This window comes from Fluviirhizobium alvei (genome assembly GCF_030551875.1).
Taxonomy (GTDB): domain Bacteria; phylum Pseudomonadota; class Alphaproteobacteria; order Rhizobiales; family Rhizobiaceae; genus Rhizobium_E; species Rhizobium_E alvei.
The window spans coordinates 111,734-167,013 of record NZ_JAUOZU010000012.1; the positions used below are offsets into that span (position 1 = coordinate 111,734).

A 55,280-nucleotide genomic window follows, 5' to 3' on the forward strand; every position below is an offset into this window, starting at 1 on the left:
CCCGGTCATCTTTGCTTTCGAAGCGATGCCGCCGGTATCGAGCGCTGGAAAGAGCGGCTGACATCGGCCGGAATCGCCATTGAATCCATCGTCGACTGGCCGAAGGGCGGCCGGTCGCTCTATTTCCGCGACCCGGCTGGCAATTCGCTCGAATTTGCCGAAGCACGGATCTGGAACATTTGAACGTAGGACCGAACATGCGCAAACTCGACACCAGGACGATCGTGGTCGCCAGTCACAATGCCGGCAAGATCCGCGAGATCCAGGATCTGATCGGACCGTATGGTTTCACCGCAAAATCCGCCGCCGAGCTCGGCTTTGCCGAGCCTGACGAGACCGGCACCACCTATGAGGAAAATGCCAGGATCAAGGCGCTCGCTTCGGCAGAAGCTGCGGGCATGGTGGCGCTTTCGGACGATTCCGGCCTCGCGGTCGATGCGCTTGGTGGCGCACCGGGTGTCTACACTGCAAACTGGGCCGAAAAGGCCGATGGATCCCGTGATTTCGGCATGGCGATGGAGAAGGTTGAGACCGCACTCCAGGAAAAGGGCGCGACCGACCGCGACCAGCGCACCGGTCGTTTCGTCAGCGTACTCTGCCTTGCATGGCCGGACGGTCATACAGAGATTTTCCGTGGCGAGGTCGAAGGCCATATCGTCTGGCCGCCACGTGGCTCGCTCGGTTTCGGCTATGATCCGATCTTCGAACCGGAAGGCTATGACGTGACCTTCGGGGAAATGTCTGCCGAGCAGAAGCATGGCTGGAAACCGGGCGATGCCTTCGCCCTGTCTCACCGCGCCCGCGCCTTCAAGCTGTTCGTCGAAACCTGCCTGGAATCCGCTGAATGACGAAGGAGGCGACGCTCTTGCCAGATACGGGCGAGCCCGGTTTCGGGATCTACCTCCATTGGCCCTTCTGTGCAGCGAAATGCCCCTACTGCGATTTCAACAGTCATGTCCGCCATGTCGCGATCGACCAGGAGGCCTATGTCGCGGCGTTCCTGCGTGAAATCACCACCATGCGGACGCTTTCGGGTGCGAGAACCGTTACATCGATCTTCATCGGTGGCGGAACGCCTTCCCTGATGAAGCCCGAAACCGTGGATGCGATCCTCAACGGCGTGGCACGGCATTGGCACGTTCCCGACGGGATCGAGATCACGCTTGAGGCCAATCCATCGAGCGTCGAAGCGGAGCGGTTCCGCGGCTATCGGTCCGCTGGCGTCAATCGGGTCTCGATGGGTGTGCAGGCACTTAACGACCGCGACCTGAAATTCCTCGGACGCCTGCACGACGTTGCCGATGCGATGAAGGCGATCCGGCTGGCACGCGACATCTTTCCGCGCATGTCCTTCGACCTGATCTATGCCCGCCCTGGCCAGACCCAGGACGAATGGGCCCGGGAACTGCGGCAGGCGATCGATCTGGCCGTGGATCATCTATCGCTCTATCAGTTGACGATCGAGGAAGGCACGCCCTTCTTCGGCCTGCATCGGAATGGCAAGATCAATCTGCCGGATGCGGATACAGCCGCCGAACTCTATGAACTAACCCAGGACGTGACCGAAGCCGCCGGCATGCCGGCCTACGAGGTCTCCAATCACGCCGTTCCGGGCGCCGAAAGCCGCCATAACCTGACCTACTGGCGCTACGGCGATTATGCGGGCATCGGTCCCGGTGCGCATGGCCGGTTGACATCGGCGGGGCGCAAACTCGCGACTGCGACCGAGCGCAATCCCGAAGCCTGGCTTGCCATGGTGTCGGAACAGGGCCACGGAATGGTGGAGCAGGATCTTCTGGAACGCGAAGAACAGGCCGATGAGATGCTGCTCATGGGTCTGCGGCTGCGTGAAGGGCTCGATCTTGCGCGCTGGAGAGCGCTTTCGGGACGCGATCTCGACCCCGATCGCGAACAATTCCTGCTCGATCAGGGCTTCATCGAGCGGCTTGGCAATTCGCGGCTGCGCTGCACCCAAAGCGGCATGCTGATCCTCGATGCCGTGGTTGCCGATCTCGCTGCTTGATCTTTTTCAAGTGATTTCAAGACCATCTTGACGACAATCCGCAAATCGATTTTTATCGCGATGAATCTAGGTAGCGCCAGGACGATCCCGCTCTCCGCGTTCAGAACCTGATTTCCCTCTTGTGATGTCAAAAACCACATGTCGGCACCTCATTTCGTGGAGCCGGCCGCTCTGGGCAGAAGCAAGTCGTTTCTTTCCGTCGAATGGCCTACGCTCTTTCTTGCGCTTTTCATCTATCTCTCCTGGATTCTTCTCACCTGGTTCTGGCAATCGATCCCGTTTCTCCTCCTGTTTCTGGCTGGGGGCTGGATCATTGCCTGGCATGGCTCGCTGCAGCATGAAGTGCTGCACGGACACCCGACCCGCATCCGCCGGATCAATGACGCGATCGGCTGGGCTCCGATCTCGCTCTGGCTGCCTTACCGGCTCTACAAGAGCTCGCATCTTCAGCATCACCGCGACGAATGGCTGACGGACCCGATCGAGGATCCCGAATCCTACTATCTCACCGGTCCGGCCTGGCAGCGGATGGGACCGTTCGGCAGAATGATCACTGCGGCCAACAATACCTTGCCGGGGCGGTTGCTCATCGGCCCCTTCATTGCCCTCGCAGCACTCTGGGGCTCAGAAGCCAACCGCCTCCTGAGGGGTGACTTCGGCCATGCCGGGCTCTGGTTCCGCCATGCTCTCGGTGTGGCCGCCGTGCTCTATTGGGTCATGGTCGTTTGCGCCATGCCGCTCTGGCTCTATCTGGTCGCCTTCGCCTATGCCGGGCTTTCCTTCTCAAGGTTGCGGTCCTTCGCCGAGCATCAATATGCCGGCACAAAGGAGGAGCGGACAGCGATCGTGGAGAATACGCCCGCCTTCGGCTTGCTGTTCCTGCACAACAATCTCCACATCGTGCATCACAGCCTGCCGCAGCTGGCCTGGTACCGAATCCCTGCCCTGTACCGGAAGCATCGGGCAGATTTCATCGCGCTGAACGGCGGCCTCATATATGACGGCTACATCGAAGTGGCGCGACGGTATTTTGTCCGGCAGCATCACCGGCCAGTCCATCCGGACCATCAGGCCGCATCCGTGATACCGGTTCTGGACCCAACGATGGCAACAGCAGATCAGGCAAGCTCGGGATAATCGAGCGCCCACGCCTGCTCTGCCAAGAGAGCCAGCCTCTCATAGGCTGGCTCACTCAGCAGATCAAAGCCGATAAGACCCAGCGGCGCAGCAATGGCCGCATGGATCGGATCAGTCGCGATCTCGGGCAGAATGGCGCGGAGTACCGCGACTTCCGCATCGCTGGCATCAAGCCTCGTAATGATCGGCAGACCGGGACCGGCCGGGGTTTCGGCCAGAATTTTAAGCCCGGCAACGCGGGAAGGATCGTGGACGGCGGTTAGTCCATAAGTGACGCTGTCGATCGCCGCCACATCGGCCAAGCCTTCGCGCACTGCGGCCATGGATGCGAGGTGGCCGCCAGTGACGCGGACATCGGAAAAGAAACGGCCCGACACGGCAAGCGGCGCCACAAGGGCCCGCAAGAGATTCATGCCGGAATTCGACATCCGGTCATTGATGGCGGCTCTGGTACCGCGCAGCGCTTCGACCGAGGAAAATACACTTTCGTCCCGGACGATCACGAAACTGGCCCGATCCGATCCGGATCCGCCTGCAAAGCGATAGCGCGGAGTGCCGATGAGACGCACCCGGCCACGCAGCTGCATGATGAAAGGATAGCCGCAGGTTTGCGCGAAAACGAGATCGGGCTGAAGCCACGCTGCCTCATGCCCGATATCGTGATTGAGTCGCTCCGGAGCTGAAAAGCCCTCCGCTCTCAGCCGGTCGCGGACAACCGACCAGAGCGCATCGTTGGCAGAACGAACGGCGGGCGCCATGTCATACATGGCAAGACTGGCCAGAGCCATGCGCGCCCCCGAATCCGATCAGCCTTCGTTGATGAGTCGCCGCAGAAGTTCGACTTCCTGCGACAGCTTCTGGTCTCCGGACAGAAGCTCCTCGATCTTGCGAACGGCATGCAGCACGGTCGTATGGTCACGACCGCCGAAGCGGCGACCGATTTCCGGGAACGAGCGCGGTGTCAGCGTCTTCGACAGATACATAGCGATTTGACGCGGCTTGACGATCACCCGGGTACGCCGGTTGGAGACCAGCTCCTGGCGCGACACATTGTAGTGCCGGGCGACGATGCGCTGGATATCCTCGATGCGGACCCGCTTCGGCTCACCGGCACCAACGAGATGGGCAAGAAGCTCATCCACGCGATCGAGTGTCAGATCCGGCTCGAAGGAGCGGCGGAAGATCAGCTGGTTGAAAGCGCCTTCCAGTTCGCGGCCCGAAGCCGTGACGTTGCTCGCGACATGCTCGAGAATCGAGTCGGGAATTTCAAGGCCCGGATCGTCCTGTCTTGCCTGCGCCAGACGCTGCCTGAGCATTTCAAGCCGCATATCGAAATCCGGCGCATCCATTTCGATCGCCACGCCGCCCTGAAGACGCGAGCGGACCCGCGGATCGAGCGATTCCAGTTCCCAGGGCGCGCGGTCGGCGGCAACCACCACCTGCTTGGCGCTGTCGAGCAGCATGTTCAGAAGATGGCAGAACTCGTTCTGGATCAGCTTGCCCTGCAGGAACTGCATGTCATCGATGATCAGGATATCGATGTTGCGAAGCGAGTCTTTCAGCGTCAGCGCGTCATTGTCGCGAATGGCCGTCGCGAAGCGCCACATGAAATATTCTGCCGTGAGATAGACGACCCGCGGGTTGCGCGGATTGGAGAGCGCTGCGGCGGCAATAGCCTGCAAGAGGTGAGTCTTGCCGAGACCGACGCTCGAATGAATGAAGAGCGGGTTGAACCGTACGGCGCTCGAACCCGATTCTGCAATCGTACGGGCAGCAGCAAGAGCGACGCGGTTGGAAGCGCCTTCGACGAAGCTGGCAAACGTGTAGCGGCTGTCGAGGGGCGAGCCAAACAGCGGGCTGTGCGATGCCTGCCGGGCAGGCTGTGCCGACTGGGCAGACTGCTGGCCGAGGAATGCCACGGAATTGGACGGCTTGCGGCTGGCCTGCGGCTGGGCCGAGGTCTCGCTGACCGGCATTGCCGCCTCATCCATGTTCGGTCTGTTCGAGCGGGCCGCGCTACGGACCACGATTTCGACCTTCAGGATATTGGCATCCTCTTCGCGGAAGATGCCGGTGATCATGTCGAGATAACGATTGTTGATCCAGGACTTCAGGAAGGTCGTGGGAACCGAAAGCCGCACGACACTCTTGGATACCGAATGGATCTTCAGCCGGCCGAACCAGCTGGTAAAGACTTCCGGACCCACTTTCGCCTTAAGCTTCGCAGAGAAACGCTCGAACAGGGCGTCATGTTTCATGCCGCTATCCCCTCCTTCGGCATCCATCGTCTGCTTGGCCGTCGTCGCTGCATCTCCTCGATGAGAAAATGCGCTCGATTCTGATACGTTCATGTGCATTCCGCCGCCTTTGAATTCTTGCATGGCAGGCCCTTTGCGGGCTCTGTCGTTTTTTCATTTCGATGGACCTTCCCGAAACGCATCATCCCCATGATGCATCGCAGGACCTCGTCGGTCCATTATTCCAGTCATTGCCTTCGACCCTTCGGTCTGCCCGGGCAATGCGGGCTTTTGGTTGCCACAACCTCCGATTAAACAGAATGTCCCGCACGGAGAGCGCAAAGCCCTCGTGTTCAACCTCGTCAATGAGAATTGTAAAGCTAGAAACAGTCCCTGATATGGATCGGTAAACAAGCCATGATCGTCGCCTTTTTGGTCTCGTTGGACGATCCGTCTCACGCCCTTTCCGAGTTCATTTAGGCAAGATCGGAGCCCCAAATCAATGGTGTTTTTTACTCAAAATTAAGAGAAGGCCATTGACTTTCGGTGCGACTTTCCAAGGTCGCATGCCCCAAAAAAAGAATCGCTTGTGAATCAAGGAGATTCGATTTTTTGCCTCATCGAAGGCGCTGTTCCCAAAAAAAATAAAAAATTCACTTGACTCTCCTTTGTGACAAACTGCCGCTACGGCAGCCACTGTCGCCAAAGGGCACCTCTCGCAACTAATTGAAATTGCAGTATTTTTTATGTCATCCTTAAATCTTGAAAAAGATTAAGAACTGAAAATATGTTAAAATTTTGAAGAAACGCAAAACGGCCCGGCGCGAACGCCAGGCCATTTTAAAAATTTCAAAACCTGATATCAGGCGCCGATCGACTTCACGCGAGAGGCAAGACGCGAGACTTTCCGCGATGCCGTGTTGCGGTGAAGAACGCCCTTGGTGGCAGCGCGCTGCAGTTCCGGCTGGGCCGCACGCAGAGCGGCTTCAGCTGCAGCCTTGTCGCCGGAAGCGATTGCTTCCTCGACCTTACGAACAAAGGTGCGAACACGCGAACGGCGCGCCTTGTTGACGGCGGTGCGGCGGGCGATCTTGCGGGTCGCTTTTTTCGCCGAAGTTGTATTGGCCATGTATGCCTCTCTATAAAAACCTTATCCAACCTGCCCCGTGCCGCTGCCCTCTGGCGGGCGGCCTCAATGCAGGGCAATGAGGGAGCGCACTGAAAAGCCGAAAGGCCCTTCGATCTGTGGGGCGCGTATAGCGCTTAAGCCGCCCGGCGTCAATCATCCGGATGAAAGATTCTGCAGCCGGAGCGCCCTGTAGCCCTGTCTCGCTCGCCTCCCTGCCAAGGCGAACGGTCCCATGGGGCAAAACCATCATTCCTGGCATGCGGCGCAAAAGAAAGTTGAACGACCCGACTGCGTGATCCGCTCGATTGTGCCCTTGCATCCCGGTGTTATGCAGGCAGCGCCTTCACGGTCATAGGCGCGAAACCGGTGTTGGAAATAGCCAAGCGAACCATCGGTCTGGATATGATCGCGGAGCGACGATCCGCCCGCCTCGATCGCCTCTTCGATAACGACGCGGATCTGGCGCGCCAGTTCCTCGAGCTTTGGGGATGAAGAGCCATTTTCGGCCACGAGGCTGGATGCAATCCGCAGCGGCGAAAGACCGCTGCGATGAAGTGCTTCGCAGACATAGATGTTTCCAAGCCCGGCAATCACGCTCTGGTCCAGCAGTGCCGACTTGAGGGGCTGGCGGCTGCGAGAGAGCCGTTCCGCCAGATAGTCGGCCGACAACGCGTTTCCGAGCGGTTCTGGCCCAAGTGCCGCAAATGCCGGATAACGATCGATCTCCGAGCTTCTGACAAGATCCATGAAGCCGAACCGCCTCGGATCGTTGTAGGTGATGCGGACGGGACCTTGCTGACCCGAGAGATGGAAAACCACATGATCGTGGGCAGCATCCTTTCCACGCGGATGATGGAACTGGCCTGGCACATCCTCATCGATACGGAAGGAGCCGGACATGCCGAGATGGGCGATGATGGTCGCGTCCCCTTCGAGTTCGATCAGAAGGTATTTTGCCCGCCGCCCCAACCGCTCGACCTTGCGCCCTTCGGCGACCTGACGGAGATCGGCAGGAAAGGGAAAACGCAGGTCCGCACGATTGAGCACCAGCGTCTCGATCTGCCGGCCCTGCATGAACGGTTCAAGGCCACGCCTGACCGTTTCGACCTCTGGCAATTCCGGCATTGCTGCTCCTGTTTTCCGTTTCGATCTGCCCTCATCAAAGCCGACCGAGACATTTTCCTTACAGACGTATATAGGCGCTTGGACTGCGGTTTCGAAAGAGCGTTCGAAAGATCCTCGGCCCATACTGCCCCTCCTGACCTCTCTTCTTATCTCCGTGATCACCATGACGAAAGCCGCAGCAGGCGTTACCATACTCCTCACCGCCTTCATCGCCACTTCCTATGGAATGGGGATCTATCTCTTCGGCACGCTTCTGCCGGATATGCGGACTGCGCTCGGCCTGACACCCAACGAAATCGGAGCAATTGCGGGGACGACACAGGCCGGGACCATCATCGCATCGCTGCTGGTCGGCTTCGTTTGGCCACGGATCGGGGCGAAAACGACCTTGCTTCTGGCGCAGGGCATCATAGCGGTGGCCATGGTCCTGACCGGCTTTGCGACTGCCGCCTGGCAGTTGATGGGGTTGCTATTCATCCTCGGCGCCATGGCAGCTTCAAGCTGGGTGGCGATGGTGCCCCTGGCCCAGACCATCATCCCGCCGCACCGGCAGGGGCTCGCGCTTGGTCTGATGGCAAGCGGCCTTGCCTACGGCGTGTTCCTTCTCGGGTTCCTGGCACCGCTTCTGATCGGCGCCTATGGTTGGCGCTCGGTCTGGATCGCCTGCGGCGCCCTTTCGGCCCTGCTTCTGGCGATCGGCCTCCTGACCTTCTCGCACCGCCCGGCAGCGCCGAAGGCAGAACCGCATGCGAGCGAACGGTCTTCCTCCGTCCTGACGACACCTGCCTTCCTGATCATCGCCCTGAACTTTCTGACCGGTCTGTCGTTCCACCCCTTCCAGACCTATCTGACGCTCCTGTTTCGCGACCTGCATCACTGGTCGATGCCGGCCGCGACTGCGCTATGGTCGGCGATCGGTCTCGGTGGCATGGTGGGAGGGCTGGTCTTCGGATTGCTCGCAGACCGCATCGGCGCCAAGCGCTCGCTGGTTCTCGCCTTTGCGGTTCTGCTCATGGCCAGCCTCATTACCTGGAAACTGCCGCTCGAACTGCCGGTCTATATATCCATGATCGGTTTCGGAATGGCCTATAATGCCATCTGGGGGCTGTTTGCCGCCTGGCTGTCGCGCGAGTTCTCTCCAAAGGCTGCCGCCGGCCTGATGGGATATACGCTGGTCAGCTCCGGCCTTGGCGCCACGTCCGGCAATTATCTCGGCGGCCTACTGACGGGCGTCACCAACGGCTACTGGCTTCTCTATATGTTAATCTGCCTGGCCGTAACGATCGCGCTGGCGATAACGATCCTATTGCCGCGCGACCGGACCGGGACGCCGCTTGCGACCGATCCGCATATGCCACCGGCCTGATCTTGCGCTCAGAGCGGATCGAAAGGATCCGAGAGCGCCGCTTCCGGACGGCTCACGGGATATTTCGTGGTCGAGACCTTGGCCGCCATGCGCTTGGCGCCATAGCGCTCGAGCAGAATCCGGTAGCTTTTGTGCATGCCGCCGTCGGAATAGGTATAGGCCGTCACGCTCGCGGGCATCGACATGAGTGGCATCTGCTGGCTGGACATCAAGGTTCCGGCCGGGCATTCACCCAACGGGCTTTCCGGCTCGCTGCCTTGAGGTAGATTCAAGGCATATTGTCCGGCGCAATAGCCGACGACGGGTTCGCGGCGTGTCCTTTCGAAGGCATCGTAACCCGCCTTCAGCGTGTACCAGAACTTCATGTTGGGATCGCCGGCGTGGCGACGCATGTTCGCCTCGGTCATGCGGAACGGGAAGGACTGAACCTGGAAGGATTTCTGGCCGCTCTGCAGCGCCTTGAGCACGACCGGATAGATCTCGCTCATGCCCTGGTCGGTCAAGGCATAGCAACCCGATGATGAGCAGGCGCCATGAACCATCAGCGCTTCGCCTGTATGGCCGAGCGCCTTCTCAAGCCGGTTCGGATAACCGAGATTGAAGGACAGGCAATATTGCGATTCCGGGTTCAGCTGGCCGAGGCTGACATTGTAGAAGCCTTCCGGAGCCTGGCGATCGCCATTCTTCACCTTCGGGCCGAGCTTTCCCGACCAGCGGCAGATCGGGTAGGTCTTGAACAGCGCATATTCGCCTGTCGGCTTGCGCTTCCAGATCTCGAGCTCGCTCTCCGCCTTGAAGATCCGTACGAGAACCGGATCGGTTTCCTTGAAGCCCTTGGCCTTGATCTGACGGGCAAGCGCAGGCGAAATCGTCGTCTCCGGTTCGATATCGAGCGCAGAAGAGGTGCAGCCTGCAACGACGCCGAGCGACAACAAGGCGATGGCAGACAGGAGCGGCCGCAATTTCAAGGCCCTGACAGCGGTTTTCATGGCTTCGGTACTCATACAAATCCTGGCAAGATGTTTTAAGCCCCGGTCGTTTCCATTTTGTTAAGAATAGCCGCGACCATGTTGATTCTATGAATATGTGGTGATGCTTGCCCGAAAATGCAGCCGCTGCGGCCTATTTGTCCCCGCGACCTTTTTGCGCAGTGCACATATGGCATCGCCCGAGCCAATCCGCTATTGTCGCGCCGCAAGACAGTTTGATGTTGGAGTAGAGACATGACAGCGACGCGCACCGGCGCCGATGGCGGAATGGAAACTTCCTATGGTTTCCGCGAAGTCGGACAGGGCGAGAAGCAGGCGCTCGTCAACGACGTGTTCCACAAGGTGGCCAAGCGCTACGACATCATGAACGACCTGATGTCGGCCGGGCTGCACCGTGCCTGGAAGAGTGCCATGGTCGCCGCGCTCAACCCCCGCAAGTCGCCCGATTACAGAATCCTGGATGTCGCTGGCGGGACCGGCGATGTGGCCTTCCGGATCATCGAAGCCTCCAACCGTCAGGCTCAGGCCACGGTGCTCGATATCAACGGCTCGATGCTTGCCGTCGGCGAGGACCGCGCGACGAAGAACGGATTGCGCCCCAACCTGACCTTCGTCGAGGCCAATGCGGAAGAACTGCCCTTCCCCGACAAGACGTTCGATGCCTATACGATCGCCTTCGGCATCCGCAACGTGCCGCGGATCGACAGGGCGCTTTCCGAGGCCTATCGCGTACTCAAGCGCGGCGGACGCCTGCTCGTGCTCGAATTTTCCGACGTGGACATGCCGGTTCTCGACAAGATCTATGAGGAATGGTCGTTCAAGGCCATTCCCCGGATCGGCAAGGCCGTGACCGGAGATGCCGAACCTTACCAGTATCTCGTTGAATCGATCCGGAAGTTTCCCAATCAGCGGGATTTTGCGGACATGATCCGCGACGCAGGTTTCGGCCGCGTGACCTGGACCAATTTTACCGGCGGCATTGCGGCGCTGCATTCCGGATGGAAGATCTGAGCGCATGAGCACCATCAGTGCCTATTATCGCCTGGTCAGGCTCGGCTGGGTCTTGGCTCGTGAAGGGGTGATTTCCGCCCTGCCGACCGAGGGAATGCCGCTGCCCGCCCGCATGGCTCAGGCAGCAGCCGGCCTTGTTGCCCGCAATCGTTCACGCGACCGGGCGCGATCGGACAATCTTGCCCGTGCTGTCGAGCGGCTTGGCCCCTCCTACGTCAAGATTGGCCAGTTTCTGGCAACGCGGCCCGACGTGGTGGGCGACGACTTCGCCGCCGACCTCGCCTTGCTGCAGGACCGGATGGCGACGTTCCCCAAGCCTCTGGCCGCGAGCCAGATCGAGGCTTCGCTGGGGCGCCGGGTTGATGACCTTTTTGTCGAGTTTGCCGATCCGATTGCAGCCGCATCCGTTGCGCAGGTGCATCCGGCTGAGGTGGCCTATGGAGACGAGATCCGCAAGATGGCCGTCAAGGTCATCCGGCCCGGTGTTCGCGAACGGTTTGCCCAGGATCTCGAGGCACAATATCTGATCTCGCATCTGCAGGAACGTTTCCACCCGCCGTCCCGCCGTCTGCGGCCGGTCGAAGTAACCCGCACGCTCGAGCAGACAACCCGGATCGAGATGGATCTGCGGCTCGAGGCGGCAGCGCTGTCGGAACTCGCCGAAAACACCAAGGAGGATCCCGGCTTTCGGGTGCCCAAGGTGGACTGGGAGCGGACCGGGCGCGATGTCGTGACCATGGAATGGATCGACGGCATCAAGATGTCGGATGTCGAAGGGTTGAAGGCCGCTGGCCATGACCTGCCGCAGCTCGCGCAGACCTTGATGCAATCCTTCCTTCGGCACACGCTGCGCGACGGTTTCTTCCATGCCGACATGCACCAGGGCAATCTCTTCGTCGATCCCCAGGGCACGATCGTTGCCGTCGACATGGGCATCGTCGGACGCCTGGGCAAGAAGGAACGGCGCTTTCTCGCCGAAATCCTGTTCGGCTTCATCACGCGCGATTATCGTCGCGTCTCGGATGTTCATTTCGAGGCCGGCTATGTGCCCGCCCATCATGACCGCGCCTCGTTCGCCCAGGCGATCCGCGCTATCGGCGAGCCGATCCACGGCCAGCCGGCCGACACGATCTCGATGGCGAAACTGCTGACATTGTTGTTCGAGGTCACCGAACTCTTCGACATGGAGACCAGGCCCGAGCTCATCATGCTGCAGAAGACCATGGTGGTGGTGGAGGGCGTATCGCGCTCGCTCGATCCGCATTTCAACATGTGGAAAGCATCCGAACCCGTTGTCGGCGGGTGGATTCGCGACAATCTCGGCCCCAAGCGCATTGCTGGCGATCTCAAGGACGGGTTGATGGCCGCACTCCGGCTGGCCGAAGCCATGCCCGATCTCGCCTCCAGAGCCGAAAAAATGTCTTATGAGATTTCGGCAATGGCTGAAAACGGCTTCCGTTTCGACGCCAGTACTGCCGAAGCAATCGGTCGTTCGGAGGCAAGACATTCGCGTTGGGGACGAGTTGCTCTCTGGGTCATTGCTGTCAGCTTGGTTTATATTGCCTTTCGCATCAGCGAATTTTGAAACAGATTCCTTATTTAGCTCTTGATCTTTGTCATAAACTGGATAATCGATCACTCACATTCAATGGAGTGATGACGATGCCAAGCATTCTGATGCTGCTTGGAAGGTTGCTTCTCTCGGCAATCTTTATTCAGGCCGGATTGTGGAAGTTGCAAAACGCCGATGTAGCAATCTCCTACTTTCAATCGGTAGGACTTCCATTTGCTAGCATCCTAGTCTGGCCTGTGATTTTTGTTGAATTGCTGGGCGGGATTGCCATTTTTTTGGGCTATCGGGTGATAATTGCAGCACCTATTCTTGCTGCCTTCACCCTATCCGCAGCACTGATCGGACATCACAACTTTGCGGATATTGTCGATTTTCAGGCTTTCATGAAGGATCTCGCCATCGCAGGTGGGCTCTTGTATGTTGCGGCCAATGGGACCGGGCTGATTTCGCTCGATGCACGACGGGGCGTCTGAGGTTTGAAGACAGAACCCTAAAGGCCCCTGCCCGTCCGTTTCGCATGTTCGCGAATGGTATTGATCATGATCGTCAGCGACAGGTTGGGTACGGCATCGGCGCGCAACGTCAGGCCAACGGCACCTCTGGTTTCGGACGTGTCGATATCGAGGGTGGCGAGTTGCCCGGTCGCGAGGTCATTGGCGATGACACCGCGTGAAATGATCCATATCGCATCGTTGCGCGCGAGATAGGCGCGGCCGAAACTGTCCGATACCGTCTCGATGACATTGGCGAGATCCGGGATGCCATTGGTCACCAAGAGCCGGTCCACGAACGGCCGGATGATGGAGGCTGCCGTCGGCATCAGCACCGTATACGCCGTGAGTTCACTGAGCGAAAACTGGCGGCGACCGCGCAGCGGATGATCCGGCCGGACAGCAAAGACGACCTCTTCCGAATAAAGCGGCTCGAAATGCAGGCCGGTCATGCGCTCGGGTGCGGCCAGGCGCCCAACGACGAGATCGAGATCGCCGGTGCGGAGCGCATCGAGAAGCCAGCGGTTTTCTCCCGTCGCAATGGTCACGGGACTGCCTGTGCCGGCCTGCATGAACTCTGCCACCGCATCGGGCATGAAACTCGCCGATGCGGTGGGCAAGGCGCCGATCCGGATCGGTGGGCCCATCGAGTTGCGCGCCTGCGCGATCGATTCGACGCCACGCCTGATGGCCGCAATGCTCTCGCCCGCATGGCGTAGAAACACCTCTCCGAACCGGGTAATGCGGATGCCGCGCCCATCCTTCTCGAACAGTTCGGCGCCGAGGATTTCCTCCAGCTCGCGGATCGTGCGGGTTACTGCCGGCTGGGTGACCGAAAGCACGTCAGCCGCCTTGCCCACGCTTTTCTGTCGCGCAACCTCTATAAGAGTCTGCAGGTGTCGGAACTTGATTCGATGATCCAATGCATAATCTCTTGGTTATGTGTTTGGTCGTAAATATCATTATACCGAACGAAATTCATCCGTTATTCAAAGATCAGGAAGAGGATCACGCCATGGCTTTCGCCAAGATCAACGGCAATGTGCTGCATTACGAATATCTGACGGAATCGCCCAAGGCGCCGGTTCTGGTGCTCATCAATTCGCTCGGAACCGATTTCCGGATCTGGCTGCCGCTGATCGATGAACTGACCGAAGATTGGTCGATCCTGCTCTATGACAAGCGCGGCCATGGACTGTCCGATGTCGGTGCAGCTCCCTATACGATCGAGGACCATGCTGACGATCTTATCGCGCTCATGGCACATGTCGGCATCAGGAAGGCCAATATCTGCGGGCTTTCGGTCGGCGGGTTGATCACCCAGGGCGTCTACAAGAAGCGGCCGGATCTCGTCGAAAAGATCATCCTGTGCGACACCGCCCACAAGATCGGCACACCGGACATGTGGAACGGCCGCATCGAGGCGATTGCCGCCAATGGCATCGAGCCGATGGCCGACGCAGTTCTGGAACGCTGGTTCACCAGAGACTTCCGCGACAAGCGCGCGATCGATCTCGTCGGATATCGCAACATGCTCATCCGACAGCCGGTGGCCGGTTACAACGGAACCTGCGCCGCCATTCGCGATGCCGATTTCACCGATCTCGTTCGCAGCATCAAGGTACCGACGCTTTGCATCGTCGGTGACCAGGACGGCTCGACGCCGCCGGATCTTGTCCGCTCGACATCCGAGCTCATTCCCGATGCGGAATTCGAGATCATCGAGGGATGCGGCCACATTCCCTGTGTCGAACAGCCCGAGGCGCTTGCCGAACTGCTGACCGATTTCATTTCCGAAGGATAAGAGGCACCATGTCGAGCAAAGATCAGCCCAGCGACCGCTTCCTTCAGGGCATGGAGACGCGCCGATCCGTGCTCGGCAACAAGCATGTCGACAATGCCGAGAAGAACAAGACCCCGTTCGACGAGCCCTTTCAGACGCTGATCACCGAGTCGGCCTGGGGTCATGTCTGGTCGCGGCCCAACTGGACCAAGCGCGAGCGTTCGATGGTAACGATCGCGCTTCTGGCGGCACTCGGCCATTATGACGAAGTCGCCATGCATGTACGCGCCACGGCCAACACCGGCGCGACCAAGGAAGACCTGCGCGAAGCCATGCTGCATGTGGCGATCTATGCCGGTGTTCCGGCCGCCAACCATGCCATCAAGATCATAAAAAATGTGCTGGAAGAGATGGAAGCAACCGCTTAACCCTAGGAGGAAGGACCATGAAAAACACGATGCCTGAGACAGGCGCGTTTTTCGCTCGGGATCGCCAATGGCACCCGCCAGCCTATACGGAAATCTACAAGACATCCGTGACCCGCTCGCCGCAACGCGCCCTTCTGTCGTTCGAAGGCACCAAGAGCGAAATCACAGGCCCGGTCTTCGGCCACAACATGCTCAACGAGCTCGATAACGACCTGATCATGAACTATGCCAAGCCGGGCGAAATGCCGATCGGCCAGCGCATTCTCGTGCATGGCCGCGTGCTCGATGAACGGGGCCGCGGTGTGCCCAACACGCTGGTGGAATTCTGGCAGGCCAATGCCGGCGGGCGCTATCGCCACAAGAAGGAAACCTATCTTGCCGCGATCGACCCGAATTTCGGCGGCGTCGGCCGGACCATCACCGACGAGGATGGCTATTACTGGTTCAAGACCATCAAGCCCGGCCCCTATCCGTGGATGAACTGGGTCAATGACTGGCGTCCGGCACACATCCATTTCTCGGTGTTCGGCCATGGCTTCGGTCAGCGCCTGATCACCCAGATGTATTTCGAAGGCGATCCGCTGATCTGGAAATGTCCGATCGTCAAGACGATCCCGTCCGAAGAGGCGATCAACCAGCTCATCGCGCCGCTCGATCTCAACGCGACCATTCCAATGGATATGCGCGCCTACAAGTTCGATATCGTTCTGCGCGGCCGCCGCTCGACCCTGTTCGAAAACCGCAAGGAGGGCAACTGATATGGTACAGTCTCTCGGTTACCTGAAGGAAACCCCTTCCCAGACCGCCGGCCCCTACGTGCATATCGGCTGCACGCCGAATTTTACCGGCATCCACGGCATCTTCGACAAGGATCTCGGCTCGGGTCCGCTCACCAATGACAAGACCAAGGGCGAGCGCATCACCATTCGCGGCCATGTCTATGACGGCACCGGCACGCCGCTCAAGGATGCGCTGGTGGAAATCTGGCAGGCGGATGCGGACGGATTGTTCCCCAGCCCGACCGAAACGCGCGGCAAGGCCGATCCGAACTTCACCGGCTGGGCCCGTTGCCCGGGCGACATGGATACCGGCGAATTCGTGTTCGAGACGATCAAGCCGGGCCGCACGCCTTTCCGCGATCGCGATCCGCGCCTGCAGGCTCCGCACATCACCTTCTGGGTGGTGGCACGCGGCATCAATATCGGTCTGCATACCCGCATGTATTTCTCCGACGAGGAGAAGGCCAACAGCGAAGACCCGATCCTCAACATGATCGAACTGAAGGTGCGCGTGCCGACCCTGATCGGCCGTCGGGATGGAGACACGATCCATTTCGACATCCACCTGCAGGGCGACAAGGAAACGATCTTCTTCGACATGTAAAAACCGGTGGCGCCCTTCGGGGCGCCGCTCAACTCAGCATCGACGCCAGTTCCCTGCTGACCTTTCCAAGCGCCGGCAGGTAGCGTTCGACAAGGACAGACGGCGGTTCTACCCCCACCGACAATCCGACATTCAAGGCTGCAACCACCTGCTGGCGCGCATTGCGCAACGGCACTGCGATCGAACGCAACCCGATTTCCACCTCCTGATCAATGATGGCATAGCCGTCATTCCGTACCGTTGCGAGCACAGCCATCAGCGCATCGATATCGGTCACCGTACGCTCCGTCCGCTTTTCAAGGGACGAGGCTTCGAACAGCCGTCTGGCCTCCGCCGGATCCAATGCCGCGAGCAGGACCCGACCCATCGAAGTGCAGTAGGCGGGCAGGCGCGAGCCGGGCATCAGCGCTATCGACATGACACGGCGCTGGGCGGCGCGGGCGACATAGACGATCTCGGTCTCATCGAGGATCGACACGCTCGTGCTTTCGCCGATCTCCTGGCTGAGACGATCGAGCACCGGCTGGACGATGCGTGGTAGCGGCATGGCAGCGAGACAGCCGGTGCCGAGCCGCAGCACGCGCGGCGTCAGCGTGAAGAACTTGCCGTCGTAATCGGCATAGCCTGATTCCGACAGCGTCAGCAGACAACGGCGGGTCGTTGCGCGGTCGAGATCCGTTATCTCGGCTGCTTCCGAGATCGACAGGCGCGGCCGCTCGGCGCTGAAGGCTTCGATAACCTTCAGACCCTTGAGCAGGCCTCCCATGACATCGCGTTCCTTGACCGTCATTCTCGCCTCATTTTGTGCGATATTCGAACAAAGTTCATATAACGCACAAAACCATTGCCGTCGAGCCAATTCCTGCTTAGGCTTTCCACCATCGCCGGATTGCATTTGCACGCATCCGGAACGGAGGATCTGATGGACAAGACGATTGCAAGCCTCAAGGAGGCGGTCGCCGATATCGGTGATGGCGCCACCGTGATGATCGGTGGCTTCGGTGGCTCAGGCGCCCCGATCGAACTCATTCATGCTCTGATCGACAAGGGCCCCAAGGGGCTCACCGTCATCAACAACAATGCGGGCAACGGCCGTATCGGTATCGCGGCGATGATCGATGCCGGCATGATCAAGAAAATGATCTGCTCGTTTCCGCGCTCGTCGGATCCGCGGGCTTTCACCGACCGCTATCTCGCTGGCGAAATCGAGCTGGAACTGGTGCCGCAGGGGACGCTTGCCGAACGTATCCGTGCCGGTGGCGCGGGCATTCCGGCCTTCTATACACCGACCGCCTATGGCACCGAGCTCGCCAATGGCAAGGTGATCGCCGAATTCGAAGGCCGGTCCTATGTACAGGAGCGCTGGCTCAAGGCCGATTTCGCCATCGTGAAGGCCCATGTCGGGGATACGCACGGCAACCTCACCTACAACAAGGCCGGCCGCAACTTCAATCCGCTGATGTGCATGGCCGCAGCCCGGACGATTGCCCAGGTTTCCACCATCGTGCCGGCGGGCGGCATCGATCCCGAACAGGTCATCACGCCCGGCATCTTTGTCAATGGCGTGGTGGAAGTGAAGAATCCGCAACAGGAAGAAGAGCTCATTCGAGCCGGGGTGGCCTACGCATGACCGTCAACACACGCGAAGACATCAAGCTTTCCAACGCCCAGATCGCCTGGCGCGCAGCCCAGGACATTCAGGATGGCGCCTATGTCAATCTCGGCATCGGGTTCCCGGAAATGGTCGCCAAGTTCCAGCCGCCGGGCCGCGAGGCGATTTTCCATACCGAGAACGGCATTCTCAACTTCGGCGAACCGCCAGCGCCGGGGGAGGAAGACTGGGACCTGATCAATGCCGGCAAGAAGGCCGTGACCTTGAAGCCGGGGGCTGCGTTCTTCCACCATGCCGACAGCTTTGCCATGGTGCGCGGTGGCCATCTCGACGTCGCCATTCTCGGCGCCTACCAGGTCGCACAGAACGGTGACCTCGCCAACTGGCGCGTCGGCTCCAAGGGCGTTCCCGCCGTTGGCGGCGCGATGGACCTTGTACATGGCGCCAAGCAGGTCGTCGTCATTACCGAACATGTGACCAAGGATGGCAAGCCCAAGCTGGTCGATCAATGCACCTTCCCGCTGACCGGCGTCGGCTGCATCACCCGCGTTTATACGAGCCATGCCGTGATCGATATCGTCGATGGCCGTTTCGTCGTCCGCGAGAAGCTGGCCGACATGACGATGGACGAATTGCAGGCCATGACCGGCGCCCCCTTGCATGTCGATGGTCCCGTTGCCGATCTCGTCGTGCCGAAACTCTGAGGAAACATCATGTCTGAAGCCTATATCTGCGCCTATGTGCGCACGCCGATCGGCCGTTTCGGCGGTTCGCTCTCTGCCGTGCGTGCCGATGATCTCGGCGCCATTCCGCTGAAGGCGCTTGCCGAGGCCCATCCCTCGCTCGACCTTGAAGCGATCGATGACGTCATCTTCGGCTGCGCCAACCAGGCGGGCGAAGACAACCGCTCGGTTGCCCGCATGTCGCTGCTGCTCGCCGGCTATCCGGTCAAGGTCACCGGCACAACCATCAACCGCCTCTGCGGATCCGGCATGGATGCCATCATCACGGCTGCCCGTTCCATCAAGGCCGGCGAAGCCGAACTGGTGATCGCCGGTGGCGTCGAGAGCATGAGCCGGGCTCCTTTCGTCATGGGCAAGGCGGACAGCGCCTTCTCGCGGTCGATGGAACTGCAGGACACGACGATCGGCTGGCGCTTCATCAATCCGCTGATGAAGAAGCAGTATGGCGTCGATTCGATGCCGGAAACCGCCGAAAATGTCGCTGACGATTACAAGGTCAATCGCGAGGACCAGGATGCCTTTGCCCTGCGTTCGCAGGCGAAAGCTGCCGAAGCACAGGCCAACGGGCGTCTCGGCAAGGAAATCACGCCGGTGACGATTCCCCAGCGCAAGGGCGATCCGATCGTCGTCGACAAGGATGAACATCCGCGTGCCACGACCATGGAAGCGCTCGGCAAGCTGAAGCCGATCGTTCGCGCCGACGGCACCATTACCGCCGGCAACGCTTCTGGCGTCAATGATGGCGCGGCTGCCCTCATCATCGCTTCGGAAGCGGCTGCGAAGAAATATGGTCTGACCCCGATCGCCCGCATTCTCGGCGGTGCCACCGCCGGCGTGCCGCCGCGCATCATGGGCATCGGCCCGGCACCCGCAACGGCAAAGCTTCTTGCCCGGCTTGGGCTGAAGCAGGAACAGCTCGACGTGATCGAACTCAACGAGGCCTTTGCCAGCCAGGGGCTTGCTACGCTTCGCGAGCTCGGCATCGCTGATGACGATTCCCGCGTCAATCCGAATGGCGGCGCCATCGCACTCGGCCATCCACTGGGCATGTCGGGCGCCCGTATTACCGGCACGGCGGCCTTGCAACTTGCGCTGACTGGCGGCAAGTATTCGATCTCCACCATGTGCATTGGCGTCGGCCAGGGCATCGCCGTGGGTCTCGAACGGGTGTGACATGACGGAATTGCTTGCCGGGTTCCTCGGCCCATTGCTGATCGATGATGAAACGGCCCGGATGATCGGCACCGATGCCGATATCCGCGCTATGCGCGAATTCGAAATCGCGCTGGCAATCAGCGAAGCGGAACATGGGCTGATTTCGGAACAGGCGGCAAACCGGATTGCGGAAGCCGGCGCGAATTTCGCGCCGGACCGCAGCCAGCTGGCGATCGGCGCCCTGCGCGATGGCGTGGTGCCGGCCGATTTCGTCAAGCAGATGCGTGCCCATATCGGGGCGCCTGCGAGCGACAGCCTGCATTTCGGCGCCACCTCGCAGGATGTGATCGACACGGCGCTGGCACTGAAGCTCAAGCCGCTGTTTGATCTTTACGAGACGCGCCTCGCGGCGATCTCGAAATGGCTCGGCAGTCTTCTTGCCAATTTCGGGGATCGTGACCTGATGGGTCGAACCCGCATGCAGGCGGCGATCCCGATATCGGTGGCCAACCGGCTTGCCGTCTGGAAGGGGTTGGTCGACCGCGCGCAGGACGATCTGCCGATGATCCGCGAGCGCGTTCTCGTCGTCAGCCTCGCCGGCGCCGCCGGCAGTTCCGAGAAGTTCGGCGACAGAATCAATGCCGTCCGGATTTCGCTTGCCCGGCGTCTTGGCCTTGGCGTGCCAACCTATGTGCCGCATGCCGCGCGCGACCGGATTGCCGATCTCGGCAACTGGCTGTCGAAGGTTACGGGTGCTTTCGGCAAGATCGGCCAGGACGTGGCCCTGATGGCCCAGAACGAAATGGCCGAAATCGCTCTATCGGGCGGCGGCGGCTCCTCGGCCATGGCGCACAAGCAGAACCCGGTGCGTGCCGAGGTGCTGGTGGCGCTGGCGCGGTTCAACGCGGTCCAGCTTTCCGGCCTTCACCAATCGCTTGTTCACGAGCAAGAACGGTCAGGCGCCGCCTGGACGCTGGAATGGATGATCCTGCCGCAGATGTTGAATGCCACCGGCATTTCGCTTGTTCATGCCGATGCCATGCTGGCCTCGATCAAGAGAATCGGTGGCTATCAGTAACGCGCATCCTCAAGGCCACAAAAAGCATCGACCGGGCTAGATAAATTGAACGGTTTGCGACCCATCATGCACTCGACCACCGCCTCCTGCACGCTGTCCATCGTCGAATAGGCATTGATATAGGCCGGCACCCGCGGCGCATCATAGAGATAATAGGGATGGCCAAAGGAGATGATCGCCGTCGGGATCGACGTCCAGGTTCTCAGCATGGTGCGATAGAGCCCGCCGCCGCCAAGCTTGTGCCAATCGAGAAAGATATGGCTACGCACCAGGAGCGATTCGTCTCCAAGTGCATAGAGCACCAGGTCGAAATCGTCGGGCGATGGCTTGATCTCGGCGTTATCAACGGTGATTTCGAAGCCTTCCTTGCGCAAGAGATCCGGCAACACGAATTTCATCGGAACAGAAATCAGTGGGTGGTTAATCCCGCCATCGACGAACAGGATCCGCCGGTGTTTGACCGGATCGAGCGGAAACAGGCCCTTGACATCCTTCACCAGTGTCGGCGAACGGGCGATGATGGCCCTGGAGGTTGCGGCACTCTCTGCCGCGGCCAGAACCGTCTTCGCCTCCGCCGCTGGCGGCAGGACATCCGATTTCGAAAACAAACCAAGCTTGGCCTTGAGCGCCAGAACCCGCACCACAGCTTCTTCGAGCCGGGCCTCCGTGATCTGACCGGAGAGGACGGCCGCCTTCACCGCAGCCATGTCTTCTTCCGGTGTATTGGAAAACAGCACGACATCGCAGCCGGCGGCGATAATCTCCGGCTTGGTGACGAGATGATGATCCCAAGCACCTAGACCCGCCATGTCGGATGCGTCCGAGACAATGATGCCGTTGAAGCCGAGCTCCTCGCGCAAGAGCGTCGTGGTCAGGAGCTTCGAAACGGAGGCGGGGCGAAAGGCCTCGAGCCCGGCATTGGCCATTTTTGAACGGATATAGGCGGGAAAGGCGATATGGGCGCTCATAACCGACATCACGCCGGCTGCGAACATAGTCTTGTAGAGACGCCCGAATGTCGCCATCCATTCGTCAATCGACAGAGGATTGATGGTGGTGACCAGATGCTGGTCGCGATCATCAAAGCCTTCGCCCGGCCAATGCTTGACCGTAGCGGCTACACCATTGGCCTGCAAGCCGGCGATATGCGCCAGCGCATGGCGCTCGATACGCTCGACATCAGAGCCGAAGGCACGGGTACCAACGATCGCCGAGCGGAAGGCGGCATTGATGTCGATGACCGGCGTAAACGACCAGGTCACGCCCATGGCCCTGCCTTCGCGCGCCAGAATCGCCGAGGAGGCGCGCGTCGCCTCGACATCATCGACGGCGGCGAGGCCGAGCTGACCGAGTACCGGGGTACCGAAGGCAAAAGAATGGCGGCTACCCTCAAGATCGGCAGTGATGATAAGCGGCACCGGATTGGCCTCGATCATGTCCTCGAGAACAGCGCGTTCATAGTCGAGATCAGCTGTGTAGAAGCGCGTCACGCCGCCCGGGCTGAGCCGTTTTATGCGGTCAAATTCTTCCTGATCCTTTCCCATCATAAGCAGAACGAAGATCTGACCAATCTTCTCATCCAGTGACAGGCCAGTAAACGTTCGGCGAACCCAGGTGATGGCCTTTTCATCGAGATTGAACGGTGTATTTGCGAGGCTGTCATAGATCGACATGGCTCAATCCTCCCGAGTGATTGCAATACCGATAACCTTGTCGGTTTAAGCTTTCATCGGTTTGCGATCGCCTGTCAACGCCTGAGCAATCAAACGAGTCGGGTGATATGATTGTCCCAGGCGAGCGGCATCGACTTGCTGCCAAAGTTACCGTTTTCCGTCGACCGCAGGAAGGATTTTCCCTCCGGCACCAGACCGCAGACGCCAGCAATCTTTTCCCGAAAGGCAAGCTGGCCGTTCTCCACATGGAAGGCCGCCCACTGCCCACCCTTGGGCGAGGAGACCGCAACCAGACCATTTTCCCGGTTGACCATCACCGAACCAATGTAATTGTCAAAGCCATCGAGCACATCTTCGGGCATTTTGAGGAACGAGAAGGCCTCACCACGGCGGAACCGCCCCAGCAGCTGGGGGCGACGGTCACGCGCACCTTCAAACTGGCAGCCGAACCAGATGGCACCCTTCGCATCGATATCCATATGGCGGGTCGACAATTGCCTGATCTCTTCAGGCAGGGTCTGCTTTTCAACCAGTTGGCCCTGTGCGAGATCGACGATGACGAGCGATGGCTCCATATGGTCGAGATTGAGCTTGGCGCGACCCTGGTCGGGATGCTGCTTGATGCCACCATTGGCGATCGCCATATAGCGGCCACCTTCGATGATCTGGATATCGTGCGTATCCATGCCGTGGGCGGGAAATTCGCCGACCTTGCGGAAATCCGCACGTGCATCGTAAAGGCCGATCATGCCGGCATAATTGTCGAAGTCGTTCTCGGCGATATAGAGCAGCTTGCCATCGGGCGAGAAGGCGCCATGGCCGAAGAAATGGCGGTCTTCGGCCGCCTCGATCAGCTTCACGGTCTCGCCGGAGACAGTGTCAAACACCAGTGCGAAGGTGCCGGGCCGGCGTGCGAATGCCACCGCTCGCCGCGAGACCGGATCAAAAGTGACATCATGGCCACGATCGGGCAGATCGATGCGGGCAATCTCGTCGCCGGTCTCGGACAGAAGCGCGACGCCATAGCTTTCCTGCGGCGTCATGAAGGCCGCCGCGAAGATTGCCTCCGTGCGCTCGAGCGCGAAAGCGGCGGGCGGAAGAAGCTGGGTGGCAAAGCTGGCTCCCGCGGCCTTGAGAAAGGACCGCTTGCTGATCGGAGCGATGAGCCGCATCTCAGTCGCCATCCGCAAAGGAGAAGCCGGCGCCGAGGCCGATCGTGCCTGCGACATCCTTGTCGATGCGGGCGATGGCATCCTTGAGGGTGAATTCGATGAATTCCAGCCGTTTCTGATAGGCCTTGTCATCCAAAGCCTCCCGCGAGGGTGGAATGAGCTTTTCGACCGCCTGACGCGCCGTCTTGTAGTCGAACTCCACTGCATCGGCGAGCGAACCGGCGTCTTCGCCCAGAAGCGAGCGCATGTCGCTGACTTTCCAGAGATCATCGAGCCCGGCGAGATTGGCGGCGATGACCGGCATCGTGTTTGCCGATCGCCAGTACAGCGCAGCCTTAGGCAGGGTCTTGCCATTCTTGCCCTTGTAGAAGGCCTTGATCCGCTGGTCGCGCACATATTCGACGCCATGGACATGGACGCCGATGAGCGCGGCAATTGCTTCAGCATGATCGCGATAGAGCGCGTTGGCCGGACCGGGCTGTTTCCAGTCCTTCTGGACGCCCTCGGGTTCGGACCAGATCCGGTCGAGATCGGCGGCAATCGTCTCGACATTGCGGGCGATCGCCAGGCCATAACGGCAATGGAAGCTGTTCTTCTTCGCGATCAGCCCTTCAGGGTAGAAACCGAAAAACAGAAACTCGAAGGCGCCCAGCCCCTGGATCGCAACGCTCTTGGTGGCGAGTTTGGCCGGATCCGTCGCATCATCATCGGGCTTGGCCAGAAGCGCCTGCACCTGCTTCATGCCGATCGACTTGCGGTCGGGATAAAACAGGACCCGCTCGAAACGGTTCTTCTCAAGCACCGGGCCCAGGCGGACGATCTCGATCCGGGCCCAGTCCTTGGCCGTTTTCGTGAAAGCATCCTGAACCCTGGACAGTTGGGCTGCATCGGGATCGGCACACAATTTGCCGGTTTCCGCTGCGAGCGTCGCTGCCGATGCATGAAACTGAGCATATCCCGGCTTGATGAACTGATCGACGGCCTTTTCCATCACCTTCCCTGCAACCGCCTCATCGAGTGCGAAAGACGGGACGGCGGTCCCCAGCACAAGCAGGATGGCAGCCAGCGCGGAATGAATTCTCATCACAGGGACTCCAGAAAACGGATCAAGTTTGCGCGTTCTTCAGCCTGAAGGTTGGCGAAAGCATGTCGTGCGGCGGCAGCCTCACCGCCATGCCAGAGAATGGCCTCCTCGAGGCTGCGCGCCCTTCCATCATGAAGATAGAATTCTGCGCCGCTGACGACCTTCGTCAGTCCGATACCCCAGAGCGGCGGCGTACGCCACTCATTTCCGGTGGCAAGACCGACGACCTGACCATCGGCCAGGCCCTCACCCATGTCATGCAGCAGAAAATCCGAATAGGGCCAGATCAACTGATAGCGAAGAGCCTTGTCGGTTACGCTCTTGCTGGTAACGAACTTGGGCTGATGGCAGGCGACACAGCCGCTTTGATAGAAGGCCTGCTTACCAGCGAGCACATCCGGCGAGCCAGATTTGCGGCGAGCGGGAACGGCCAGATGTCTCGAATAGAAGGTCACGAGCGACAGAACAGGATCAGGAGCTTCTGAGGGACCAAGCCGGGCCTGTTCGCCGGAGGGAGCCGCCATACAATCGGGCTGCAGTGCCGTACAGTCACCGGAATTTGCCGGCAGGATCGGGGTGGAAATACCGATATCCCCGAGGAAGGCGTGGGCCGACTGCGCCTCGATGGTCGCTTGCTCGGCCTTCCAGCCAAACCGGCCGATCGCGGGTTGACCCGAAAGATCCCGCGTTCGCTGCAGCTTGCCGGAGATGCCATCGCCATTTTTGTCTTCGGTATCGGCCAATGCCTGCAGATCCTCGTCGGCGATCGCCTCGATCAGTCCGAGACCGATCATGGCCGGCGCCATGCGCGGCGAGACGGTCGCGTCGGCCTCCAGCGGGCCGTAGCGCAGGTCAATAGCCTGATAGTGCGGCTTCCGCAGCGTTACCGTCGTACCATCCGGATACCGGAACGGCTCATCCTCGTAACGGATCTGCATCCGGCCTTCCGGGGCAAAGCCGGCAATCGCCTTGTCCTGCAACTGGCCGCCATAGATCCGGTCGGGAAAGTTAAGGACCTTTGCGTCCTTGATGGCCTGGCGTTCCTCCGCGTCGCGCGGTGCCCTTGCGAGACGAAGGAACATTGAGGTCGCATCCTCGGCGCCCTCCGGCGGATGGCCGCGCCCGTCATTGCGGTGGCAGGCCTCGCAGGAGCGGGCATTGTAGAAGGGCCCGAGCCCATCCGATGCCTGCGTCGATGACGGAGCCGGGACCCAGATCTTGCGGAAAAGCGCGTTGCCCAGCCGAAAATCGAAAACGGCCGCTTCGGGGAGATTGGCGGAGAAATAGGAGAAGGCCTGCCGATCCGGCGTCTCGATGCTGGTGGCGGCACCCGCCTGCATTGCCTCGAACGGTTCTGCCTTGGAAAAATCGACGGCGGGCGCGATCACGCGCTCAACCTTCTGCCGTTCTTCCGGGGTCAGGTCGTCCCGCTCGCCGAGACCGTCCGCAAGGGCTGGCCCGGCAAGTAGGCCTGACAAGAGCCCGGCTAGGCCGATGGCCAAGCCGGGCACGATTTTCTTTTTCATCGATCGCATATGCGGTGGAGGCCCGACAGAGACCAGACCTCCCCCTCGTTTATTGGAACACCGCGTTAGGATTATCGAGGCTGTCAGAACCTTCAAGCTCGATTTTGCCGAGACCCAGCGCCGAAATGACGCGCTCGATCGATTTGGTCTGGCCAACCAGCCCGTCGATCGCGGCCTGCACCGTCGCATTGCCGTCCTTGTTGCCGTCGCCGATCATCTGGTCATAGGCCTCGACCGTTTCGCCGCGCTTGGCCATCGCCTGCATGGCCGAAAGGGTCGTGTCGAGCTTGGCATTCATTTCCTTGTCGAGAGCGGCGTCCTTTTCCGCAACGAGCTGGGAAAGGGAAGGACCTTCGATCTTGGTACCATCGACGCGGACATAGCTGCCGCGATAGACACCGGCGATGCCGACCGCATCGTTGAGATGCGAATTGTAAGTGTTGTCGGAGAAGCAATCATGCTCCTCTTCCGGATCATGCAGAAGCAGGCCGAGCTTCATGCGTTCGCCCGCCAGTTCGCCATAGGAGAGCGAACCCATGCCGGTGAGCATCACAGCCAGCGCCTTCTGCGGCTCGGCAGTGAGCACGGCCTTGGCTGCCTCGCCTTCCGGTGCCCAGGCATTGGCCATGTAGGTCAGATCCGACACGAGCAAGGTGGATGCCGCTTTCAGGTAATCGGCGCGGCGATCGCAGTTGCCATTAGTGCAATTGGCCTTGTCGAAATCGGTATAGGGCCGGTTGCCGGCGCCAGGACCGGTTCCATTGAGATCCTGACCCCAGAGCAGAAACTCGATGGCGTGATAGCCAGTAGCGACGTTGGATTCGGTTTCGCCAGCCTCCTGCAGCGTTTCCGACAGCAGTTCCGGCGTGATCTTCGAAGCGTCGATCTCCTTGCCGCCAATCGAGAATTTCGGATTGGCGATGACGTTGAGCACATACTGCTCGTTTTCGTCGCTTTCGCTGCCATAGCTCTTGTCGACATAGTCGATCAGGCCCTCATCGAGCGGCCAGGCATTCACCTTGCCTTCCCAATCGTCAACGATCGGATTGCCGAAGCGATAGGCTTCCGTCTGCTGGTAAGGGACGCGAGCCTTGATCCAGGCTTCGCGGGCGGCTTTGAGTGTGGCGTCCGACGGGCTCGCGATAAGCGCATCAATTGCCTTGTCGAGCGCCTTGGCCGTGATCAGCGCATCCTCGTACTTGGCATGTCCGATCTCGACATAGGTCTTGACGACAGAAACCGGATCGGTTGTTGCGGATGCAAAACCCGCTGACGACAGCACGGTTGCAGTTGCGAACAGGAAGGCCAGGCTTGCGCGGCGGCTTCTGGTCATGACAGTCCCCTTTCAGACAAATGGTTCGGCGTGTCATGACTCAGAATGAAACTGGTGTCAAACTATCCAGTTTGTCGCACCGCGTGGCTACCCTCAGTCCCTGCGGCGAAGAAGTGCAAAATAGAAGCCATCCGTATCAGTCGAAGCCGGCGACAGGGTCAGGGAGAGGCCGTCAGGGCTGTAAGGCGTTGCGGCCTTTTCGCCGAACAGGCGCTTCCAGCCATCGAGAGCGGAAACCAGTTCGAACTCCGGATTTTTTGCACGGAAATCGGCAATCTGTCCCTGGTTTTCACCCGGCAGGACCGAACAGGTAATATAGGTCAAAAAGCCGCCGGGCCGGACATAGCGGCTCGCCTTGGCAAGCGCATCCGCCTGCTGGCCGATCCGCTCCTCGAGATTCTTTTGCGTCAGCCGCCATTTCGTATCGGGGCGACGACGCCAGGTGCCGGTGCCGGTGCAGGGGGCATCGACGACCACACGGTCGCATTTGCCGGCGAGATTGGCGAGTTGTTTCTCATGCTCGTGAACCTGCACATTGCGGGTGCCTGCGCGCTTCAGTCTCTCAATGATCGGTGCGAGCCGCTTGCGATCGGCATCGAAGGCGTGGACCTGTCCCTTGTTGTGCATGGTGGCGGCCAGCGCCAACGTTTTGCCGCCACCGCCGGCGCAATAATCGAGAATCTGTTCGCCATCCTCGGCCAGGACCAGATCTGCAACCAGTTGCGATCCCTCGTCCTGAACCTCGAACCAGCCTTTCTGGAACGAAAGCTCGGCCGTGACATTCGGCAAACGCGATGGACCTTCCCCGGAGGGAATGCGAATGCCCTGCCGCGCCAGCGCCGATGGCTGGGCACCCTGATCCGCAAGCGCCGCGAGAACCTTGTCGCGGTTGGCCTTGAGCGTATTTGCTCTCAGATCGAGCGATGGCCGCAGGGCAAGCGCCTGTGCCTCGCGGAGCCAATTGCCACCAAAATTCGCGACGAAATGCGGCACGATCCAATCGGGCACATCGCCCTGCACATGGTCGGGCGCATCCGCAAGCCGACGTGTTGCAAAGGCCTCGGCCATTTCTTCGGGCAGCGGCGCCGGCGCAAAGCGGTCGCCATCAAGCTCGGCGGCCAACTGGTCCGGGCTCATTCCCCACTGCCTGAACATCACCGCATAGCCAAGAGCCAGAGGATCGGCACTGTCCATCAGCCAGGTATGGGACAGTTTGAGCCGCAGCGCATCATAGACGATATTGCCGACCGCGCTCCGATCACCGGAGCCGGCGAAACGATGCGACAGGCCCCAGTCCTTCAGGGCATCGGCCACCGGCCGACGCCGTGCTTCGATATCACCCAGAACTTCGATCGCTGCGGAAAGCCGCCCGCCCAGTCGCATACATCTTCTCCATCAATCTGGATGGCGTCGTAACCGCGATTGGGCTCGAGGGCAAGGCTTTCAGGCGTTCCAATTCAGCTGACGATCTGGAAACAGACCTTTGCGGTTCCCGAACGTACCATGCCGATCTGATGGGCGGCTGCACGGGACAGGTCGAGAACGCGGCCCCGGATGAATGGCCCGCGATCATTGATGCGGACGATCACACTGCGGCCGTTGTTGCGGTTGGTGACCTTCACCTTGGTGCCGAACCTGAGCGAGCGATGCGCGGCCGTCAGCGTGGACGGGTTCATACGTTCGCCAGAGGCGGTTCGTGAGTGGAGCGCATACCAGGACGCCCCGCCACAACCCGCCGACGCCTCAGCCTGATCATTCAACACAAGCGACGAGGTCGCGATGGCTGCAGCGGCAATTGCCATTCGGGATAGTTTTCTCAATAGGGCACCTTCACCAGTGGTTTTTTCTGTCTGGTGGGGTTCTAGGGCGAAAAATGGCAAAATCTTGCCTTAAACGATCACGCGATATTACATTCATTAATGTAACATGATCTTAAGGCCGTGAATCCTACTGCAACTTGTGGTATTTTTTGTTTTGGAATCAGGAAGTAAGCACCAACGTTCGGTCACGCGAAATTATTCGGTCGCCAATCACAAAAAATGCGAATATTTTTCTCTTAACTTTTCATTTACCGGCCATTTTTGCGGAATCTACCCCGCAAATCCGAGGAATTTATTCCCCTTTATCTCCATCGACCCCGCGCCAGGCCTTTTCTTCCCACATCTGGCGAATGGATTTTTCATAGTCCGGATAGTCAAATTCGAAGCCGAGATCGCGCAGTTTCCTGTTCGAAACACGCTTGTTTTCACCATAGAAGGAGCGAGCCATCGGGCTGAGATCGGCCGTTTCGAAGGCAATATCGGGCGGAACCGGAACACCCATGAGGCGCGCCGCAAACTCCACCACATCCTGGGAGGGTGACGGGTGACTGTCGGTCACATTATAGATGCCTCCCATATTCCGCTCGATCAGGAAGGAGGTCGCCCGCCCGATATCCTCGCAGCGAATGCGATTGAAGACCTGATCCTTCTTGACGATCCGGCGCGCCGTTCCCTTCTCGAGATTGAGGAGCGGGTTGCGACCCGGACCATAGATGCCCGACAGGCGCAGGACGGCGACGGGAATTCCAGCGGCAGCGCCCCGCGCCAGCCAATCCTGTTCGGCATCGACACGCTCGCGCGAGCGTCGTGACAGGGGTGTCGGTTCGGACGTTTCATCGGTCCAGGCGCCATCGCGATTGCCATAGACGCCGATTGTCGAGAGGTAGCCGACCCATTTCAGCTTCGGCATGACGGACCGCAGATCCGAGATCAGCCTGAGGAACGGATCACCATCTTCCCGCGGCGCGATCGACTGGACCAGATGGGTGGTTTCCCCGAGAACTGCCTTGAGTTCCGGCGTGATGACCAGCCCGTCGAATTCGAAAGGCTCCAGCCCGGCTGCGGCTAGGGTCGGAAACTTTGCCTGGCTGCGGGTCGTGCCTGCGATCCGCGAGAAGCCCGGAGCGCAGATACGGCCAATGGCCTTGCCGGAAAAGCCGGCACCCAGGATGGTCAAGGTCATGCACTCACTCCACATCTCGTCCATTCGGCGATCACATCCGGATCGCTCTCATTTAACAACAAACGCCTCTCAGAAGAGAGTGCCGTTTCACCACCCAGTCGCCACACGGCCCATGCAGCCATGCCGCGCACCTCACCCGAAGGATCCGTCAGGAGCTGACGACAGCGCTCCAGGAGGCGGATATCGCCGGAATTTCCGGCTGCGATCAGGCAGTTCCGCACAAACCGGTTCCGCCCGATCCGCTTTACCGGCGAACCGGAAAAGAACGACCGAAAACCGGCATCGTCGAGCTGCAACAGGTCCGCAAGCTGAGGCGACTGAAGGTCAACGCGCGCCTTCAGCTTCAGTTCCCGCGCCGCCTGGGCAAACTTGTTCCAGGGGCAGGCTGCGAGACAATCATCGCAGCCATAGATGCGGTTTCCCATCAGAAGGCGCATGTCGGGCGCAATCGTCCCTTTGTGCTCGATCGTCAGATAGGAAATGCACCGCCGCGCATCAATGCGGTAGGGCGCGGGAAAGGCGCTGGTCGGGCAGGAATCGAGGCAGGCCCGGCAGGAACCGCAATGATCGGTTTCGGCCTCGTCAAAATCGAGAATGGCCGTAGTGAAGATCGAGCCGAGAAAGAGCCAGGAGCCAAACTGGCGGCTGACGAGGTTCGTATGTTTACCCTGCCAGCCGAGACCGGCGTTTGCGGCAAGCGGTTTCTCCATCACCGGCGCGGTATCGACGAACACCTTGATCTCCTCGCCGCAGCGGGCTGCAAAACGCCCCCCGATCTCCTTCAACTTGCCCTTGATGATGTCATGATAGTCGCGGTTCTGCGCATAGACAGAAATGGCGCCCTGCGATTTCCGCGCCAGGATGTCTCGCGGATCGCTTTCCGGGCCATAATTCATCCCCAGCATGATGACGGAGCGAACATCCGGCCAGAGTGCACGCGGACTCGATCGCCGGTCGAGCGTCTCCTGCATCCAGGACATAGTGCCGTGATGACCATTGGCGACATAGCGCGCCAGATCGAGTCCCGGCTGCGGTCCGAGATCGGAAGAGGTGATGCGGCAGAGATCGAAGCCCGCCTCTGAGGCGCACTGTTTGACGAACCCGGTCAGTCTCGAGACTTTATCCTCCGACGTCGACCGTTCTCCCGCCATGGGACTAGAAATCGAGATCGGCGTAATGGGGAACCGGCGTCACGCCACGGATACGATCGTTGAGCAGCGGACGGAAGCTCGGGCGCGATTTGAAGCGCTGGTACCATTCCTTCACCTGCGGGGCGTCAGACCAGTCGATCTCGCCGAGATAGTCCAGCACGGAAATGGCGGCGGCGGCCGAAAGATCGGCATAGGACAGCCGGTCGCCGGCGAGCCATTTGCGGGTTCCGGCCAGCCAGGCGAGATAGCGCATATGCTGGCGGATATTGTTGCGTGCCGTGCGCAGAACCTTGGAATCGGGGGCGCCGCCGCCCTGCTCCGGCGTCATCTGCAATTTGAAGATCCGCTCCCGTACGAGCGGCTTGGTGACGTCCTGCTCCATCTTGAAGAGGAACCATTCGGTGAGGCGGCGGATTTCCGCGCGCTGGAACGGGTCTTCTGCCAACAGGCGGCGATCGCGCTTCAGGACACCGGACGTCTCGTCCATGAACTCAGAAATGATCGTGGCGCCACAGAGCGTGCGCATATTGTCGTCGACATAGACCGGAAGTGTGCCGGCGGGATTGATCGCCAGGAAGTCCTTGCGCTTTTCCCAGATCATCTCTTCGACCAGTTCCGCCTGGAAACCGTATTCGGCGAAAATCAACCGCACGAAGCGGGAGGCTGTCGACATGGGATGATGATAAAGGATTGGCATAATGATTCCGGACTGCGACGCAGGGATTGAAATTCCTTCATTGGCGTCTGGCCACGCAATATGTCAAGTCGATATAGCTACTCGCATTCGCTTCTGCCGATTCGCCGGCGACCTCCGAGAGGAACGAGCATGACGTAAGCGCCGCACGATGTTGATGCTTCACGCTCGCATTCCCATGCCGTTCAATCTTCAACCCGATCATTCCGACAAGAGATTCCCATGGAAGACCCATCGCTGTTCAGCGCCCTGGTGCTTGGCCTCATCGAAGGCCTGACAGAATTCATTCCGGTCTCCTCGACCGCGCATGTTCTGCTTGCGAGCCACTTTCTCGGCTTCAAATCGCCCGGCAACACTTTTGCCGTTCTCGTGCAGCTAGGCGCCATCCTGGCCATTCTGCTGGTCTATTTCCGCAAACTGCTTGATATCGCGCTCACGCTGCCGACGAGCGCACGCTCGCGCTGGTTCGTGCTCTCGATCCTGATCGGCTTCCTGCCAGCGGCGGTCATCGGGGCGATTGCGCACGACTTCATCAAGACCGTGCTGTTCGAAACGCCCGTTCTCATTTGTTATGTGCTGATCGGCGGCGGTATCATCCTGCTTGCTGTGGACAAGCTCAAACTGCAGCCGCGCTATTTCGACGTGATGAACTATCCGCCATCGCTTGCCTTCAAGATCGGCCTCTGCCAGTGCCTGGCCATGGTTCCCGGAACATCGCGGTCCGGCGCAACCATTGTCGGTGCGCTGCTCATGGGGGCCGACAAGCGCTCGGCGGCGGAGTTTTCGTTCTTCCTCGCCATGCCGACCATGGTTGGCGCCTTCACGCTCGATCTGATCAAGAATCGCAAGGATCTGAGTTTCGACGATGTGACGGTCATCGGCGTCGGCTTCATTGCCGCCTTCATTTCGGGATTGATCGTGGTGCGGTCGCTGCTCGCCTTCGTCTCGCGTCGCGGCTATGCACCCTTCGCCTGGTGGCGCATCATCATCGGGATCGCCGGGCTTGCCGGCCTCTACTATTATCCCTGACATGCAAAGGGCCGCGAAAGCGGCCCTGGTCGTCTCATTCCGGAAGCTAGCCTTATTCGCTGGCGGTGGTCGAGCCCGTGATCGAGCAAGGATCGACGCCGTAGGCCGGAGAGCATTTGACGTTGTCGGCGGCCACGGTACGCGGCGCGACGAAAGATCCGGCCAGAATGACGAGCGCCGCGGAAGCGAAGATCAGCGCTATCGATTTACCCATAATTTTCCCCTGAAACTGAATTGCCACGCGCCCCTGCGTTCTGACCGTCCACGAGGCACAGGCCGCGTTCTATTCAGTCAAAGGCCGACTATCAATAAAGGATCGAAGCTGAATATGCAGTTAATGAAGTATAGTTAAAGTGTGCGGCATTTGTGCAACTCGCACTCCGACACGGTCAAAAAGCGCCAAGGCCGCGTCGCACCATATCGATGGCGATCACAGTCATAATCCAGCGCAGAATCGTTCGGAACGCCTGTTCCGGCAGTTTTCCGAGCAGGATGAGGCCAAGCTTGGTTCCGGCGAAGCCTGTGAGAATCATGAGTCCCACCAGCGGCAACCAGTGGAAGAAGGCAAAGCCGGCGGCGCCGAAGGCAAGCACTTTCAGAATATGCTGGCTGGTCATGAGCGCGGCAAGCGTGGCCACCATGACGCGACGATCCGGAAATGTCTTTTCGGACGCGGCGGCATTGAGCGGGCCTGTGGCGCCGAGAAACATGGTGAGGAATGTCGTCACCGCGCCCGAGACGGCAAACAGGCCCAGGCCAAGCCGATCGACCTTCGGAAGTTTTGCCCATGTCACCAGCAGGATGAAGAGGCCCAAAGCGAGCTGAAGCCAGGAATCGGGCAGACGGATGACCATATGCGCGCCGACAAAGGCCCCGATGGCACCGCCGGCAACGAAGGCTGCGAGTTCGCGCCAGGCGATGAAACGTCTTTGCAGCAACGCGCGGCCGGCATTGGAGCCGAACTGCACAGCTCCATGGACCGGGATCAGCGCCGCCACTGGCATGACATAGGTCATCAGCGACAAAAGCACGAGGCCTCCTCCGATACCGAAGGAAGCGGTGAGCATGGATGTGAAGAAGCTGGCGACGATGAGCAACAGGGCCGGAAGGACAGTCATTCCTTCCGGCAACCAGCTCATGGGACCCCCGATCAGGCTTCCGAACCGCTCCGGGTGAACTGGCCGGCCGGACGATAGCGGACGAGATAGGCGGGCAGCACGGCTGCCGCGAGCGACGGACGGATGCCGAGCCCTTCGAGCGTGCGGCCTTCACGGATCGCAGCCTCGGATACGACATTGTCCTTCTTGAGCAACGTCACCTGATCGGCTGTGATCATCGGCTTCACGAATGGAACGAGCGCATTGAGCTTACCGATCACCGATGCGGCAAAGAAGGGAATCGATACGAGCCGGCGTTCGCGACAGGTGATGCGCAGAATGTCCTCGAGGATTTCCTTGAAGGTCTTCACTTCGGCACCGCCGAGTTCGTAGATCTTGCCGCCCTCAACCTTGCCATCGACGGCCAGGGCAATGGCTTCCGCCACATCATCCACCGATACCGGCTGGAAGCGCGTCATGCCGCCACCGACGAGCGGCAGGAACGGGAACCGCGCGGCCATGGCGCCGAATTTATTGTAGAAATCATCTTCCGGGCCGAACATGACCGACGGACGCATGATCACGGCATCCGGCATGATCGCAAGCACAGCCTGCTCGGCCTTGCCCTTGGTGCGACCATAGGCCGAAGCCGAATCGGCATCAGCGCCGATGGCCGAAACATGGGTGAGCTTGGCACCTGCGGCACGCGCCGCTTCCGCCACCGCTCGAGCGCCGAATTCCTGTACTGCATCGAACGTGTTACGGCCCGACTGGTGCAGAAGGCCAACGCAATTGATGACATAATCGGACCCGGCAACGGCTGCATCGACCGACTGGCGATAACGCAGGTTGGCCTGCACGAGCGAGATCTGCCCGAGATTGCCAAGCGGTTGAAGGTGGAAAGCCAGATCAGGACGACGAACCGCAACACGGATGCGGTAGCCGCGCTTGGCGAGGATCCGCACCAGATGGCGCCCCAGGAAACCCGAACCGCCGAAGATCGTCACGGTTTTCGGAATATTGGACAGCGCCATGATATCAGCTCCTGATTTTACCCGCCAAGTGCTCGTTCCTTAGCCGAATCTCTCGCTAAGGTGAAGGCATTAAATGCCTTCGACAATCACCATTTCCGCATCCGCGACTTCTTGCCGTATGGCAGCAGCCTTCTGATATTCCGGCGAATAGTAGCAATCATGCGCAGCCTGAAGCGAAGGGAACTCGATCACAACGTTGCGGGCGCGCACCTGGCCTTCAAGACGATGGAAATTGCCGCCGCGGGCGAGGAAGTTCGCCCCATACTTTTCGAAAGCCGGCTTGGCGGCTGCAACATAATCCTTGTAGCGTTCCGCATCACGAACATCGACGCGAGCGATCCAGTAGCCCTTGGGCATCATCTTCTCCTGTTGGTAGGAACTCGTTTCTTTACCTAGGCTGCGTTGCGGATTTCGGCAAGGATGGAACGCGCTGCCTCCAACCGATCGCTAGCACGGATGATCGGCCTTGCCACGACCAGATGGCTGGCGCCCGAGCGGATTGCCTCTGCCGGCGTCATGACACGTTTCTGATCGCCCTTGTCGGCGCCAGCCGGCCGAATACCGGGCGTCACCACCGCCATTTCGGCGCCCACGATCTTGCGAACGGCGGACGCTTCTTCTGCCGAACAGACGATACCGCCCATTCCAGCCTGGCGGGCCTGTTCGGCGCGGCGCAGCACCAGAGTATGCGGATCATATTCGTAGCCGGCATCGATCAGATCGGTTTCATCCATCGATGTCAGGACCGTAACGCCCAACAGGCAGAGATCGGTGCCGCGCGCGGCTTCCACCGCCGCCCGCATTGCCTTCGGATAGGCGTGCAGCGTCAGCATGGTCATGCCCATCTTGGCAATGTTCTCAACCGCGCTCGCCACCGTGTTGTCGATGTCGAGCAGTTTCATGTCGAGGAAGATTTTCTTGCCATCCTTCGCCAGATCGCGCGCGAATTCCAGGCCGCCTGCGAATGCGAGCTGGTAGCCGATCTTGTAGAAATCGACCGTTTCGCCGAGTTCGCGAACGACGGTTTCGGCATCGTTCACCGTCGGTACATCCAGGCCCACAATCAGACGGTCTTTGGCATCCATTTTTCCGGTCCTTCCCATTCATCGAACGGTTTCCAGTCGCATGCAAGCGAACGATCTGCAAGACGGAATGCATAGAGATTGCCACCACCCGCAGGCTGGTCACGATCCCTGGCGATCGGAACCCCTCCGAGATGGCATTTGAGGAGCGTTCCCACGCCGCCGTGACCGACAATCGCGATCGGTATGTCGGGATCATGATTTGAAAGCAGCCGGTCGACGGCCCCGACGATCCTTGCCTGAGCATCGCAGGCCCGCTCCCACCCCCTGAAGCTGTCAGATGGGTAGGCGAAAAACCGGTCGGCGGCCTTTTCGAATTCGGCGGGAACGAGAAAGCCCGTGGCGCTGCGATCATTTTCGCCACTATGGGGAAGGATTTCGACGGAGAGACCCGCACGTCTCGCCATTATCTCAGCCGTTTCGATCGCCTTGGTCTCTTCACTGGCGACGATCCGCCCCAGTTTCGCGACCCATGGCATTTTCGCGGCCGCTTCGGCTCTTGCCTTACCCAGTGGAGACAGGCTCCAACGGGGCACAGGAACCGACGGATCAATCATCACCTGCGGATGGGTGACATAGAAGCCGAACACGGATCATCCAACGGTCTTGCGATAGTGCCAGATCTGCGCCGGGGGAATGTTCCGCATGATGAAATCGAAGTGACTGATCTGGTAGCTGTCGGGCTTTGCGACCACCGGCGAGGCCGGCCCATAGGAAAACTGCACCACCGGGCGCCCGACGGGAATGCGCTCCAGAAGATCCTCGATCAATTCCACGCGCTTGGACATGGGAAAGTTGAGAAGCGGGATGCCGGAAATCACGCAATCGAACTGTTCGCCTTCAAAGTCCTTCAGCGTTTCGGCGAGGTTGAAGGCATCGCCCTCAATGAATTGGACACCGGGGAAGCGCTCGCGGAGATGGCTGACGAAACTGGCGGAATATTCGACTGAAACCAGGTTTTCCGGTTTCACGCCGCGCGCCAGGATGGCCTTTGTGATCACACCGGTTCCTGGGCCCAGTTCAAGCACCCGCAATCCGGAATTTGGATTGATGATGCTGGCCATGCGATCGGCAGTCCGTGCCGAAGTCGGCATGATGGCGCCAACCGTTTTCGGTCCGGCAATCACGCCTTTGAGGAATCGGATCTCATCATCGAATTTTGTTGCAATCCGACTCTTGAGACGAGCGACCATTATCCATTTCCCTTATAATTTCTTAAGTTTCTTGTGCGCCCTAAAAAAAGGTAAAAGCAAGACAGATATGGCCTTGGCCGGCAAAATTCCTTAATTATTTTAATCAACGTTAACGCGCGGGCCACGGATGCTACGAAAAAGCCAGCGCAATCGCTCGCACTGGCTTCAAGATACATTCGAAGACAATCTCAGTCAGACGCGCATCGGCATCAGAACGTAGAGCGCATCATTGCCTGAAGAATCGACGATGATCGTCGGCGAACCCGGATCAGCGAGCTTGAAGACCGCATCATCGCCGCTCAACTGACCCGTGATATCGAGAAGATACTTGGCGTTGAAGCCGATCTCGAGCGGATCGCCCTCATAGGAAACAGCCAGTTCTTCCGTGGCGCTACCGGAGTCGGGATTGTTGACGGTCAGCACCATCTGGCCATCGGTAAGCGCGAGCTTGACGGCACGGCCACGTTCTGACGAGATGGTCGAGACGCGGTCGACCGCGCTGGCAAAAGTCGAGCAATCCACCCGCATCTCCTTGTCATTGCCGGTCGGAATGACGCGCTGATAATCGGGGAAGGTGCCGTCGATCAGTTTCGAGGTCAGAACGATTTCGCCGAAAGACAGGCGGATCTTCGCATCCGACACTTCGAACCGCAGCATCGCTTCGGGATTTTCGATCAGTTTTTGGATTTCGCCCACGGTCTTGCGGGGAATGATGATGCCGGGCATGCCTTCCGCGCCAGACGGCGCTTCGATTTCGGCGCGCGCCAGGCGGTGACCATCCGTTGCGACGGCGCGCAGCTTGAGATCGCTGCCCGATTCGGCCGTGTGAAGGAAAATGCCGTTGAGATAGTAACGGGTTTCCTCGGTCGAGATCGCAAACTGGGTGCGCTCGATCAGCATCTTGAGATCAGCCGCCTTGATATTGAAGGCATGGCTGAAGGTCCCGGCCGTCAGATCGGGAAAATCGCTCTCGGGCAGGCACTGCAGCGAGAATTTCGAACGGCCGGACGACACGCTCATGGTCGTGCCTTCGGCATTGGTCGTCAAAGCCACTTCGGAACCATCGGGCAGCTTGCGGACGATTTCATAGAGCAGATGCGCCGGAACCGTCGTCGCACCGGCCTGTTCGGTCATGGCCGGAGCGCCTTCGGTGATCTCCAGATCGAGGTCGGTCGCCTTCATCATCAGGCTCGAACCTTCGGCCCGCAACAGAACATTCGACAGGATCGGGATCGTATTGCGACGCTCGACCACGCGATGGACGTGACCGAGGGATTTCAACAGATTGGAACGCTCAAGTGTGATACGCATGATCCCTACCGATTTTCTGTACTTCTGCGCCTGGGGTTTCATTCCCGGAGGGCGGGACGGGCAAAATGGCAGAAAGCGGGACGGATGCGCAAGAGAAAAGCCGAACCCATCAACCAATTTACGCTCTTGCACTCCCGCGATCCCTTGCCCATAAGGGCCTGAAGCGACAGGAAGGGTCTTAACGTGTCGGAGAGCGAAGCCAAGGACGGAGCCGGATCGAAGAGCTACCGTATCCGTACGCTCGAAATTCCTGCCAGACCGCTGGAGCCGGGCCTCTATCTGGTTTCCACACCAATCGGCAATCTGTCCGACATCACCCTGCGGGCGCTGGAGACCATTGCCGCAGCCGACATTTTGGCGGCGGAAGATACGCGGGTGACGCGTGTTCTTCTCGAACGCTATGCGATCGGCCGGCGGACCATCGCCTATCACGACCATAATGCGCGCGATGCCGGCGAACGGCTTCTGGCCGATCTCGACCGCGGCCTGTCCGTCGCCATCGTTTCGGATGCCGGCACACCCCTGATTTCCGATCCGGGTTACCGTTTGGCGCAGGCGGCAATCGAGGCCGGGCACCGGGTCTTTCCCATACCCGGCCCCTCTTCGGTGATCACGGCGCTTTCTGCCTCCGGCCTGCCGAGCGACAGTTTCTTCTTCGCCGGGTTTCTGCCGCAGAAGGAGAAGGCGCGCCGCGACCGGCTGGCCGAGATCGGCACCATTCCCGGCACGCTTCTCTATTTCGAGAGCCCGCACCGGCTCGCGGCAAGCCTTGAGGATGCTTCCCTGGTGTTGGGCGGGGAACGGGCGGCCTGCGTGTGCCGCGAACTGACCAAGACGTTTGAGGAGTTCCGTCGCGGTAGCCTGGCAGAACTGGCCGATTTCTATGCGGCGCAGGAGAATATACGCGGCGAGATCGTGGTGGCGATCGCCCCGCCTCCCGAAGCGCAGGAAATGGCGGCTGAAGATGTCGATGCCCTGCTTCTCGAACTCGCCCGCACGATGCCGACGGCAAAGGCCGCCACGGAAGCGGCGCGCCGAACGGGCGAACCGCGAAAGGTTCTCTATCAGCGGCTCCTCGATCTCAAGGCGACCTGACGATGGAGGACGGCACCCGCAAACGGCGTCAAGCGCTGAAGAGGGGCCGGATTTCCGAATATGTCGCGGCTGCCTTTCTGATTCTCAGGGGGTATCAGATCGTCACCATGCATTTCCGCGTCGGCGCCGGCGAGATCGACATCATTGCCCGCAAACGGGACCTGATCTGCTTCGTTGAAGTCAAGGCACGCGCCACGACCGATGGGGCCATTACCGCGGTGACGGGCGAATCACAGCGGCGCATTCACAATGCCAGCCTCGCCTGGCTCTCCCGCCAGCCGGATGGGTCTTCGCTTTCCCTTCGCTATGATATCATCGCCATTTCACCCTTCCGGCTTCCGAAGCATTTTCTAGATGCCTTCTAGGACATGGTCTGACCATGCGCCGATCTCCGCTGTCACATCGACGTCACGCGCGGCAATTAGTGCGCCTGCTAGCGCCCAATGAATATCCGGATCAATTCCCATGCTGACCACCACGACCAACCGGCTTCCGGCCCCTCCCGCCGATCTCAGGTCCCGTCTCGATGCAAAGGACAAGACGATCGAAGCGCATGATGCGCTGATGGCGTCGCTTCCGGCCATGTCGTTGGTCGAAACGGATGGTTCGTCCAGCAAGTCCGCAGCCCTTTCCTTTCCCATCACGGTTTCGGCCTGGAACCTCGAGCGCTGCCTTTTCGTCGAGGCGAGCGCAAGAAGGATTGCGGAAACCCGCTCGGATGTCGTGCTGCTGTCGGAAATGGATTGCGGCATGGCCCGGACCGGACAGAGGCACACGAGCGCCGAACTCGCTCGCGAACTCGACATGACCTATTCCTACGGGGTGGAATTCATCGAATTGGGGTTGGGCTCGCCGATCGAGCGCGATCTCTGCACCGACAGCTTCAATGCGCTTGGGTTTCACGGCAATGCGCTGCTGGCAAAAGCCAACCTGCATGCACCCTTCATGATCCGTCTTGAAGGCGAACGCCTGTGGCGCAACCACGACCCGAACCAGCCGCGCATCGGCGAACGGTGCGCTGTCGGCGCCACTATCGAAAGCGAGGACGGTCCGATCCTGTTTGTCTCGGTTCATCTCGAAAGTGCCGTGACCGCCCCCTACCGGGAGTGGCAGGTGAAAGCGCTTCTCGATGTCATCGACGCCCACTTCCCCGCACTCCCCGTTCTGATCGGCGGCGACATGAACACCGGCAATCGCATGGAGGGTGATTTCGAGGCCGAGGGCCTGTTTCCGGTCGCCTTCGAGCGTGGATATCGACGACATGGTGGTGACATGACGCGGATGACGACCCGCGCCAGCCTGATCAGCCGCTTTCCTGAACGGGCAATGAAGCTCGACTGGTTCCTGAGCCGCGACCTCGACATCGATCGTTCCTCGATCGTCGCTGCAGTGGATGAACAGGGCCGACCGCTCTCGGACCATGAATTGATCACCTGCCGGATTGCGGGCATTACCGGCCGTTAGCTCCCTTGCCATGCGCAGGTCCAGGCCCTAAATCAGGCAGACCCTGCCCACAGCCACACGCGGAGACTTGCATGGCCCGGATCAAGAATGTCGCCATACAGATGGACCATGTGTCCACCATCAACATTACGGGCGACTCCACTTTCGCCATGGGCCTTGAGGCACAGGCGCGCGGCTACCGGCTGTTCCACTACACGCCGAACCAGCTTTCCATGCGCGACGGCGAAATCTATGCGCAGGCCGAAGTGATGGAGCTTCGCGACGTCAAGGGCGATCATTTCACGCTTGCTCCGGCCGAGCGGATCAATCTTGCCGATATGGATGTGGTGCTCCTGCGCCAGGATCCGCCCTTCGACATGGCCTATATCACCTCCACCCACCTTCTCGAGCGCGTTCATCCGAAGACGCTGGTGGTCAATGATCCGAACTGGGTGCGCAATTCCCCGGAGAAGATCTTCGTTACCGAATTCGCCGACCTCATGCCGAAGACGCTGATCACACGCAATGTGAGCGAAATTGCGCGCTTCCGTGCCGAAATGGGCGATATCATCCTGAAGCCGCTCTATGGCAATGGCGGTGCCGGCGTGTTCCACTCCTCGCGCGATGACCGCAACTTCTCCTCGTTGCTCGAAATGTTCGGCCAGCTGTTCCGCGAACCCTATATCGCCCAGCAATATCTGCCGGCGGTGCGCAAGGGCGACAAGCGCATCATCCTCATCGACGGCGAACCCGTCGGCGCCATCAACCGCGTGCCTGCCGAAACGGATTCACGCTCGAACATGCATGTCGGCGGCCGCGCCGAACATACCGAGCTGACCGACCGCGAGCGCGAGATCTGTGCCCGTATCGGCCCATCGTTGCGTGAACGCGGCTTCATTCTGGTCGGTATCGACGTGATCGGCGACTATATGACCGAAATCAACGTGACTTCGCCGACCGGCATCCGCGAGGTGAAGAAGTTCGGCGGCGCCGATATTGCCAGCCTGTTCTGGGATGCGGTGGAGAAGAAACGCGCCTGACGCGTTGCAAGCATGGCGAGCGCCGGGTAGGCTTGATTTGTTCCGGCGCCACAACCTCCCACAACCAGACTTCCCGTCAATCGTGCATTTGTTCGATTATTGTTCTTGTTTTATTCCTTTTTCCATGCTTAATTGCAATCCGTAACCGCATTACACGTGTATCCGCCCGTTGCGGCGGCCAGGCGAAGGGTTTCGGGGCATGGTGGCGAGGGTCGGAACGGTTGCATTCCAGGGGATAGATGGCGTGCCTGTCGATGTGCAGGTGATGGTCGCTCCCGGCAAGATCGGCATGCATATCGTGGGCCTGCCGGACAAGGCAGTGGCCGAAAGCCGGGAACGGGTGCAGGCCGCCCTGCATGCCTCCGGGCTCGCGCTTCCGCCCAAGAAGGTCACCGTCAATCTGGCACCGGCTGACCTGCCGAAAGAGGGTAGCCACTTCGATCTGCCGATCGCGCTTGCATTGATGGCTGCACTGGGGGCAATTCCTTCCGATGCGCTGGCAAGTTACCTCGTTATCGGCGAACTCAATCTTGATGGAACGATTGCCGCTGTGGCCGGCGCGTTGCCCGCCGCCATCACTGCCAATTCGCTCGACAAGGGGTTGATCTGCCCCGCCGACAGCGGCCCGGAAGCTGCCTGGGCAGGGTCGGAGATCGACATTCTGGCGCCACGTAGCCTCGTTGGCCTCGCCAACCATTTTCGCGGAACCCAGGTGCTGAGCCGGCCGGAACCTGCCATTCGCCCGAGCCCCGCCAATCTGCCGGATCTTGCCGATATCAAGGGACAGGAAAGTGCCAAGCGCGCACTTGAAGTGGCAGCGGCTGGCGGACACAACCTCTTAATGATCGGACCGCCCGGATCGGGGAAATCGATGCTGGCGCAACGTCTGCCTTCGATTCTGCCACCGCTGACCTCCGGCGAACTGCTCGAAGTGTCGATGATCCATTCGCTGGCCGGTCAGCTCGCGGGCGGCAAGCTTTCCAGCCACCGTCCCTACCGGGCGCCGCACCATTCCGCCACCATGGCTGCGCTCGTCGGCGGCGGCTTGCGTGCCCGCCCCGGCGAGGCTTCGCTCGCCCATCATGGCATCCTGTTTCTCGATGAGCTGCCGGAGTTCAATCCGCAGACGCTTGACGCGTTGCGCCAGCCGCTCGAAACCGGCGAATGCGTGATTGCGCGTGCCAATCACCATGTTTCCTATCCGGCGAGCATCCAGCTGGTGGCAGCGATGAATCCTTGCCGTTGCGGCATGGCGGGCGAGCCCGGCCATCAATGTGCCCGCGGTCAACGCTGCGCCGCCGACTACCAGGCGCGGATTTCCGGCCCCCTGCTTGATCGGATCGATATCCGGATCGACGTTCCGGCCGTTTCGGCTCATGACTTGCTGCGTCCGATGCCGGCGGAACCGAGTGCGGTGATTGCCGCGCGCGTTGCCCGCGCCCGCGAACGCCAGCGGGATCGGTTCATCGCGCTCGGCCATCCACGGCTTGGCGCCAATGCCCATTGTTCGACGGCGCTCATTGAAAAGATCGCCGATCCGGATCCGGCTGCGCTTCAACTGCTCAAGGATGCCGCCGACAAGATGAAGTTTTCCGCCCGCGGCTATCACCGCATCCTGAAAGTGGCGCGCACCATAGCCGATCTAGACGAGGCCGATAGGATCGGTCGCATCCATCTGGCGGAAGCGATTTCCTATCGCCTGGCGGGCGAGCGATTGCAGAGTGCTGCGTAAACGGCAATCAGGATCGTCTGGGCATCAGATCGATTGATCGGCAAACTTTGATACGGCCTCGCGATGATCGAGGCGGAACTTGGCGCCTGAAAATCGTGTATAGAGGTCTCGATGGGCGGCGTGTCCCGTGGAGGTGGATCGCTGTTCATAATCGGCGGTCCAGGCGAGCAACGCTTCGAAGGCGGTTTGGTTCTCACCATTCTGAGGACCACGGGCTTGAATGTTTTTCAGACATTCCGGTACTGGCAAATCGATCCAGACCAACGCCGTAGCCCGTTCGAGCGCAGCTTCAGCCAACCAGCCGAACACACCCTCGATCAGCCATGCGGGCGATGTGGCGATCGTTCTGGTGTCCTGAAATGCCAGTTGCTTGTCGCGTGGTACGCCCGGCAAGCCGGGCTCCCAGTGCAGATTGTCAAGATGATAGGCCGGGAGAGAAAGGTTTGATCCGAGCTTCAGAGCGAGCCAGGACTTGCCTGACCCGCAATTGCCGATGATCAGCATTCGATTGAAATTTGTCGCCATCACCCTTCCCCCGATCCTGCGACAGGACGTCGAGGGATGACGACCGAAGCGTCAGCCGCCGAGTCCCTCGAACAGCGCCGTCGACAGATAGCGTTCGGCAAAAGACGGGATGATGACAACGATGGTCTTGCCGGCATTTTCCTCACGCTGGCCGACCTTGATTGCTGCGGTCAGAGCCGCGCCGGACGAAATGCCGACCGGCACACCTTCGAGCCTTGCAACCAGACGCGCATTGGCAAAAGCCTCGTCATTGCTGACCGTCACCACCTCATCATAGACCGAGCGGTCGAGAATGGCCGGGGCGAAGCCGGCGCCAATGCCCTGGATTTTGTGCGGGCCAGGATTGCCGCCGGAAAGAACCGGAGAATCCGCCGGCTCGACAGCGATGACCTGGACCGACGGCTTCTTCGCCTTCAGCACCTGGCCGGTGCCCGTGATAGTTCCACCGGTACCGATACCGGAAACGAAGATATCCACGCCGCCATCGGTGTCGTTCCAGATTTCTTCCGCCGTCGTCTTGCGGTGGATTTCCGGATTGGCCGAATTTTCGAACTGTTGCGGGATGATGGCATCCGGCAGCGTTGCGGCGAGTTCCTCGGCCTTGGCGATCGCGCCCTTCATGCCCTTGGCGCCTTCGGTCAGCACCAGTTCGGCACCAAGCAGCGCCAGCATCTTGCGGCGCTCGATCGACATGGTTTCCGGCATGGTGAGGATAAGCTTGTAACCCTTTGCTGCGGCGGCAAAGGCAAGTGCGATCCCGGTATTGCCCGAGGTCGGCTCGACCAGCGTCGATTTGCCGGGCGTGATCTTGCCCTGCGCTTCGAGCGATTCGATCATGGCGACGCCAATACGATCCTTGACGGAGGCGATCGGGTTGAAGAATTCAAGCTTGGCGAGAAGGTTGGCCTTGACGCCCTTTTCCTTGGCCAGCTTGTCCAGCCGTACGATGGGCGTGTCACCGATCGTCTCGATGATGGAGCCGTAAACGCGTCCGCGACCCGGTTTCTTAGTGTCAGCCATGATGTTTCTCCCTATTCGTTTGGGCGAAGGTAGGGCGTATCCGGCAATCTTTCCAGACAGAATTCCACGCTTCCAGCAGTCGCGCCGGAAAATTCATCCAGAGTTCAGGCAAAACCAGAATATTCTTCCAAATCACGCCCGGAGAGCGATGTAGCCCGCCGTTCCCATCAGAAAGGTCGCGGCAACGCGGTTGAGACCGCGCAGCTGTTCCGGATGGCGGAAAAGTTCGCGCGCCCGCGAGGCCAGGGCAATATAAGGTACGGTTACCAGTACCAGCACCACAAATGTCGCGGCCAGCAACTGGAGATAATCAGTAACGGTCAGCGTATCGAGACTGACAAGCGTCGGCACCAGCGCAACGTAAAACAGCATCGCCTTCGGGTTGCCTAGCGTCACAAAGAGGCCGGCGAGAAAGGAATGGATCGGCGACCGTTTGGGACCCGCCGCCATTTCAGCTTTTACGAGCCCGGCGGTCCAGATCTTGTAGGCGACATAGGCGAGATAGGCTGCGCCCAGATATTTGATCACCATGAAGAGCGCGCCGAACGTCTGGGCGACGACAGACAGTCCGAGAACGACGGCCGTGAGGAACACCATGTCGCCCAGGATGAGACCGAATGCCATTGCAAGACTGTCGGTAAAACCCGCCCCCATGGCGCGCGCAACGAGCGCCGTGATACCGGGGCCAGGAATGATCGCGGCAACGAATAGCGCGAGGGAGTAGGTGAGAAGCGTGGCAATGGTCATGGCAAACTGTTCATCTCTGACATCAAACGCCTTTCATATTGTTTTTGGACAAAAAGGGCAATAGACCGAATTTTCATTTGCGTTAAGTAACGTATTCCGTATTATTTACGGATGCATGTTGATTGTTCGTTTTAGAATTCAGCCATCGGAGATAGGCAGGATGGGGTAACAGGCTCCGAATGAGCGGCAGAGCGCATCATCAGCACCTGCTCGCCCATTTCCGGCAAGGCCTCGCCCGTCCAGTCCAACCTGTCAGGCGGGATGAAAAGCCGGACGCGGCTCGCTGGTTTTCCGATTGCGGCCATCAGACTGGCAAGCGGCGGCAATCGTTGTGCCACCACATCGAGGATCTCGGGAACACCATCTGCGGCCAGGCGCCAGGCAACGAGCGCCTGTCGTTCTTCGATCAATGTCAGCCGGACATCATCGACGAGATGGCAATTGAGCAGGAACATCCGCCCCTGTTCTGTAACGGCAAGACGCCCAGACACGGGCATCCGTTCGGCCAGCATGCGGGTCACAAGGGCCGCATCGTCGACATTCCTGACATCTAGCTGCCTGACAAGCGCGTCCGGGACGATCGGTGCTGGTGCCTGCCCTTCGAACCGATATTGCGGGATCATTCGAAATCCATGCGGCTGATAGAGGCCGGGCTTGTCGGTATAGAGAAGGATCGCTTCAAAACCGACGGCCTCGCAACGCGCGATAGTCCTTTCGATCAGATCGCGAAAAAGGCCTCGTCCCCGATAGGGCGGGCGTACGGCACCCGATTGCCAACCGGTAGCGCGGATGACGCGCCCGTTCAGGATGATCGGCATCGAAAATGCCGTGAGATTGGCGACGCAGTTGCCGTCCTCATCGAAATAGGCCGATGGCATGCAGGAAGGATCGTAGCTGCCATGGCGATCGAGCGGGGCGATATCCACATCGAATATGTCGAGGATCAGGCTCTTGATCGCAACCCAGCCTGCCGGATCGGCGAAATAGTCCTCCCGGAACGTAAGATCCGGGAACGCGGTCATTGAAGGCCGGTCGATCCGAACCCGCCGGCGCCGCGGTCCGTCGTGCCGGCAAGTGCCCGCTCCTCGACCCTCGCCTGCACGACGGGGGCAATCACCATCTGCGCAATGCGCATGCCGCGTTCGATGACGAAATCCTCAGCACCGTGATTGATCAGCAGCAACTGCACTTCGCCACGGTAGTCACTATCGATCGTGCCGGGCGCATTGAGGCAGGTGATGCCATTCTTGAAGGCCAGGCCGGACCGGGGGCGGATCTGCGCTTCGAACCCTTGAGGGATTTCGAAAACGAAACCGGTGGGAACCAGCGCGCGCTGGCCGGGAGCCAGCACCATCCGGGCACCTTCGGCGAGGGCTGCACGCAGGTCCATTCCTGCCGCACCGGTCGTTTCATAGGACGGCAGGGCCATGCCTTCGCCATGCGGAAGCCGGACAATGCCAAGGGTGGGGGCGGGTGATGTTTTTTCGCTCATGCGGTCTTGTTGCGGTTTCTTCCATGCCGGTCAATTGCATTTAGCCGCCCGACTGGCTAGAAGGCAGCCACTCAACAGGATTTTCTCGTGATGACCGAAGAACTGGCCGAGGCGATCTCCCGCCGCCGCACCTTTGCCATTATCGCCCACCCGGATGCCGGCAAGACGACGTTGACCGAAAAGCTGCTGCTGTTCGGTGGCGCCATTCAGCTCGCCGGCGAAGTGAAGGCCAAGAAGGACCGTATCCAGACCCGGTCGGACTGGATGAAGATCGAGCGCGAACGCGGCATCTCGGTCGTCACCTCGGTGATGACGTTTGAATATGAAGGCAATGTCTTCAACATCCTCGATACGCCCGGCCACGAAGACTTCGCAGACGATACCTACCGTACGCTGACGGCTGTCGATGCTGCGGTCATGGTCATCGATGCCGCCAAGGGCATCGAACCGCGCACGCTGAAGCTGTTCGAAGTCTGCCGCATGCGCAACATTCCGATCATCACCTTCATCAACAAGATGGACCGCGAGAGCCGCGATCCGTTCGAGATTCTTGATGAGGTCGAAGACAAGCTGGCGCTCGATACCGCACCCGTGACCTGGCCGATCGGCCGTTCCAAGACATTCTGCGGCAGCTATCATCTGGCGACGAACGAAGCGCGTGGATCCGATACAGAGGCCGAGACCAAGAAGGTCAACGGCCCGGAAGCCGTGGCAAGCCGGCTGCCGCAGAACGAGCAGGAAGCCTTCATCGACGAGGTCAACCTGGCGGCAGAAGCCTGCAAGCCCTTCGACCAGGAAGCCTTTCTCGAAGGCCATATGACGCCGGTCTTCTGGGGTTCGGCGCTCAGGAATTTCGGTGTCCGCGACCTCATCAATGCGCTCGGCGACTTTGCGCCGCCACCGCGCGACCAGGTGGCAGATACGAGAACCGTTCATGCGGCCGAAGACAAGATGACGGCCTTCGTCTTCAAGATCCAGGCCAATATGGACCCCAACCACCGCGACCGCATTGCTTTTGCGCGCATCTGCTCCGGTAAGCTTGAACGCGGCATGAAGGCGAAACTCGCGCGCACCGGCAAACTGATCGGACTGACCGCACCACAATTCTTCTTCGCCTCGCAGCGCCAGCTCGCCGACACCGCTTACGCCGGCGATGTGGTGGGCATCCCCAACCATGGAACGCTTCGCATCGGCGACACGCTGACCGAAGGAGAATCGCTGGTTTTCCAGGGTGTGCCGAACTTTGCGCCGGAAATCCTGCGCCGCGTGCGGCTCGAAGATGCGATGAAGGCGAAGAAGCTCAAGGAAGCGCTGCAGCAGATGGCAGAAGAAGGCGTGGTGCAGCTCTTCTCGCCGGAAGATGGTTCGCCGGCAATCGTCGGCGTCGTCGGTGCCCTGCAGCTCGATGTTCTCAAGGAACGCCTGTCAGCCGAATATGGTTTGCCGGTCTCCTTTGAAATGAGCCGCTTCTCCGTCTGCCGCTGGATTTCGGCCGACCAGCCCGGTGATCTCGACAAGTTCATCACCGCCCGCCGCGGTGACATCTGCCGCGATCTCGATGGCGATCCGGTCTTCATGGCGCAGGATTCCTTCTCGCTGCGCTACGAGTCCGAACGGTATCCGGCCATCAAGATGGTGGCGATCAAGGAATATCACCAGCTCAAGGCCGCTTGATGGAACCCGCAAGGGAAAACCTTGCGGATATCTGTTTGAGCCTGCATCACAGACAAGACGTTTCGGGCATGGGTTTGGCGGCAGATTTGCGCTAAGACCCTGCCAGAACGATCTGAGTCGGGGGAATGTCGGCGCCATGCAATTTGAAACTCTGGAAATCGAGGGCCTGCTTCTCGTCACGCCCAAGCGACATGGGGATGAGAGAGGCTGGTTCTCCGAGGTTTTTCGGGAAGATCTGTTCCGCAAGGCCGCTGGCGATATTCATTTCGTCCAGCACAACCAGTCCTATTCCAAGCCCAGGGGCACAGTGCGGGGCCTGCATTTCCAGCTTGAGCCCCGGGCGCAAGGCAAACTGGTGCGCTGCCCGCGCGGCCGCGTTCTCGATGTTGCGGTCGATTTGCGCCGGTCGTCTCCGACGTTCGGAAAGCATATCACCGTCGAACTCAGCGCCGAAAACGGCAGGCAATTGTGGATCCCATCCGGATTTGCGCATGGCTTCTGCACGTTGGAAGACGATTGCGAACTCGCTTACCTGGTGACGGATTATTACAGCCCGGAGCATGATCGCGGCCTGTTGTGGAACGATGCCGCCCTCGGCATCGCCTGGCCGGTTGAAGCCGAGGCTGCGGTCCTTTCCGGGAAAGACCGACAGCAGCCGACGCTCGCCGCACTGGGGCCAATGTTCGACTGAACAGGGCTCATGAGCGGGCCGCAAGGATTGGCAGAAGAAGGATATAGTGATGCGGATCATCGTTACCGGCGGAGCCGGCTTCATCGGGTCGGCCCTCGTGCGCCATCTTGTGCTGACGGAAGGTTGCGAAGTTCTGACGCTCGACAAGCTGACCTATGCCGGAAATCTTGCGAATCTTGCGCCCCTTGAAGGTCATGCGAACCATCGGTTTCTGCAGGCCGATATCTGCGATGGCGCTGTCGTGCGCGATGCTTTCGCGCAATTCCGCCCCGACCGGATCTATCATCTGGCGGCAGAAAGCCATGTCGACCGTTCCATCACCGGTGCGGCCGATTTCATCCACACCAATGTGATCGGAACCTTCACGCTTCTCGAGGCGGCGCGTGGTTACTGGGATTCGCTACCGGCAGAAGACAAGGCGAGCTTCCGCTTTCTCCACGTCTCGACGGACGAGGTCTATGGTTCGCTTGGTGCCACCGGCCTATTCACCGAGACGACGCCTTACGATCCCTCATCACCCTATTCCGCATCGAAGGCGGCTTCCGATCATCTCGCGATTGCCTGGGGCCGCACCTATGGTCTGCCGACGATCGTTTCCAACTGCTCCAACAATTACGGACCCTATCATTTTCCGGAAAAACTCATTCCGCTCGTCATTCTCAATGCGCTGCATGGCAAACCACTGCCGGTCTATGGCGACGGATCGAATATCCGTGACTGGCTCTATGTCGAGGATCATGCCAAGGCGCTGCATCTTATCGCCAGCCGCGGTCGACTGGGCGAGACCTACAATGTCGGCGGCCGCAACGAACGCCGCAACATCGATGTGGTGACGACAATCTGCGCTATACTGGACCGTCTCGCACCGAAGAACCATCCGCATGCCGATCTCATCACCTATGTAACGGACCGGCCGGGCCATGATGCGCGCTATGCCATCGACGCGACCAAGCTCGAGACGGAGCTCGGCTGGCGAGCGGAGGAGACCTTCGAGACCGGCATCGAGAAAACCGTCGCCTGGTACCTCGAAAACGAGGCCTGGTGGCGGCCGCTTCGCGATCGGGTCTATTCCGGCGAGCGCCTCGGCGTGCTGACACCGGAGAAATGATCATGCGCATCGTCGTTACGGGAAAGAGCGGCCAGGTCGTTACGGCCCTCATCGAGCGCGGTCCCGCGGCCGGTGCGGAGATCCTGCCGATCGGTCGACCAGAACTCGATCTTGCCGATCCCGAAAACGCCTTCGAACTGCTGGCTGCACTAGCCCCGGACGTGATCGTCTCTGCCGCCGCCTATACGGCGGTCGACAAGGCCGAAAGCGAGGCAGAGCTTGCATATGCAGTCAACGCCCGGGGTCCGGAAGGGATTGCGGCGGCCGCGGCCCGCCTCAACGTGCCGGTCATTCACATCTCGACCGACTATGTGTTCGATGGCAGCAAGACCTCGCCCTGGCTGGAAGATGACAAGGTGGCGCCACTCGGCGTCTATGGCGCATCAAAGCTCGCCGGCGAGGCTGCCGTGCTCGCATCCGGTGCTCGGGCGGTCATCTTGCGCACGGCCTGGGTCTATGCCCCTTTCGGCGCCAACTTCGCCCGAACCATGTTGCGTCTGGCGGAAAATCGCGATGAAGTCGGCGTGGTCGCCGACCAGATTGGCGCGCCCACCTCGGCGCTCGATATTGCCGATGCCATTCTGAAGGTGGCGCGCAACCTCGCCGACCACAAGGACGATCCGAAGCTCGAAGGCATCTTCCATCTTGGCGCGAGCGGACCGGATGCTTCCTGGGCAGATTTCGCCGAGGCGGTCTTCTCGGGGCTGGCAGAGCGCGGCGGCAAGCGGGTCCATGTAAAGCGCATTGGGACTGTCGACTATCCGACGCCGGCGCAGCGGCCCCACTATTCCCGGCTCTCCACCGAAAAGCTCGCGCGGGTCCATGCTGTCACGCTGCCAGACTGGCGCGATGCGCTTTCTGTTATCCTCGATCGTCTGGTTGGCCCAGCCTCCATGCGACGCGATGACTGACCCACTGGATTTGGCAGTCGCGCGGCCTATATCCTGAGCATCGAACAAAGGAGATACCGCTTGCTGAATACTATGCGTCACGCCCATCGCTTCGTCTGGAACAGGCTCGGCCGCTACGAGCCAATCGCCTATCTGACAGTGGGGCTGATTGCGGCGGGTGCATTCCTCGCCCTGATGCTGGTTTCGGAAATCAACGAGGGCGATACGCGTGCCTTCGATGAAGCCATTCTCCTCAGCCTGCGGCAGGCCGGCGATCTGGCAACCCCGATCGGTCCTGCCTGGCTTGCGCATGCCTTTAACGATATCACCGCACTGGGTGGGACGACGGTGCTGACATTGCTCACGACCTTCGTCGTTCTATACCTGCTCGTTATCCGTCAGCGGCCGGCGGCGCTTTTCGTTCTTCTATCCATTCTGGGCGGCTGGGGTCTCAGCACCTTCCTGAAAATCAGCGTGGCGAGGGCGCGGCCGGATGTCGTGCCGCATCTCGTTGATGTCCATGACATGAGCTTCCCAAGCGGGCATGCCATGGTTTCGGCCGTGACCTACCTGACACTCGCAGCCTTATTGTCGCGCAGCCAGGAATCGATGAAGCTGCGGATCTTTTTCATGGCGTCCGCCACGATCCTGACGCTGCTCATCGGCACGAGCCGGGTGTTTCTCGGCGTCCATTTCCCGACCGATGTAATCGGTGGCTGGCTTTTGGGCACGTCCTGGGCGAGCTTCTGCTGGCTGCTGTCGCGTTATCTTTTGCCTGCTGTCCAGAAAGATGGGGTCAGCGTAACGAAAGCGGCCGACGGGACCGGCTGACAGGCAGAATTCAAAGTACCCGGCTATCGGGAATGACGAGGCAGAAGCAGGTCCCGCGCGTAGCTTTTTCCACCAAGCGAATGCTGCCGCCGTGGGCCTCGATCAATTCCCGCGCGATCGCCAGGCCGAGACCGGTACCGCCCGACCGGGCCGAACCGCGAAAGGCCGCAAACAGATTGTCCTTGGCTTTCTGCGGCATGCCGGGACCCGTATCGTCAACGTTGATCAACACCAGATGCCCCTGCCGTTCGGCCGAGATCTCAAGGCGGCGCGGCTGTTCCGTCTGGCCTTCGAGCGCCTGGCTGGAATTCCGGCAGAGATTGTAGATCACCCGGAACAACTGTTCCGGGTCCGCATCGACAGCCAGCTTGCGATCGACAGTGACGACGAACTCGATATCGGTTCCGCCAAGGCCGAGGATTTCGCCGACATCCTCGATCAGCGGGCTCAACAGGACCATGGACCGGCGCGGTGCCGTCTCTGACGCTCGGCCGTAAGACAGGACCTCCGTGGAATAGCCGATCGCGCGGCCAAGCGTCCGCACCAGTTTTGTCGAGAGGCCACGCACGACATTGTCATCGATATCGGCTAGCCTGTCCGACATCAGTTGCGCTGAAGACAGGATGTTACGCATGTCGTGATTGATCTTCGACACCGCCAGGCCCAGATCGGCGAGGTTCTTCTGCTGCCGGATGGTCTTCTGCAGATCGCGCTGCATCAGGGCCAGGTGACGGGCGGCAAAGGCCAGTTCGTCGCTGCCTCGCGGTGCGGCCATCACGGCCGAAGCATTGGACGGATCCGCGGCAAAGGCCTGCATCGATGCCGTCATACGGCTGACGGGCCGGATCAGAATGCGGTTGATGGCAAAGAAGATCAATGCAGCGGTGATGAGCGATATGATGATCGACACAAGAAGGATCTCGCGGCAATAGACGAACATGGCATGCCGAAGCTCGGCATCCTGCATCACGAGTTCGATTTCCATTTCCGACTCGCCGATCCGTCCCCGCACGCTGAAGACATCGTTGCCGCCGAAAATTAGCGTGTGAAAAGCGTCACGCGCGGCGGCCCAGAAGCCGGTCTCGGAAAGGTCATATTGCGCATTGACCATCGGCGGCATCTCCGACACCACGATCATGCGGGTGATATCCTGCTTATGCAGCGCAATCGCCATCGTCCCGGTCGCCATCAAGGTACTTTCCTGCAGGGGGCGCGGCAGATCCACCTGCGGCAGGCCATCGATGACGATCGCCGCAGCCGCAGCGGTGTTGAGGCGATCCCTCAGCCAGGCAAGGCGCATGTTGGTGACAGATGGCACGAAGATGAGAATTTCGGCCAGCATGACGA

58 protein-coding genes (2 of these 58 running past the window's edge) are annotated in these 55,280 nt (G+C 59.9%); 27 read left to right on the forward strand and 31 right to left on the reverse strand.

The features are described from left to right. From Q4481_RS16490 to Q4481_RS16505, 4 genes are all read left to right on the forward strand, one after another. Positions 1–183, forward strand: the 3' end of a protein-coding gene (locus Q4481_RS16490) for a VOC family protein (RefSeq protein WP_304377498.1). 237 nt of this gene lie to the left of the window's left edge; only the last 183 of its 420 coding nucleotides appear in the window; its start codon lies off the left edge, out of view; it ends in the stop codon at positions 181–183. 14 nt (positions 184–197) lie between these two features. Continuing rightward, the gene (gene rdgB / locus Q4481_RS16495; RefSeq protein ID WP_304377499.1) at positions 198–848 is read left to right on the forward strand and encodes an RdgB/HAM1 family non-canonical purine NTP pyrophosphatase; all 651 of its coding nucleotides are present in this window, start codon (positions 198–200) and stop codon (positions 846–848) included. Then, positions 845–2,023, forward strand: a complete 1,179-nt coding sequence (gene hemW, locus Q4481_RS16500; RefSeq protein ID WP_304377500.1) for a radical SAM family heme chaperone HemW — start codon at positions 845–847, stop codon at positions 2,021–2,023. Before rdgB ends, hemW begins: the two co-directional genes overlap by 4 nt. 138 nt (positions 2,024–2,161) lie before the next feature. After that, the gene (locus Q4481_RS16505) at positions 2,162–3,160 is read left to right on the forward strand and encodes a fatty acid desaturase (protein ID WP_304377501.1); all 999 of its coding nucleotides are present in this window, start codon (positions 2,162–2,164) and stop codon (positions 3,158–3,160) included. Here Q4481_RS16505 and Q4481_RS16510 read toward each other — a convergent pair. From Q4481_RS16510 to mutM, 4 genes are all read right to left on the reverse strand, one after another. Continuing rightward, complete coding sequence (locus Q4481_RS16510) at positions 3,142–3,948, reverse strand: phosphate/phosphite/phosphonate ABC transporter substrate-binding protein (protein WP_304377502.1); 807 nt, start codon at positions 3,946–3,948, stop codon at positions 3,142–3,144. The two genes, Q4481_RS16505 and Q4481_RS16510, sit on opposite strands and share 19 nt — an antisense overlap. Before the next feature lie 18 nt (positions 3,949–3,966). Continuing rightward, complete coding sequence (gene dnaA / locus Q4481_RS16515; RefSeq protein WP_304377503.1) at positions 3,967–5,517, reverse strand: chromosomal replication initiator protein DnaA; 1,551 nt, start codon at positions 5,515–5,517, stop codon at positions 3,967–3,969. A 742-nt stretch (positions 5,518–6,259) separates the two neighbouring features. Continuing rightward, positions 6,260–6,526, reverse strand: coding sequence for a 30S ribosomal protein S20 (gene rpsT, locus Q4481_RS16520; protein WP_304377504.1), 267 nt, complete (start codon positions 6,524–6,526; stop codon positions 6,260–6,262). 246 nt (positions 6,527–6,772) lie between these two features. Then, complete coding sequence (gene mutM / locus Q4481_RS16525) at positions 6,773–7,651, reverse strand: bifunctional DNA-formamidopyrimidine glycosylase/DNA-(apurinic or apyrimidinic site) lyase (protein ID WP_304377505.1); 879 nt, start codon at positions 7,649–7,651, stop codon at positions 6,773–6,775. Between the two features lie 163 nt (positions 7,652–7,814). Between mutM and Q4481_RS16530 the strand changes: the two genes are divergently transcribed. After that, positions 7,815–9,017 carry an MFS transporter gene (locus Q4481_RS16530; protein ID WP_304377506.1) on the forward strand — a complete coding sequence of 401 codons (1,203 nt, stop codon included), beginning with the start codon at positions 7,815–7,817 and terminating at the stop codon, positions 9,015–9,017. Between the two features lie 8 nt (positions 9,018–9,025). Here Q4481_RS16530 and Q4481_RS16535 read toward each other — a convergent pair whose 3' ends face one another. Then, positions 9,026–10,021 carry a L,D-transpeptidase family protein gene (locus Q4481_RS16535; protein WP_304377507.1) on the reverse strand — a complete coding sequence of 332 codons (996 nt, stop codon included), beginning with the start codon at positions 10,019–10,021 and terminating at the stop codon, positions 9,026–9,028. A gap of 219 nt (positions 10,022–10,240) precedes the next feature. Between Q4481_RS16535 and ubiE the strand changes: the two genes are divergently transcribed. The 3 genes from ubiE (at position 10,241) to Q4481_RS16550 (ending at position 13,063) form a co-directional block, all read left to right on the forward strand. Then, positions 10,241–11,017, forward strand: coding sequence for a bifunctional demethylmenaquinone methyltransferase/2-methoxy-6-polyprenyl-1,4-benzoquinol methylase UbiE (gene ubiE, locus Q4481_RS16540; protein WP_304377508.1), 777 nt, complete (start codon positions 10,241–10,243; stop codon positions 11,015–11,017). Positions 11,018–11,021: 4 nt separating this feature from the next. Beyond that, positions 11,022–12,602 carry a 2-polyprenylphenol 6-hydroxylase gene (ubiB, locus tag Q4481_RS16545; RefSeq protein ID WP_304377509.1) on the forward strand — a complete coding sequence of 527 codons (1,581 nt, stop codon included), beginning with the start codon at positions 11,022–11,024 and terminating at the stop codon, positions 12,600–12,602. Positions 12,603–12,679: 77 nt separating this feature from the next. Then, complete coding sequence (locus Q4481_RS16550) at positions 12,680–13,063, forward strand: DoxX family protein (RefSeq protein ID WP_304377510.1); 384 nt, start codon at positions 12,680–12,682, stop codon at positions 13,061–13,063. 17 nt (positions 13,064–13,080) lie between these two features. Here Q4481_RS16550 and pcaQ read toward each other — a convergent pair whose 3' ends face one another. After that, a complete protein-coding gene (gene pcaQ, locus Q4481_RS16555; RefSeq protein WP_304377511.1) occupies positions 13,081–14,004 on the reverse strand; it encodes a pca operon transcription factor PcaQ in 924 nt (307 codons plus the stop codon). Positions 14,005–14,096: 92 nt separating this feature from the next. Here pcaQ and pcaD point away from each other — a divergent pair, with 92 nt between their 5' ends. From pcaD to pcaG, 4 genes are read left to right on the forward strand one after another with little or no spacing between them, the layout of a single operon-like run. Beyond that, positions 14,097–14,885, forward strand: coding sequence for a 3-oxoadipate enol-lactonase (gene pcaD / locus Q4481_RS16560; protein WP_304377512.1), 789 nt, complete (start codon positions 14,097–14,099; stop codon positions 14,883–14,885). An 8-nt stretch (positions 14,886–14,893) separates the two neighbouring features. Next, positions 14,894–15,292 (forward strand): 4-carboxymuconolactone decarboxylase, encoded by a 399-nt coding sequence (pcaC, locus tag Q4481_RS16565; protein WP_304377513.1) that lies wholly within the window; start codon positions 14,894–14,896, stop codon positions 15,290–15,292. Between the two features lie 17 nt (positions 15,293–15,309). After that, a complete protein-coding gene (gene pcaH, locus Q4481_RS16570) occupies positions 15,310–16,050 on the forward strand; it encodes a protocatechuate 3,4-dioxygenase subunit beta (protein WP_304377514.1) in 741 nt (246 codons plus the stop codon). A 1-nt stretch (position 16,051) separates the two neighbouring features. After that, positions 16,052–16,675, forward strand: a complete 624-nt coding sequence (gene pcaG / locus Q4481_RS16575) for a protocatechuate 3,4-dioxygenase subunit alpha (RefSeq protein WP_304377515.1) — start codon at positions 16,052–16,054, stop codon at positions 16,673–16,675. 28 nt (positions 16,676–16,703) lie between these two features. On the opposite strand, the gene Q4481_RS16580 is transcribed toward pcaG, so the two are convergent. Next, positions 16,704–17,465 (reverse strand): IclR family transcriptional regulator, encoded by a 762-nt coding sequence (locus tag Q4481_RS16580; RefSeq protein ID WP_304377516.1) that lies wholly within the window; start codon positions 17,463–17,465, stop codon positions 16,704–16,706. 132 nt (positions 17,466–17,597) lie between these two features. Between Q4481_RS16580 and Q4481_RS16585 the strand changes: the two genes are divergently transcribed. Genes Q4481_RS16585 through Q4481_RS16600 form a run of 4 tightly spaced genes read left to right on the forward strand, consistent with a single transcriptional unit; the run spans position 17,598 to position 21,263 of the window. Continuing rightward, positions 17,598–18,305 (forward strand): 3-oxoacid CoA-transferase subunit A, encoded by a 708-nt coding sequence (locus Q4481_RS16585; protein ID WP_304377517.1) that lies wholly within the window; start codon positions 17,598–17,600, stop codon positions 18,303–18,305. Continuing rightward, positions 18,302–18,991 carry a CoA transferase subunit B gene (locus Q4481_RS16590; protein ID WP_304377518.1) on the forward strand — a complete coding sequence of 230 codons (690 nt, stop codon included), beginning with the start codon at positions 18,302–18,304 and terminating at the stop codon, positions 18,989–18,991. Before Q4481_RS16585 ends, Q4481_RS16590 begins: the two co-directional genes overlap by 4 nt. A 9-nt stretch (positions 18,992–19,000) precedes the next feature. Further along, complete coding sequence (pcaF, locus tag Q4481_RS16595; protein ID WP_304377519.1) at positions 19,001–20,203, forward strand: 3-oxoadipyl-CoA thiolase; 1,203 nt, start codon at positions 19,001–19,003, stop codon at positions 20,201–20,203. A gap of 1 nt (position 20,204) precedes the next feature. Beyond that, positions 20,205–21,263 (forward strand): 3-carboxy-cis,cis-muconate cycloisomerase, encoded by a 1,059-nt coding sequence (locus Q4481_RS16600; protein WP_304377520.1) that lies wholly within the window; start codon positions 20,205–20,207, stop codon positions 21,261–21,263. On the opposite strand, the gene Q4481_RS16605 is transcribed toward Q4481_RS16600, so the two are convergent. The 10 genes from Q4481_RS16605 to Q4481_RS16650 all read right to left on the reverse strand — a co-directional run bounded on the left by Q4481_RS16605 (position 21,257) and on the right by Q4481_RS16650 (position 32,902). Next, positions 21,257–22,936 (reverse strand): glycoside hydrolase family 3 protein, encoded by a 1,680-nt coding sequence (locus tag Q4481_RS16605; protein ID WP_304377521.1) that lies wholly within the window; start codon positions 22,934–22,936, stop codon positions 21,257–21,259. The two genes, Q4481_RS16600 and Q4481_RS16605, sit on opposite strands and share 7 nt — an antisense overlap. An 89-nt stretch (positions 22,937–23,025) precedes the next feature. Then, positions 23,026–24,108: a DUF1513 domain-containing protein gene (locus Q4481_RS16610; RefSeq protein ID WP_304377522.1), complete on the reverse strand. Its 1,083-nt coding sequence runs from the start codon at positions 24,106–24,108 to the stop codon at positions 23,026–23,028. A 1-nt stretch (position 24,109) separates the two neighbouring features. After that, complete coding sequence (locus tag Q4481_RS16615; RefSeq protein ID WP_304377523.1) at positions 24,110–25,192, reverse strand: imelysin family protein; 1,083 nt, start codon at positions 25,190–25,192, stop codon at positions 24,110–24,112. After that, on the reverse strand, positions 25,192–26,718 hold the full coding sequence (locus tag Q4481_RS16620; protein ID WP_304377524.1) for a di-heme oxidoreductase family protein: 1,527 nt from the start codon (positions 26,716–26,718) through the stop codon (positions 25,192–25,194). Before Q4481_RS16620 ends, Q4481_RS16615 begins: the two co-directional genes overlap by 1 nt. A 49-nt stretch (positions 26,719–26,767) precedes the next feature. Continuing rightward, positions 26,768–28,051: an imelysin family protein gene (locus Q4481_RS16625; RefSeq protein ID WP_304377525.1), complete on the reverse strand. Its 1,284-nt coding sequence runs from the start codon at positions 28,049–28,051 to the stop codon at positions 26,768–26,770. Positions 28,052–28,144: 93 nt separating this feature from the next. After that, a complete protein-coding gene (locus tag Q4481_RS16630) occupies positions 28,145–29,434 on the reverse strand; it encodes an RsmB/NOP family class I SAM-dependent RNA methyltransferase (protein ID WP_304377526.1) in 1,290 nt (429 codons plus the stop codon). Between the two features lie 74 nt (positions 29,435–29,508). Beyond that, the gene (locus Q4481_RS16635) at positions 29,509–29,853 is read right to left on the reverse strand and encodes a septal ring lytic transglycosylase RlpA family protein (RefSeq protein WP_377352793.1); all 345 of its coding nucleotides are present in this window, start codon (positions 29,851–29,853) and stop codon (positions 29,509–29,511) included. Positions 29,854–30,163: 310 nt separating this feature from the next. After that, the gene (locus Q4481_RS16640) at positions 30,164–31,054 is read right to left on the reverse strand and encodes an SDR family oxidoreductase (protein WP_304377528.1); all 891 of its coding nucleotides are present in this window, start codon (positions 31,052–31,054) and stop codon (positions 30,164–30,166) included. Further along, on the reverse strand, positions 31,051–32,205 hold the full coding sequence (gene queG, locus Q4481_RS16645; protein ID WP_304377529.1) for a tRNA epoxyqueuosine(34) reductase QueG: 1,155 nt from the start codon (positions 32,203–32,205) through the stop codon (positions 31,051–31,053). Before queG ends, Q4481_RS16640 begins: the two co-directional genes overlap by 4 nt. Before the next feature lie 4 nt (positions 32,206–32,209). Beyond that, the gene (locus Q4481_RS16650) at positions 32,210–32,902 is read right to left on the reverse strand and encodes a glutathione S-transferase family protein (RefSeq protein WP_304377530.1); all 693 of its coding nucleotides are present in this window, start codon (positions 32,900–32,902) and stop codon (positions 32,210–32,212) included. Between the two features lie 219 nt (positions 32,903–33,121). Between Q4481_RS16650 and Q4481_RS16655 the strand changes: the two genes are divergently transcribed. Continuing rightward, positions 33,122–33,928: an undecaprenyl-diphosphate phosphatase gene (locus tag Q4481_RS16655; protein ID WP_304377531.1), complete on the forward strand. Its 807-nt coding sequence runs from the start codon at positions 33,122–33,124 to the stop codon at positions 33,926–33,928. Positions 33,929–33,980: 52 nt separating this feature from the next. Here Q4481_RS16655 and Q4481_RS16660 read toward each other — a convergent pair whose 3' ends face one another. The 8 genes from Q4481_RS16660 to dnaN form a co-directional block, all read right to left on the reverse strand. Beyond that, positions 33,981–34,142, reverse strand: coding sequence for a hypothetical protein (locus Q4481_RS16660; protein WP_304377532.1), 162 nt, complete (start codon positions 34,140–34,142; stop codon positions 33,981–33,983). 175 nt (positions 34,143–34,317) lie between these two features. Continuing rightward, a complete protein-coding gene (locus Q4481_RS16665; RefSeq protein ID WP_304377533.1) occupies positions 34,318–35,046 on the reverse strand; it encodes a sulfite exporter TauE/SafE family protein in 729 nt (242 codons plus the stop codon). 32 nt (positions 35,047–35,078) lie between these two features. After that, complete coding sequence (locus Q4481_RS16670; RefSeq protein WP_304377534.1) at positions 35,079–36,059, reverse strand: complex I NDUFA9 subunit family protein; 981 nt, start codon at positions 36,057–36,059, stop codon at positions 35,079–35,081. 69 nt (positions 36,060–36,128) lie between these two features. Further along, a complete protein-coding gene (locus Q4481_RS16675; RefSeq protein ID WP_304377535.1) occupies positions 36,129–36,416 on the reverse strand; it encodes a DUF1330 domain-containing protein in 288 nt (95 codons plus the stop codon). A gap of 35 nt (positions 36,417–36,451) precedes the next feature. Continuing rightward, positions 36,452–37,144 (reverse strand): orotidine-5'-phosphate decarboxylase, encoded by a 693-nt coding sequence (pyrF, locus tag Q4481_RS16680; RefSeq protein WP_304377536.1) that lies wholly within the window; start codon positions 37,142–37,144, stop codon positions 36,452–36,454. Beyond that, positions 37,123–37,731 (reverse strand): histidine phosphatase family protein, encoded by a 609-nt coding sequence (locus Q4481_RS16685; protein WP_304377537.1) that lies wholly within the window; start codon positions 37,729–37,731, stop codon positions 37,123–37,125. The genes pyrF and Q4481_RS16685 overlap by 22 nt, the downstream gene beginning before the upstream one ends. A 3-nt stretch (positions 37,732–37,734) precedes the next feature. Further along, a complete protein-coding gene (pmtA, locus tag Q4481_RS16690; protein WP_304377538.1) occupies positions 37,735–38,334 on the reverse strand; it encodes a phospholipid N-methyltransferase PmtA in 600 nt (199 codons plus the stop codon). 192 nt (positions 38,335–38,526) lie between these two features. After that, positions 38,527–39,645 (reverse strand): DNA polymerase III subunit beta, encoded by a 1,119-nt coding sequence (gene dnaN / locus Q4481_RS16695; protein WP_304377539.1) that lies wholly within the window; start codon positions 39,643–39,645, stop codon positions 38,527–38,529. A 183-nt stretch (positions 39,646–39,828) separates the two neighbouring features. Here dnaN and rsmI point away from each other — a divergent pair, with 183 nt between their 5' ends. From rsmI to Q4481_RS16720, 5 genes are all read left to right on the forward strand, one after another. Continuing rightward, positions 39,829–40,740 carry a 16S rRNA (cytidine(1402)-2'-O)-methyltransferase gene (rsmI, locus tag Q4481_RS16700; protein ID WP_304377540.1) on the forward strand — a complete coding sequence of 304 codons (912 nt, stop codon included), beginning with the start codon at positions 39,829–39,831 and terminating at the stop codon, positions 40,738–40,740. Positions 40,741–40,742: 2 nt separating this feature from the next. After that, positions 40,743–41,105 (forward strand): YraN family protein, encoded by a 363-nt coding sequence (locus Q4481_RS16705; RefSeq protein WP_304377541.1) that lies wholly within the window; start codon positions 40,743–40,745, stop codon positions 41,103–41,105. Positions 41,106–41,205: 100 nt separating this feature from the next. Next, positions 41,206–42,204, forward strand: coding sequence for an endonuclease/exonuclease/phosphatase family protein (locus tag Q4481_RS16710; protein ID WP_304377542.1), 999 nt, complete (start codon positions 41,206–41,208; stop codon positions 42,202–42,204). Between the two features lie 71 nt (positions 42,205–42,275). Further along, on the forward strand, positions 42,276–43,223 hold the full coding sequence (gene gshB, locus Q4481_RS16715) for a glutathione synthase (RefSeq protein ID WP_304377543.1): 948 nt from the start codon (positions 42,276–42,278) through the stop codon (positions 43,221–43,223). Positions 43,224–43,422: 199 nt separating this feature from the next. Further along, positions 43,423–44,955, forward strand: a complete 1,533-nt coding sequence (locus Q4481_RS16720) for a YifB family Mg chelatase-like AAA ATPase (RefSeq protein WP_304377544.1) — start codon at positions 43,423–43,425, stop codon at positions 44,953–44,955. 24 nt (positions 44,956–44,979) lie between these two features. On the opposite strand, the gene Q4481_RS16725 is transcribed toward Q4481_RS16720, so the two are convergent. The 5 genes from Q4481_RS16725 to dut all read right to left on the reverse strand — a co-directional run bounded on the left by Q4481_RS16725 (position 44,980) and on the right by dut (position 48,739). After that, positions 44,980–45,459 (reverse strand): P-loop NTPase family protein, encoded by a 480-nt coding sequence (locus tag Q4481_RS16725; RefSeq protein ID WP_304377545.1) that lies wholly within the window; start codon positions 45,457–45,459, stop codon positions 44,980–44,982. 72 nt (positions 45,460–45,531) lie between these two features. Beyond that, positions 45,532–46,500 (reverse strand): cysteine synthase A, encoded by a 969-nt coding sequence (gene cysK / locus Q4481_RS16730; protein ID WP_304377546.1) that lies wholly within the window; start codon positions 46,498–46,500, stop codon positions 45,532–45,534. 132 nt (positions 46,501–46,632) lie between these two features. Beyond that, a complete protein-coding gene (locus Q4481_RS16735) occupies positions 46,633–47,247 on the reverse strand; it encodes a LysE family translocator (protein ID WP_304377547.1) in 615 nt (204 codons plus the stop codon). A 131-nt stretch (positions 47,248–47,378) separates the two neighbouring features. Next, on the reverse strand, positions 47,379–48,269 hold the full coding sequence (locus Q4481_RS16740) for a GNAT family N-acetyltransferase (RefSeq protein ID WP_304377548.1): 891 nt from the start codon (positions 48,267–48,269) through the stop codon (positions 47,379–47,381). Next, the gene (gene dut / locus Q4481_RS16745) at positions 48,266–48,739 is read right to left on the reverse strand and encodes a dUTP diphosphatase (protein ID WP_304377549.1); all 474 of its coding nucleotides are present in this window, start codon (positions 48,737–48,739) and stop codon (positions 48,266–48,268) included. The genes Q4481_RS16740 and dut overlap by 4 nt, the downstream gene beginning before the upstream one ends. A 90-nt stretch (positions 48,740–48,829) precedes the next feature. On the opposite strand from dut, the gene Q4481_RS16750 reads away from it, so the two are divergent. The 5 genes from Q4481_RS16750 (at position 48,830) to Q4481_RS16770 (ending at position 53,933) form a co-directional block, all read left to right on the forward strand. Further along, positions 48,830–50,413 (forward strand): peptide chain release factor 3, encoded by a 1,584-nt coding sequence (locus tag Q4481_RS16750; RefSeq protein ID WP_304377550.1) that lies wholly within the window; start codon positions 48,830–48,832, stop codon positions 50,411–50,413. A 136-nt stretch (positions 50,414–50,549) separates the two neighbouring features. Further along, on the forward strand, positions 50,550–51,104 hold the full coding sequence (rfbC, locus tag Q4481_RS16755; RefSeq protein WP_304377551.1) for a dTDP-4-dehydrorhamnose 3,5-epimerase: 555 nt from the start codon (positions 50,550–50,552) through the stop codon (positions 51,102–51,104). Positions 51,105–51,153: 49 nt separating this feature from the next. Continuing rightward, on the forward strand, positions 51,154–52,212 hold the full coding sequence (gene rfbB / locus Q4481_RS16760) for a dTDP-glucose 4,6-dehydratase (protein ID WP_304377552.1): 1,059 nt from the start codon (positions 51,154–51,156) through the stop codon (positions 52,210–52,212). Positions 52,213–52,214: 2 nt separating this feature from the next. After that, a complete protein-coding gene (gene rfbD, locus Q4481_RS16765; RefSeq protein ID WP_304377553.1) occupies positions 52,215–53,123 on the forward strand; it encodes a dTDP-4-dehydrorhamnose reductase in 909 nt (302 codons plus the stop codon). A 60-nt stretch (positions 53,124–53,183) separates the two neighbouring features. Continuing rightward, entirely contained in the window at positions 53,184–53,933 is a 750-nt protein-coding gene (locus tag Q4481_RS16770) for a phosphatase PAP2 family protein (protein WP_377352801.1), read from the forward strand. Positions 53,934–53,943: 10 nt separating this feature from the next. Here the strand turns inward: Q4481_RS16770 and Q4481_RS16775 are convergent, their stop codons facing one another. Continuing rightward, positions 53,944–55,280, reverse strand: the 3' portion of a protein-coding gene (locus Q4481_RS16775; protein ID WP_377352803.1) for a sensor histidine kinase. Its footprint extends 166 nt past the window's final position; the window shows 1,337 of its 1,503 coding nt (coding positions 167–1,503); its start codon lies beyond the right edge, outside the window; its stop codon occupies positions 53,944–53,946.

What these genes read in the sequence shown, in the direction of transcription:
- Q4481_RS16610 (WP_304377522.1), bottom strand. Translation starts at nt 24,108, where the DNA reads ATGCGGCTCATCGCTCCGATCAGCAAGCGGTCCTTTCTCAAGGCCGCG.
- Q4481_RS16720 (WP_304377544.1), top strand. Translation starts at nt 43,423, where the DNA reads ATGGTGGCGAGGGTCGGAACGGTTGCATTCCAGGGGATAGATGGCGTG.
- Q4481_RS16530 (WP_304377506.1), top strand. Translation starts at nt 7,815, where the DNA reads ATGACGAAAGCCGCAGCAGGCGTTACCATACTCCTCACCGCCTTCATC.
- Q4481_RS16655 (WP_304377531.1), top strand. Translation starts at nt 33,122, where the DNA reads ATGGAAGACCCATCGCTGTTCAGCGCCCTGGTGCTTGGCCTCATCGAA.
- gshB (WP_304377543.1), top strand. Translation starts at nt 42,276, where the DNA reads ATGGCCCGGATCAAGAATGTCGCCATACAGATGGACCATGTGTCCACC.
- Q4481_RS16600 (WP_304377520.1), top strand. Translation starts at nt 20,205, where the DNA reads ATGACGGAATTGCTTGCCGGGTTCCTCGGCCCATTGCTGATCGATGAT.
- rpsT (WP_304377504.1), bottom strand. Translation starts at nt 6,526, where the DNA reads ATGGCCAATACAACTTCGGCGAAAAAAGCGACCCGCAAGATCGCCCGC.
- Q4481_RS16705 (WP_304377541.1), top strand. Translation starts at nt 40,743, where the DNA reads ATGGAGGACGGCACCCGCAAACGGCGTCAAGCGCTGAAGAGGGGCCGG.
- dnaA (WP_304377503.1), bottom strand. Translation starts at nt 5,517, where the DNA reads ATGCACATGAACGTATCAGAATCGAGCGCATTTTCTCATCGAGGAGAT.
- cysK (WP_304377546.1), bottom strand. Translation starts at nt 46,500, where the DNA reads ATGGCTGACACTAAGAAACCGGGTCGCGGACGCGTTTACGGCTCCATC.
- Q4481_RS16640 (WP_304377528.1), bottom strand. Translation starts at nt 31,054, where the DNA reads ATGACCTTGACCATCCTGGGTGCCGGCTTTTCCGGCAAGGCCATTGGC.
- pmtA (WP_304377538.1), bottom strand. Translation starts at nt 38,334, where the DNA reads ATGGTCGCTCGTCTCAAGAGTCGGATTGCAACAAAATTCGATGATGAG.
- dnaN (WP_304377539.1), bottom strand. Translation starts at nt 39,645, where the DNA reads ATGCGTATCACACTTGAGCGTTCCAATCTGTTGAAATCCCTCGGTCAC.
- Q4481_RS16635 (WP_377352793.1), bottom strand. Translation starts at nt 29,853, where the DNA reads ATGGCAATTGCCGCTGCAGCCATCGCGACCTCGTCGCTTGTGTTGAAT.
- pcaD (WP_304377512.1), top strand. Translation starts at nt 14,097, where the DNA reads ATGGCTTTCGCCAAGATCAACGGCAATGTGCTGCATTACGAATATCTG.
- Q4481_RS16510 (WP_304377502.1), bottom strand. Translation starts at nt 3,948, where the DNA reads ATGGCTCTGGCCAGTCTTGCCATGTATGACATGGCGCCCGCCGTTCGT.
- rfbC (WP_304377551.1), top strand. Translation starts at nt 50,550, where the DNA reads ATGCAATTTGAAACTCTGGAAATCGAGGGCCTGCTTCTCGTCACGCCC.
- Q4481_RS16725 (WP_304377545.1), bottom strand. Translation starts at nt 45,459, where the DNA reads ATGCTGATCATCGGCAATTGCGGGTCAGGCAAGTCCTGGCTCGCTCTG.
- Q4481_RS16580 (WP_304377516.1), bottom strand. Translation starts at nt 17,465, where the DNA reads ATGACGGTCAAGGAACGCGATGTCATGGGAGGCCTGCTCAAGGGTCTG.
- Q4481_RS16750 (WP_304377550.1), top strand. Translation starts at nt 48,830, where the DNA reads ATGACCGAAGAACTGGCCGAGGCGATCTCCCGCCGCCGCACCTTTGCC.
- Q4481_RS16670 (WP_304377534.1), bottom strand. Translation starts at nt 36,059, where the DNA reads ATGGCGCTGTCCAATATTCCGAAAACCGTGACGATCTTCGGCGGTTCG.
- mutM (WP_304377505.1), bottom strand. Translation starts at nt 7,651, where the DNA reads ATGCCGGAATTGCCAGAGGTCGAAACGGTCAGGCGTGGCCTTGAACCG.
- Q4481_RS16550 (WP_304377510.1), top strand. Translation starts at nt 12,680, where the DNA reads ATGCCAAGCATTCTGATGCTGCTTGGAAGGTTGCTTCTCTCGGCAATC.
- rfbB (WP_304377552.1), top strand. Translation starts at nt 51,154, where the DNA reads ATGCGGATCATCGTTACCGGCGGAGCCGGCTTCATCGGGTCGGCCCTC.
- Q4481_RS16735 (WP_304377547.1), bottom strand. Translation starts at nt 47,247, where the DNA reads ATGACCATTGCCACGCTTCTCACCTACTCCCTCGCGCTATTCGTTGCC.
- Q4481_RS16585 (WP_304377517.1), top strand. Translation starts at nt 17,598, where the DNA reads ATGGACAAGACGATTGCAAGCCTCAAGGAGGCGGTCGCCGATATCGGT.
- ubiE (WP_304377508.1), top strand. Translation starts at nt 10,241, where the DNA reads ATGACAGCGACGCGCACCGGCGCCGATGGCGGAATGGAAACTTCCTAT.
- Q4481_RS16625 (WP_304377525.1), bottom strand. Translation starts at nt 28,051, where the DNA reads ATGACCAGAAGCCGCCGCGCAAGCCTGGCCTTCCTGTTCGCAACTGCA.
- Q4481_RS16740 (WP_304377548.1), bottom strand. Translation starts at nt 48,269, where the DNA reads ATGACCGCGTTCCCGGATCTTACGTTCCGGGAGGACTATTTCGCCGAT.
- pcaH (WP_304377514.1), top strand. Translation starts at nt 15,310, where the DNA reads ATGAAAAACACGATGCCTGAGACAGGCGCGTTTTTCGCTCGGGATCGC.
- Q4481_RS16505 (WP_304377501.1), top strand. Translation starts at nt 2,162, where the DNA reads ATGTCGGCACCTCATTTCGTGGAGCCGGCCGCTCTGGGCAGAAGCAAG.
- Q4481_RS16535 (WP_304377507.1), bottom strand. Translation starts at nt 10,021, where the DNA reads ATGAGTACCGAAGCCATGAAAACCGCTGTCAGGGCCTTGAAATTGCGG.
- Q4481_RS16710 (WP_304377542.1), top strand. Translation starts at nt 41,206, where the DNA reads ATGCTGACCACCACGACCAACCGGCTTCCGGCCCCTCCCGCCGATCTC.
- Q4481_RS16605 (WP_304377521.1), bottom strand. Translation starts at nt 22,936, where the DNA reads ATGTCGATCTATGACAGCCTCGCAAATACACCGTTCAATCTCGATGAA.
- Q4481_RS16620 (WP_304377524.1), bottom strand. Translation starts at nt 26,718, where the DNA reads ATGAAAAAGAAAATCGTGCCCGGCTTGGCCATCGGCCTAGCCGGGCTC.
- ubiB (WP_304377509.1), top strand. Translation starts at nt 11,022, where the DNA reads ATGAGCACCATCAGTGCCTATTATCGCCTGGTCAGGCTCGGCTGGGTC.
- Q4481_RS16630 (WP_304377526.1), bottom strand. Translation starts at nt 29,434, where the DNA reads ATGCGACTGGGCGGGCGGCTTTCCGCAGCGATCGAAGTTCTGGGTGAT.
- pcaF (WP_304377519.1), top strand. Translation starts at nt 19,001, where the DNA reads ATGTCTGAAGCCTATATCTGCGCCTATGTGCGCACGCCGATCGGCCGT.
- rfbD (WP_304377553.1), top strand. Translation starts at nt 52,215, where the DNA reads ATGCGCATCGTCGTTACGGGAAAGAGCGGCCAGGTCGTTACGGCCCTC.
- Q4481_RS16615 (WP_304377523.1), bottom strand. Translation starts at nt 25,192, where the DNA reads ATGAGAATTCATTCCGCGCTGGCTGCCATCCTGCTTGTGCTGGGGACC.
- Q4481_RS16675 (WP_304377535.1), bottom strand. Translation starts at nt 36,416, where the DNA reads ATGCCCAAGGGCTACTGGATCGCTCGCGTCGATGTTCGTGATGCGGAA.
- dut (WP_304377549.1), bottom strand. Translation starts at nt 48,739, where the DNA reads ATGAGCGAAAAAACATCACCCGCCCCCACCCTTGGCATTGTCCGGCTT.
- hemW (WP_304377500.1), top strand. Translation starts at nt 845, where the DNA reads ATGACGAAGGAGGCGACGCTCTTGCCAGATACGGGCGAGCCCGGTTTC.
- rdgB (WP_304377499.1), top strand. Translation starts at nt 198, where the DNA reads ATGCGCAAACTCGACACCAGGACGATCGTGGTCGCCAGTCACAATGCC.
- Q4481_RS16650 (WP_304377530.1), bottom strand. Translation starts at nt 32,902, where the DNA reads ATGCCAATCCTTTATCATCATCCCATGTCGACAGCCTCCCGCTTCGTG.
- Q4481_RS16590 (WP_304377518.1), top strand. Translation starts at nt 18,302, where the DNA reads ATGACCGTCAACACACGCGAAGACATCAAGCTTTCCAACGCCCAGATC.
- pcaG (WP_304377515.1), top strand. Translation starts at nt 16,052, where the DNA reads ATGGTACAGTCTCTCGGTTACCTGAAGGAAACCCCTTCCCAGACCGCC.
- pcaC (WP_304377513.1), top strand. Translation starts at nt 14,894, where the DNA reads ATGTCGAGCAAAGATCAGCCCAGCGACCGCTTCCTTCAGGGCATGGAG.
- queG (WP_304377529.1), bottom strand. Translation starts at nt 32,205, where the DNA reads ATGGCGGGAGAACGGTCGACGTCGGAGGATAAAGTCTCGAGACTGACC.
- Q4481_RS16665 (WP_304377533.1), bottom strand. Translation starts at nt 35,046, where the DNA reads ATGACTGTCCTTCCGGCCCTGTTGCTCATCGTCGCCAGCTTCTTCACA.
- pyrF (WP_304377536.1), bottom strand. Translation starts at nt 37,144, where the DNA reads ATGGATGCCAAAGACCGTCTGATTGTGGGCCTGGATGTACCGACGGTG.
- Q4481_RS16660 (WP_304377532.1), bottom strand. Translation starts at nt 34,142, where the DNA reads ATGGGTAAATCGATAGCGCTGATCTTCGCTTCCGCGGCGCTCGTCATT.